Origin of the sequence: Nocardia vermiculata NBRC 100427, assembly GCF_001613265.1 — a bacterium.
Lineage (GTDB): Bacteria > Actinomycetota > Actinomycetes > Mycobacteriales > Mycobacteriaceae > Nocardia > Nocardia vermiculata.
In genome coordinates, this window is the sequence record NZ_BDCA01000033.1 from 1 (window position 1) to 56,962 (window position 56,962).

General features: G+C 66.7%; 55 protein-coding genes, 1 pseudogene and 1 riboswitch. Of the genes and pseudogenes, 28 read left to right on the forward strand and 28 right to left on the reverse strand.

Features of this window, described 5'->3' with window-relative positions; translation table 11 throughout:
- Positions 1–48: 48 nt before the first annotated feature.
- From casG to NV2_RS25935, 9 genes are all read right to left on the reverse strand, one after another.
- The gene (gene casG, locus NV2_RS25895) at positions 49–1,701 is read right to left on the reverse strand and encodes a steroid-24-oyl-CoA synthetase (RefSeq protein WP_067879867.1); all 1,653 of its coding nucleotides are present in this window, start codon (positions 1,699–1,701) and stop codon (positions 49–51) included.
- Positions 1,702–1,760: 59 nt separating this feature from the next.
- A complete protein-coding gene (locus NV2_RS25900) occupies positions 1,761–2,579 on the reverse strand; it encodes an SDR family NAD(P)-dependent oxidoreductase (RefSeq protein WP_245662784.1) in 819 nt (272 codons plus the stop codon).
- 4 nt (positions 2,580–2,583) lie between these two features.
- Positions 2,584–3,732, reverse strand: a complete 1,149-nt coding sequence (locus tag NV2_RS25905; protein ID WP_067879870.1) for a steroid 3-ketoacyl-CoA thiolase — start codon at positions 3,730–3,732, stop codon at positions 2,584–2,586.
- A gap of 96 nt (positions 3,733–3,828) precedes the next feature.
- Positions 3,829–4,590 (reverse strand): hypothetical protein, encoded by a 762-nt coding sequence (locus NV2_RS25910; RefSeq protein WP_067879873.1) that lies wholly within the window; start codon positions 4,588–4,590, stop codon positions 3,829–3,831.
- Between the two features lie 52 nt (positions 4,591–4,642).
- Positions 4,643–5,236, reverse strand: a complete 594-nt coding sequence (locus NV2_RS25915) for a TetR/AcrR family transcriptional regulator (protein ID WP_067880026.1) — start codon at positions 5,234–5,236, stop codon at positions 4,643–4,645.
- A gap of 53 nt (positions 5,237–5,289) precedes the next feature.
- Positions 5,290–6,192 (reverse strand): amidohydrolase family protein, encoded by a 903-nt coding sequence (locus NV2_RS25920; protein WP_245662785.1) that lies wholly within the window; start codon positions 6,190–6,192, stop codon positions 5,290–5,292.
- A 220-nt stretch (positions 6,193–6,412) separates the two neighbouring features.
- Entirely contained in the window at positions 6,413–7,276 is an 864-nt protein-coding gene (locus tag NV2_RS25925) for a P1 family peptidase (protein WP_157103098.1), read from the reverse strand.
- 210 nt (positions 7,277–7,486) lie between these two features.
- A complete protein-coding gene (locus NV2_RS25930) occupies positions 7,487–7,927 on the reverse strand; it encodes a nuclear transport factor 2 family protein (protein WP_067879876.1) in 441 nt (146 codons plus the stop codon).
- A gap of 28 nt (positions 7,928–7,955) precedes the next feature.
- Positions 7,956–9,089, reverse strand: coding sequence for an NADH:flavin oxidoreductase (locus tag NV2_RS25935; protein ID WP_067879879.1), 1,134 nt, complete (start codon positions 9,087–9,089; stop codon positions 7,956–7,958).
- A gap of 148 nt (positions 9,090–9,237) precedes the next feature.
- On the opposite strand from NV2_RS25935, the gene NV2_RS25940 reads away from it, so the two are divergent.
- The gene (locus NV2_RS25940) at positions 9,238–10,047 is read left to right on the forward strand and encodes an SDR family oxidoreductase (RefSeq protein WP_067880035.1); all 810 of its coding nucleotides are present in this window, start codon (positions 9,238–9,240) and stop codon (positions 10,045–10,047) included.
- 11 nt (positions 10,048–10,058) lie between these two features.
- On the opposite strand, the gene NV2_RS25945 is transcribed toward NV2_RS25940, so the two are convergent.
- Complete coding sequence (locus NV2_RS25945) at positions 10,059–10,670, reverse strand: cytochrome b (protein ID WP_084475470.1); 612 nt, start codon at positions 10,668–10,670, stop codon at positions 10,059–10,061.
- Complete coding sequence (locus NV2_RS25950; protein WP_067879882.1) at positions 10,667–11,713, reverse strand: catalase family peroxidase; 1,047 nt, start codon at positions 11,711–11,713, stop codon at positions 10,667–10,669. Before NV2_RS25950 ends, NV2_RS25945 begins: the two co-directional genes overlap by 4 nt.
- A 185-nt stretch (positions 11,714–11,898) precedes the next feature.
- Here NV2_RS25950 and NV2_RS25955 point away from each other — a divergent pair, with 185 nt between their 5' ends.
- The 3 genes from NV2_RS25955 to NV2_RS25965 all read left to right on the forward strand — a co-directional run bounded on the left by NV2_RS25955 (position 11,899) and on the right by NV2_RS25965 (position 15,016).
- The gene (locus NV2_RS25955; protein WP_067879885.1) at positions 11,899–12,603 is read left to right on the forward strand and encodes a response regulator transcription factor; all 705 of its coding nucleotides are present in this window, start codon (positions 11,899–11,901) and stop codon (positions 12,601–12,603) included.
- Positions 12,596–13,633: a sensor histidine kinase gene (locus NV2_RS25960; protein WP_067879888.1), complete on the forward strand. Its 1,038-nt coding sequence runs from the start codon at positions 12,596–12,598 to the stop codon at positions 13,631–13,633. Before NV2_RS25955 ends, NV2_RS25960 begins: the two co-directional genes overlap by 8 nt.
- A 153-nt stretch (positions 13,634–13,786) precedes the next feature.
- Positions 13,787–15,016: an acyl-CoA dehydrogenase family protein gene (locus tag NV2_RS25965; RefSeq protein WP_067879891.1), complete on the forward strand. Its 1,230-nt coding sequence runs from the start codon at positions 13,787–13,789 to the stop codon at positions 15,014–15,016.
- Between the two features lie 27 nt (positions 15,017–15,043).
- On the opposite strand, the gene NV2_RS25970 is transcribed toward NV2_RS25965, so the two are convergent.
- From NV2_RS25970 to ilvD, 5 genes are all read right to left on the reverse strand, one after another.
- Positions 15,044–16,057, reverse strand: a complete 1,014-nt coding sequence (locus NV2_RS25970) for an Acg family FMN-binding oxidoreductase (protein WP_245662786.1) — start codon at positions 16,055–16,057, stop codon at positions 15,044–15,046.
- Positions 16,058–16,177: 120 nt separating this feature from the next.
- Positions 16,178–17,326, reverse strand: a complete 1,149-nt coding sequence (locus tag NV2_RS32745; RefSeq protein WP_067879897.1) for a PucR family transcriptional regulator — start codon at positions 17,324–17,326, stop codon at positions 16,178–16,180.
- A 107-nt stretch (positions 17,327–17,433) separates the two neighbouring features.
- A complete protein-coding gene (locus tag NV2_RS25980) occupies positions 17,434–17,988 on the reverse strand; it encodes a GNAT family N-acetyltransferase (RefSeq protein ID WP_067880041.1) in 555 nt (184 codons plus the stop codon).
- A 189-nt stretch (positions 17,989–18,177) separates the two neighbouring features.
- Complete coding sequence (locus NV2_RS32750) at positions 18,178–18,306, reverse strand: hypothetical protein (RefSeq protein ID WP_281198560.1); 129 nt, start codon at positions 18,304–18,306, stop codon at positions 18,178–18,180.
- A 340-nt stretch (positions 18,307–18,646) separates the two neighbouring features.
- On the reverse strand, positions 18,647–20,338 hold the full coding sequence (gene ilvD, locus NV2_RS25985; protein WP_067880044.1) for a dihydroxy-acid dehydratase: 1,692 nt from the start codon (positions 20,336–20,338) through the stop codon (positions 18,647–18,649).
- Positions 20,339–20,547: 209 nt separating this feature from the next.
- Here ilvD and NV2_RS25990 point away from each other — a divergent pair, with 209 nt between their 5' ends.
- On the forward strand, positions 20,548–22,011 hold the full coding sequence (locus NV2_RS25990; protein ID WP_084475472.1) for an MFS transporter: 1,464 nt from the start codon (positions 20,548–20,550) through the stop codon (positions 22,009–22,011).
- 92 nt (positions 22,012–22,103) lie between these two features.
- On the forward strand, positions 22,104–22,667 hold the full coding sequence (gene mug / locus NV2_RS25995) for a G/U mismatch-specific DNA glycosylase (RefSeq protein WP_067879900.1): 564 nt from the start codon (positions 22,104–22,106) through the stop codon (positions 22,665–22,667).
- Between the two features lie 70 nt (positions 22,668–22,737).
- Here the strand turns inward: mug and NV2_RS26000 are convergent, their stop codons facing one another.
- Positions 22,738–23,235 (reverse strand): SPW repeat protein, encoded by a 498-nt coding sequence (locus tag NV2_RS26000; RefSeq protein WP_067879903.1) that lies wholly within the window; start codon positions 23,233–23,235, stop codon positions 22,738–22,740.
- 311 nt (positions 23,236–23,546) lie between these two features.
- Here NV2_RS26000 and NV2_RS26005 point away from each other — a divergent pair, with 311 nt between their 5' ends.
- Entirely contained in the window at positions 23,547–24,305 is a 759-nt protein-coding gene (locus NV2_RS26005) for an SDR family NAD(P)-dependent oxidoreductase (protein WP_067879905.1), read from the forward strand.
- A gap of 129 nt (positions 24,306–24,434) precedes the next feature.
- Positions 24,435–25,844, forward strand: coding sequence for an MFS transporter (locus NV2_RS26010; protein ID WP_245662787.1), 1,410 nt, complete (start codon positions 24,435–24,437; stop codon positions 25,842–25,844).
- On the opposite strand, the gene NV2_RS26015 is transcribed toward NV2_RS26010, so the two are convergent.
- Positions 25,736–26,491, reverse strand: coding sequence for an SDR family oxidoreductase (locus tag NV2_RS26015; protein ID WP_067879908.1), 756 nt, complete (start codon positions 26,489–26,491; stop codon positions 25,736–25,738). The two genes, NV2_RS26010 and NV2_RS26015, sit on opposite strands and share 109 nt — an antisense overlap.
- A gap of 210 nt (positions 26,492–26,701) precedes the next feature.
- On the opposite strand from NV2_RS26015, the gene NV2_RS26020 reads away from it, so the two are divergent.
- The 6 genes from NV2_RS26020 (at position 26,702) to NV2_RS26045 (ending at position 34,314) form a co-directional block, all read left to right on the forward strand.
- Positions 26,702–27,706: a dihydroxyacetone kinase subunit DhaK gene (locus NV2_RS26020; protein ID WP_067880049.1), complete on the forward strand. Its 1,005-nt coding sequence runs from the start codon at positions 26,702–26,704 to the stop codon at positions 27,704–27,706.
- Positions 27,703–28,380 carry a dihydroxyacetone kinase subunit DhaL gene (dhaL, locus tag NV2_RS26025; protein WP_067879911.1) on the forward strand — a complete coding sequence of 226 codons (678 nt, stop codon included), beginning with the start codon at positions 27,703–27,705 and terminating at the stop codon, positions 28,378–28,380. Before NV2_RS26020 ends, dhaL begins: the two co-directional genes overlap by 4 nt.
- 42 nt (positions 28,381–28,422) lie before the next feature.
- Positions 28,423–30,429, forward strand: a complete 2,007-nt coding sequence (locus tag NV2_RS26030; protein WP_210749831.1) for a S9 family peptidase — start codon at positions 28,423–28,425, stop codon at positions 30,427–30,429.
- Positions 30,430–30,431: 2 nt separating this feature from the next.
- Entirely contained in the window at positions 30,432–31,388 is a 957-nt protein-coding gene (locus NV2_RS26035) for an alpha/beta fold hydrolase (protein ID WP_067879917.1), read from the forward strand.
- 52 nt (positions 31,389–31,440) lie between these two features.
- Positions 31,441–32,718 (forward strand): FAD-dependent oxidoreductase, encoded by a 1,278-nt coding sequence (locus NV2_RS26040; RefSeq protein ID WP_067879920.1) that lies wholly within the window; start codon positions 31,441–31,443, stop codon positions 32,716–32,718.
- A 153-nt stretch (positions 32,719–32,871) separates the two neighbouring features.
- On the forward strand, positions 32,872–34,314 hold the full coding sequence (locus tag NV2_RS26045; protein WP_067879923.1) for an MFS transporter: 1,443 nt from the start codon (positions 32,872–32,874) through the stop codon (positions 34,312–34,314).
- A 12-nt stretch (positions 34,315–34,326) separates the two neighbouring features.
- Here the strand turns inward: NV2_RS26045 and NV2_RS26050 are convergent, their stop codons facing one another.
- On the reverse strand, positions 34,327–34,692 hold the full coding sequence (locus tag NV2_RS26050; RefSeq protein WP_067879926.1) for a winged helix-turn-helix transcriptional regulator: 366 nt from the start codon (positions 34,690–34,692) through the stop codon (positions 34,327–34,329).
- Between the two features lie 79 nt (positions 34,693–34,771).
- Between NV2_RS26050 and NV2_RS26055 the strand changes: the two genes are divergently transcribed.
- Positions 34,772–35,182 (forward strand): RidA family protein, encoded by a 411-nt coding sequence (locus tag NV2_RS26055; RefSeq protein ID WP_067879929.1) that lies wholly within the window; start codon positions 34,772–34,774, stop codon positions 35,180–35,182.
- A 26-nt stretch (positions 35,183–35,208) separates the two neighbouring features.
- On the opposite strand, the gene NV2_RS32460 is transcribed toward NV2_RS26055, so the two are convergent.
- Complete coding sequence (locus NV2_RS32460; RefSeq protein WP_067879932.1) at positions 35,209–35,424, reverse strand: hypothetical protein; 216 nt, start codon at positions 35,422–35,424, stop codon at positions 35,209–35,211.
- A gap of 1 nt (position 35,425) precedes the next feature.
- Here NV2_RS32460 and NV2_RS32465 point away from each other — a divergent pair, with 1 nt between their 5' ends.
- The gene (locus NV2_RS32465) at positions 35,426–35,650 is read left to right on the forward strand and encodes a hypothetical protein (RefSeq protein WP_067879935.1); all 225 of its coding nucleotides are present in this window, start codon (positions 35,426–35,428) and stop codon (positions 35,648–35,650) included.
- A gap of 14 nt (positions 35,651–35,664) precedes the next feature.
- Here NV2_RS32465 and NV2_RS26070 read toward each other — a convergent pair whose 3' ends face one another.
- Complete coding sequence (locus NV2_RS26070; protein WP_210749830.1) at positions 35,665–36,135, reverse strand: MarR family winged helix-turn-helix transcriptional regulator; 471 nt, start codon at positions 36,133–36,135, stop codon at positions 35,665–35,667.
- Between the two features lie 151 nt (positions 36,136–36,286).
- Between NV2_RS26070 and NV2_RS26075 the strand changes: the two genes are divergently transcribed.
- On the forward strand, positions 36,287–37,894 hold the full coding sequence (locus NV2_RS26075) for a carboxylesterase/lipase family protein (protein WP_067879938.1): 1,608 nt from the start codon (positions 36,287–36,289) through the stop codon (positions 37,892–37,894).
- Between the two features lie 150 nt (positions 37,895–38,044).
- Here NV2_RS26075 and NV2_RS26080 read toward each other — a convergent pair whose 3' ends face one another.
- The 3 genes from NV2_RS26080 to NV2_RS26090 are packed head-to-tail and all read right to left on the reverse strand — an operon-like array spanning position 38,045 to position 40,783.
- On the reverse strand, positions 38,045–38,908 hold the full coding sequence (locus tag NV2_RS26080) for a mycofactocin-coupled SDR family oxidoreductase (RefSeq protein ID WP_067879941.1): 864 nt from the start codon (positions 38,906–38,908) through the stop codon (positions 38,045–38,047).
- Positions 38,905–39,762, reverse strand: a complete 858-nt coding sequence (locus NV2_RS26085; protein ID WP_084475478.1) for an amidohydrolase family protein — start codon at positions 39,760–39,762, stop codon at positions 38,905–38,907. The genes NV2_RS26080 and NV2_RS26085 overlap by 4 nt, the downstream gene beginning before the upstream one ends.
- Before the next feature lie 10 nt (positions 39,763–39,772).
- Positions 39,773–40,783, reverse strand: coding sequence for an LLM class flavin-dependent oxidoreductase (locus NV2_RS26090; RefSeq protein WP_157103100.1), 1,011 nt, complete (start codon positions 40,781–40,783; stop codon positions 39,773–39,775).
- A gap of 92 nt (positions 40,784–40,875) precedes the next feature.
- On the opposite strand from NV2_RS26090, the gene NV2_RS32755 reads away from it, so the two are divergent.
- The 3 genes from NV2_RS32755 (at position 40,876) to NV2_RS26105 (ending at position 45,163) form a co-directional block, all read left to right on the forward strand.
- Positions 40,876–41,781 carry a LysR family transcriptional regulator gene (locus NV2_RS32755; protein WP_067879950.1) on the forward strand — a complete coding sequence of 302 codons (906 nt, stop codon included), beginning with the start codon at positions 40,876–40,878 and terminating at the stop codon, positions 41,779–41,781.
- Between the two features lie 383 nt (positions 41,782–42,164).
- Positions 42,165–43,412 carry a cytochrome P450 family protein gene (locus tag NV2_RS26100; protein ID WP_084475485.1) on the forward strand — a complete coding sequence of 416 codons (1,248 nt, stop codon included), beginning with the start codon at positions 42,165–42,167 and terminating at the stop codon, positions 43,410–43,412.
- Between the two features lie 107 nt (positions 43,413–43,519).
- The gene (locus NV2_RS26105; RefSeq protein WP_067879953.1) at positions 43,520–45,163 is read left to right on the forward strand and encodes a flavin-containing monooxygenase; all 1,644 of its coding nucleotides are present in this window, start codon (positions 43,520–43,522) and stop codon (positions 45,161–45,163) included.
- Between the two features lie 201 nt (positions 45,164–45,364).
- Here NV2_RS26105 and NV2_RS26110 read toward each other — a convergent pair whose 3' ends face one another.
- Positions 45,365–45,760 (reverse strand): nitroreductase family deazaflavin-dependent oxidoreductase, encoded by a 396-nt coding sequence (locus NV2_RS26110; protein WP_067879955.1) that lies wholly within the window; start codon positions 45,758–45,760, stop codon positions 45,365–45,367.
- 72 nt (positions 45,761–45,832) lie between these two features.
- Here NV2_RS26110 and NV2_RS26115 point away from each other — a divergent pair, with 72 nt between their 5' ends.
- Both NV2_RS26115 and NV2_RS26120 read left to right on the forward strand, forming a co-directional pair.
- Positions 45,833–46,681 carry an ABC transporter permease gene (locus NV2_RS26115; protein WP_373863616.1) on the forward strand — a complete coding sequence of 283 codons (849 nt, stop codon included), beginning with the start codon at positions 45,833–45,835 and terminating at the stop codon, positions 46,679–46,681.
- A 137-nt stretch (positions 46,682–46,818) separates the two neighbouring features.
- The gene (locus NV2_RS26120; protein ID WP_067879957.1) at positions 46,819–47,538 is read left to right on the forward strand and encodes a histidine phosphatase family protein; all 720 of its coding nucleotides are present in this window, start codon (positions 46,819–46,821) and stop codon (positions 47,536–47,538) included.
- Between the two features lie 102 nt (positions 47,539–47,640).
- Here the strand turns inward: NV2_RS26120 and NV2_RS26125 are convergent, their stop codons facing one another.
- Positions 47,641–48,903, reverse strand: a complete 1,263-nt coding sequence (locus NV2_RS26125; RefSeq protein WP_067879959.1) for a DUF1214 domain-containing protein — start codon at positions 48,901–48,903, stop codon at positions 47,641–47,643.
- A gap of 428 nt (positions 48,904–49,331) precedes the next feature.
- On the opposite strand from NV2_RS26125, the gene NV2_RS26130 reads away from it, so the two are divergent.
- The gene (locus NV2_RS26130; RefSeq protein WP_067879961.1) at positions 49,332–49,844 is read left to right on the forward strand and encodes a TetR/AcrR family transcriptional regulator; all 513 of its coding nucleotides are present in this window, start codon (positions 49,332–49,334) and stop codon (positions 49,842–49,844) included.
- Positions 49,845–50,010: 166 nt separating this feature from the next.
- On the opposite strand, the gene NV2_RS26135 is transcribed toward NV2_RS26130, so the two are convergent.
- Positions 50,011–50,418, reverse strand: a complete 408-nt coding sequence (locus NV2_RS26135) for a hypothetical protein (protein WP_067879964.1) — start codon at positions 50,416–50,418, stop codon at positions 50,011–50,013.
- Positions 50,419–50,573: 155 nt separating this feature from the next.
- Positions 50,574–50,666, forward strand: a riboswitch (TPP riboswitch).
- 82 nt (positions 50,667–50,748) lie between these two features.
- On the opposite strand from NV2_RS26135, the pseudogene NV2_RS31125 reads away from it, so the two are divergent.
- A pseudogene (locus tag NV2_RS31125) lies at positions 50,749–50,877 on the forward strand (SDR family oxidoreductase); the annotation flags it as partial.
- Between the two features lie 341 nt (positions 50,878–51,218).
- Here NV2_RS31125 and NV2_RS26140 read toward each other — a convergent pair.
- On the reverse strand, positions 51,219–51,671 hold the full coding sequence (locus NV2_RS26140; RefSeq protein WP_245662788.1) for an SgcJ/EcaC family oxidoreductase: 453 nt from the start codon (positions 51,669–51,671) through the stop codon (positions 51,219–51,221).
- Between the two features lie 309 nt (positions 51,672–51,980).
- On the opposite strand from NV2_RS26140, the gene NV2_RS26145 reads away from it, so the two are divergent.
- From NV2_RS26145 to NV2_RS26160, 4 genes are all read left to right on the forward strand, one after another.
- The gene (locus NV2_RS26145; protein ID WP_067879970.1) at positions 51,981–52,616 is read left to right on the forward strand and encodes a TetR/AcrR family transcriptional regulator; all 636 of its coding nucleotides are present in this window, start codon (positions 51,981–51,983) and stop codon (positions 52,614–52,616) included.
- Positions 52,617–52,851: 235 nt separating this feature from the next.
- Complete coding sequence (locus tag NV2_RS26150; protein WP_067879973.1) at positions 52,852–53,757, forward strand: TauD/TfdA dioxygenase family protein; 906 nt, start codon at positions 52,852–52,854, stop codon at positions 53,755–53,757.
- Positions 53,758–53,822: 65 nt separating this feature from the next.
- Positions 53,823–55,355: an MFS transporter gene (locus NV2_RS26155; protein ID WP_084475480.1), complete on the forward strand. Its 1,533-nt coding sequence runs from the start codon at positions 53,823–53,825 to the stop codon at positions 55,353–55,355.
- Positions 55,356–55,376: 21 nt separating this feature from the next.
- Positions 55,377–56,645, forward strand: coding sequence for a DUF1214 domain-containing protein (locus tag NV2_RS26160; RefSeq protein ID WP_084475482.1), 1,269 nt, complete (start codon positions 55,377–55,379; stop codon positions 56,643–56,645).
- Positions 56,646–56,962: the final 317 nt, after the last annotated feature.

Here is a 56,962-nt window from a genome sequence, read left to right on the forward strand (position 1 = left end):
GCCGCCCGGTGCGGCAGGCATGTGTCGATCGGCCGGGCTCGCCCGGGTTCAGCCGCCCGCGTAGGTCCGGATCACCTCGGCCCGCTTCACCTTCCCGGTGGCGTTACGGGGTAGCACCTCGGTAGTGATCACCCACTTCGACGGCACCTTGTACCGAGCGATGCGCTCGGCGACGAAGGAGCTGAGCTCGGGCTCGGTGACCGCGGCCGGGTCGGAGACGACGACGATCGCGCACACCTCCTCCCCCAGATCCGCATGTGCCACGCCGATGACCGCGGATTCACGCACCGCGGGATGTTCACCCAGCGCGTTCTCCACCTCGATCGGATAGACGTTCTCCCCGCCGCGCAGAATGAGATCCGAACGGCGGCTGCTCACGGTGAGGTGCCCACCCTCCATCGTGCCCAGATCGCCCGTGCGCATCCAGCCGTCCGCGCCGATCGCGGCGGCCGTGGCCTCCGGATTGTTCCAATAGCCGAGCATCACGAGCGGACCACGCAGGCAGATTTCGCCTTCGGTCCCGTCGGGCAGCGACCGTCCCTGTTCGTCGCGGATCTCGACGCTCATCGTCGCGATCGGAGTGCCGGCGGAATCGGGTCGCTGTTCCAGATCCGCCGCCGTCGCAAACGTTGCGGCAGTGGAGGATTCGGTGAGGCCGTAGGAGGTCCCCAGGGAGCGGGCGGCCACCGGAAGGGAGCGGCGCAGGCGTTGTTTGAACGACGCGCTCGACGGAGCGCTGTTGACCGAGACCGTCTGCAGTGAGGACAGGTCGTATCCCGACAGGTCCCCGTGCTCCAGCAGGCGGTGCAGCATGGTCGGCACGGCACCCCAGTTGGTGACCCGCTCGGTCTCGATGAGCCGCAGCACCCGGTCGATGTCGAAGCGGCCGGTGTTGATCACGGCGGTCTCGCCGAAGGCGAGGCGGGGAACGGCGAGATTGTGCAGCGCCGCGATGTGGAACAACGGTGTGGCCAGCAGGAACCGGCGAACACCCGGTGCGTGCCCCAGGGCCGCGGCGACCGCATCGTTCAACCGATAGAAGTCGACGGCGGCGATCATGTTCCGATGCGAGTGCAGGGCACCCTTCGGCCGGCCCGTGGTGCCGCTGGTGTAGAGAATGACCGCCGGATCGTCCTCGTCGGTGTCGTAGGCCGGCAGGGCCGACCCGGGCGCCGCCGTGGCCAGTCGCGCAATGTCGTCTTCGATCGAGAGCACCGGAACCGCGACCTCGCCGAGCAGGGCTCGGCGCGGCGCGTCGGCGACCACCAGGCGCGGCGTCGAATGCTCCATGCCATAGGCTATTTCGCGCGCGGACCACATCGAGTTCATCCCCACGGTGATCGCGCCCAGCGCGGTCGCCGCCCAGAACGTGAGGATCCATTCCGCGTTGTTGGCCGACAGGATCGCGACCCTGTCGCCCTTGCCGATTCCGAAGTCCTCGCGCAGCGCCCGGCTCAGGGAGGCCACCCGATCCAGATGTTCGGCGTACGTGAGCCTGGTGCCGCCGCCGACGAGGTATTCCGCATCCCCGTGCGCCGCCGACTCCGCGAGCAGCTGCTGCAGCGCGCGTTTACGGTGCTTGAACACCGGCATCGGCACACCGTTGACGAGCTCTTCGGTGATCTCGAAATCGGCGCCCGGCGCGGTGAGAGACGCAGTCACTTCCGCGCGCGATTTCCCCGGCACTGGTTGACCCGACATTGCTTACCTTCCTCGGCACCGCCCTCGTGGGCGGTGAACCTGTTACTTCCGCCGGACACTCAACGAATCGTCAGCTGACCGCCATCGATATTCCAGGACTGTCCGGTTATCCAGCCGGCCTGCTCACTGGCCAGGAATACGGCCGCCCAGGCTACTTCCTGCGCCCGGCCGATGCGCCGCAACGGCACGTTCGCCTCCACGTAGCGCTGCCACATCTGCGGTGTCAGATCCGACAGCCGGCTGGTCCCGGTCACTCCCGGGCACAACGCGTTGACCCGGATTCCGGCCGGGCCCAATTCCTTTGCCATCGATGAGGTCAGCGACTGGACGGCTGCCTTCGACGCCGCGTAGGCGGCGGTATTCGGACCGCTCAACTTGCCCGCCAGCGAGGACATGTTGACGATGCTGCCCGGCCCGCCGCGCTCGACCATGGTGCGGGCGAAGGCACGGCTCACCAGGAAGGTCCCGCGCAGGTTCACCTTCAGCACCGTGTCCCAGACGTCGACGTCCAGTTCGAGCACCGGTACCCGGTCGCCGGCTCGTGCCGCGGCGGCGTTGTTCACGACGATGTCGACGTGCCCGTATTCCGCGAGCACCGCCTCGACGAGTTCGTCCACCGCCGCCTCGTCGGACACATCGCAGACGTGCGCACTCGCCCGCCGGCCCAGGGCACGGATCTCCTCGGCCACCGAGTCGATATCGCGCCAACCGCAGGCACGTTCGTCGTCGGTGTAACGATCGGGAGTCCGTCCGGTGCCGGTCACCACGACATCACATCCCGCGCGGGCCAGCGCCACGGCCGTCTCGCGGCCGATGGAGCGCATCCGGCCGGCGCCGGTGACCACGGCGACCGCACCCTCGAATCCGGTGAGCTGCACAGGATCAGATCCTCTCGATGACGGCTCCGGAGACCATCGCGCCCCCGGCGCACACGGCCACCAGCGCGCGTTCGCCGTCCCGGCGTTCCAGTTCGTCGATCGCGGCACCGACCAGCCGCACTCCCGAGGAGCCGACCGGATGTCCCAGCGCGATCGCGCCGCCGTTGACATTGAGCCGGTCGGCGTCGATGCCGTGTACCCGCGCCGCGGACATGGGCACGGCTGCGAACGCCTCGTTGATTTCGAACAGGTCGATGTCGGAGACCGACATCCCGGTGCGCTGCAGCAGATGTTCGACGGCGAGTACCGGTCCGTCGAGCAAGTACGGAACCTCACTGCCGAGCAGACATTGACGCACGATCCGGGCCCGGGGACGCAGCCCCAGCGCCACCGCGCGGTCGTGGTCCATGAGGACGGCCGCAGCGGCACCGTCGGAGATCTGCGACGAGGTACCGGCGGTGTGCATACCGTCCTCCAGCACGGGGGCCAGGGCGGCCAGCTTCTCCAGGGAGGTTTCCCGGAGTCCTTGATCACGCGAGACCACGGAGCTCTCGGCACCCTCCTCGCCCGGTACTCGGATCGCAATGATCTGGCGGTCGAACCGGCCCTCACTCCAGGCGGTCGCCGCGCGCCGCTGGGACTGCAGTCCGAAGGCGTCGAGGTCGGCGCGGGAGAACTCGCGCCGGCGTGCGATCCGGTCCGCACCGACGAACTGGGTGGGCAGATCCAGCGACCAGTCCTCGGGCCGCGGGCGCCCGACGTTGCCGGGGATGTTCGACAGCAACGGAACCCTCGACATGGCCTCGACACCGCATGCCAGGCCCGCGTCGATCACCCCGGCCGCGATCTGGGCCGCGATCAGATTGACCGATTGCTGGCCGGACCCGCACTGGGCATCGATCGTGGTGACGCCGGTGCGCTCGGGCAGCCCCGCATGCAGCCACGCGGTCCGCGCGATATTCGCCGATTGTTCCCCGGCCTGGGTGACGCACCCGCCGATGACCTGTTCGATCGTCGCGGGATCCAGACCCACGCGGTCGAGGATGCCGGTCTGCACCGCACCGAGAAGTTCGGCGGCGTGCAGCCCCGACAGCCATCCACCCCGACGGCCGTACGGTGACCGCGCGACGTCGACTATGACCGGATTGCCCATGATGAAGTCCTCCTGGACCGATAGAAGAGAAGCTGCCCTCTCGATCGCTGCGGACTGTTGCCACAGCGATCATACCAATCAAGCGCTTGGTAAGATTCAGTCGAACCAATTCCACTGCCACGGCGTGATCGCGCGCAGCGGCCCCTCGAAGACCACGGATTCGACGCCACCGGTATCGACGGCGTCGGCGCGCGCCCGATCGCGGGCAGCGAGGTCGACCACGAATTCCAGCGGATCGACCTCGAGATAGATCAACTGCAACCGCCACTGCGGCAGATTCTCCCGGTCCACCCCGGCGATCTGCAGCCGCTCACTGCGAAACGTCCATCCGCCGACCGCGCCGGCAGCTTCGAGCAGTTGCGGCATCCGCACCCGGTCGTACCAGCGATCGACCGCTTCGGTGGCGACGGATTCGGGTTCGAGCAGTTCACATATTCGTACATGGACGCCACGCATCGGACGGAACGGTAAGGCCGCCAACGATATCTGCGTACGATCACTCATCCGGCCGCGCACGGGCCGGTAGAACCCGGTGACCGAGCGCTGCGTCCATTGCCGTTCGGGCCTGCGGCCCTGATCCAGGGTCGACCGGCCCAGTGCCTTCCACTCGCGCTCACTGTCGTCGACCGGTTTGTCGAACCAGTACATCGCCATGTAGTGGAAGTCCCGCATCACCGGGTCGTTTCTGGTGCTGACCTCCGCACAGTCCGGAGACAGCACCCACCTGTCGCCGTAGACGACTCCCTGCAGGGCAAGGTTTTCGGGTCGATGATCGAGCATGTGCCACTCGTTGTAGGCGACATGTTTGTCGGGGTTGGTGATCTGCGGGAACGAGAAGAAGGCACGCTTGGCAGTCATGGGTGTTGGTCCTTCCCGGTGACACGACGAGCACCGGCGATTCCGGAATCCGTTACTTGTAGTCGGCGAGGACGAGCCCGGTGACGTCCTCCACGTTGCGCAGCGCCTCCGCGAAGCCGATCCGCCCCGAGGTCCACGAGGTCAATGCGGTGAGCATGGTCCCGCCGATAGCCAGTGCGGCGACCCGAGCCCGCTCGGGCGGCACCCCGTCCATCAGTTCGAGCAGCGCCACCCGGTTGGCGGCGGCACGCTGGTCCAGCGTCTCGATGACGTATTCGTCCGTCGAGGAGTACAATTCGATTTCCAGACGGGCGAAGTTCGGTCTACGCCGGAATGCTCGCATCTCCCGCCGCTGCACATCGAGCACCCGCTCGTACACGCTGCGGCCGTCCGCACCGCGGGGTGCGGCACGTTCACTGCCCAGCTTCTCCAACAGCCGGTTGTTCCAGCCCTGCATGGCCGCCGCAAGCAGTTGCTGTTTGGCCGGAAAGTAGCGGTACAGCGTGCCCAGCGCTACCCCGGAACGTTTGGAGACGTCCCTCATCTTGATGCGATCGGGTTCCATTTCCCCGAGCATCTCGATCACGGCATCGGACAACCGGCGGCGCCGCTCGAGCTGGTTCGCCGTCATCGATTCGACGCTCATCGGCACTTCGGCGCCGGAGGGCACGGTACCGACGACCACGCCTGCCCCGGCGATCACTGCGCCCGCTCCCCCGGGAGCTTCAGCACCCGGCGCGCGTTCTCGTGCAGGAACTGCGGCCACACCTCGGCACGGAACGGCACCTGCGGTAATTCGTCCACAATGCGTTCCAGCGAGAGCCCTGCCGGAAAGTACCCGGCATAGATGATCTTGTGTGCCCCACGGGTATTGGCGTAGTCGACGATCGCGCGGGGATAGTGTTTCGGCGCGAATGCCGAGGTCGAGTAGTACAGGTTCGGCCATTTGATCATGAGTTTGACCGCCAGATCCTGCCACGGCTCGCACCCGTGCCTGGTGACGAAGACCAGATCGGGGAAGTCGAACATCACATCGTCGATGAGTTCGACGTGCTGAACGGCCGCCCGCACCCGGGGCCCCGGAATGCCCGCACAGGCGAAGATCGGGATGTCGAGCTCCACGCATTTGGCGTAGATCGGGTACATCTGTGCCGCGTTGAGCGCCACCTGCGGGAAGGTTCCCGCCGCGAAGGAACTCACCGAGCGGATGCCGAACTCCTCGAACTCGGCCTGCATCCGCCACAGTGTGCCCATGATGTCGTTGGGATCGACGGCCGAGCCCTGCGGCACGAATCGATCCGGATGCCGCTGTACCGCGCGACGCCCGGATTCCGTTGCGACGCTGACCATCCCCATGGCTATCCCGTTGCGGTCCATCGCACGCAGCGTGACCGCCACCGGATCGTCGGTCGGGAGATCCCGGGGCACGCCTTTGAACATGTACTCCGCGGGAAAGGAGAATTCCTCCCGGCTCTCCCGGTCCTTCGTCTGCCGGGTGATGAAGTCGTACTGGTCGTTGCCCGATTCACGAAAACCTATGTGTGTGTCGATGATCGGCTGCTGGGCCGGGTGCGCCGGCCCCGCCTGTGGTGACATCTGCATTCGCCCCACTTTTAGAATCAGGTTCTTATCTATACCAACGGAACGTACCTGAGCACCGTGGATTTTGTCTCAGCCCTCCGAGAGAAAAAAGAACCGTGTTCTAGCTCGCGGATCTGACCAGGCCGAACGGGCCGGCCCGAGGTCGACCCGGATTCCGGTCAGTGGAAACAGCGGCTTGCGCGACGGTGTTGCCTCCAGCGGCTCGGCACCGGAAGCGGATTCAGCCGTCGACCGAGCGGATGGCGTCGGTCACCGCGGCCAGTGCCATCAGCCGCACCACATCGACGTGGGTATCGAGCTCGCCGGTCGCGGCGGCGATGAAACCGTCGCCGTCGAACCGGGTGTGCGGCGGGGTGAGCGCCCGGGACAGGCCGTCGTGCGCGCCCTGCGCGACGATCCGGCAGGACGGTTTGTCCAAGCGGGCGTTGGTGACGACCGCACCGATCGTGGTGTGGGTGCGGTCTTCGTCGAATTCGAAAGGCTGCCGGAGCATCTCGACGGCGTCGAGGGATATGCCGGTACCGCCGTGATCGATGTCGCCGAATGCGTTGACAACGCACAGCGCGCCCACGACCAGCTCTCCGAGACGGCGTTGCGCGTATACCAGCCCACCCGGCCGCCGCCCCTGCGGTCCGCGCCACTGGGCAATGTAGGCCCCGGTGCCGGCTCCGATCCGGCCGGACAGCACCTGGTCGTCGGAGACCGCGCGGGCCGCGGCATAGCCGGCTTCGGCAGTGGGCCGCGCGGCCGGATCCCCGGCAGCGAGATCGAACAGGGCCAGCGTCGGGACGATCGGAACGCGACCGGCAGGTGTCGGCACCCCGCGGCCCTGTTCCTCCAGATATCGCATTACGCCGTCGGCGGCCGCCAAGCCGAATGCGGAACCGCCGGTCAATACGACGGCATCGACGGCGACCACGGATTTGTCCGGCGCCAGTGCGTCCAGTTCTCTCGACGCCGGAGCACCGCCACGCACCTCACAGGAGGCGACACTTCCCTGCGGCAGCTCCAGCACCGTGCAGCCGGTCCGCCCTACCGAGTCGGTCCAATGCCCCACGCGCACACCGGATATCCCGAAATTCACCGCATCCGCCCTCCCGCTCGCACCCCCGAGGGAGCGCGAGAAGCATCGTCTCCGAAACGCACTGCACTCCGATCATCTCACCACCGGCCGAGCACGCACGACAAGCGCCGGACAATCGGTCCGCATGTGGGTCCGACGACGATTCGCGACACGGGCCCGCCCGGCCCCGCACACTCCCCCGCGCGGTATCTCGGACCTGTCGGCGCCGGTTCAGCCCGGCGTCACGATCCGAATGTCACCGACGGTGTGGTGCACCTCGAACAGCAGCTCGGTGATCCGCCAGCCCGCACCGGTCCGGCGCAGCGTGTGCCGGTAGACGCCGAAGCACTCGTACGGTTCGAATGCCGCCGCGGCCCCGGCGCCGTAGTGATACACCCGGGCCTTGCAGGTCGACTCGGCGCGGTCGCCGTCGACGGAGACGATATGAGTGGCGAACAGATGCTGGCTGGGACCACAGCCGTCCAGCATCGATCGAATCATCTGCACGATGGCGGTACGCCCGGTCAGCGGCGCACTGCTCGCCGTTCCGTACCGGGCCACCGCATCCTCGGCGAACACCTCGTCCAACTGCGCCCAGTCCCGATCGTCGAGAGCGTAGGCGTAGCGATTGACCACATCGGTCACCGCCGCATTATCGGGTAGTGCCGTCATCTGTCACCTCCGGGTCGTGACCACGTGTTCAGTACAGTCGGCTCTCGTACTTCTTGCGCTCGTAGGTCGGCAGCGCCCCGCCGGTCCGAATGGTCTCGGCGATGGCCGGATCGGCCAGGTGCAGCCGGCCGATGGCGACCAGGTCGAATTCCTCTTCGTCGACTCTGCGCAGCAACCCGCTGAGATCGGCCGGTTCGGGCACACCCGAATCACGCAGAGATTTGGTGAGACCGACACTGCCCACCGCCATACTCGCGGCACCGGTCAGCTTCTTCGCCCAGCCGGCCAGCGACAGGTCACTGCCGTCGAAAGCGGGGGTGTCGAACCGGCGGATACTGGCATCGAGGACATCGACCCCGGCCTCGACGAGAGCCCCGAGAACCACACCCAATTCGTCCGGAGTCTCCGCTATCCGGGCACCGTAATCCTGCTGCTTGTGCTGGGAGAAACGGTAGAAGATGGGCAGATCCGGCCCGATCTCGGCCCGGATCGCCCGCACGACCTCGACCGGGAATCTGGTGCGCCGCACCAGATCACCACCCCAGTCGTCGTCACGCCGGTTGGTCGACTCCCAGAGGAAGGCATCGAGCAGATAGCCGTGCCCGCCGTGGATGGCGATCCCGTCGAAGCCGGCGTCCACCGCGTTACGCGCCGAACGCACATAGGCCGCGATCACCTCGGTGATGTCCTGCTCGGTCATCGCACGGACGGGTGCGCTCGCCCGTTCGATGTAGCGGTCCGGATACACCGTGTGACCGGGGGTACCCCACAGCCCGGACGGTCGCATCGACACTGCCGGATCCGCATCCACCATCGCGCCCCACAGCGGTCCGACATGCCACAGCTGCGGAATGATCCGACCACCGGCCCGGTGCACGGTGTCGGTGACATGACGCCAGCCCGCGAGGGCCTGCCCACCGTGCATCCGCGGCACCCGCGGATTGTCCACGGCGGCCGGATGATCGATCGCGACACCCTCGGTGATCACGAGCCCGGTACCACCCTCGGCGCGACGCCGGTAGTAGTCGGCCACATCGGTGCCCGGCACCCCCTCCGGGGAATACGACCGGGTCATCGGTGACATGACGATCCGGTTGGGCAGCCTCAGCGATCGGATCTCGAAGGCGGAGAACAGAGCGTTCGAGGTGAGTTCGCGGGTCATGGCCACATCGTCTCAATCCGGTGCCGCCGAACCAACCGAGGTTCCGGTCACCGGAAGTCCGCCCGGTGACCGGAAGTTCCGTTGCGAGGCCGCGGCGGCTCTGCTTCACTTCCGCTCGTTCGACAGGGTCCGCCGGCAAAGGAGCATCATGCAGACATATGTCGTCACCGGCAGCGCATCGGGAATCGGCGCGGCGACGAAGGCGCGGTTGGAAGCCGACGGCCATCGGGTCATCGGGATCGACCGGCACCACGCCGACATCACCGCGGACCTCGGTACCCGAACCGGTCGGCGCGCCGCCGTCGCGGCCGTGCGCGAGCGCGCCGGCGACGCGATCGACGGCGTCGCAGCCGTCGCCGGGCTCTCCCCCTCGTCCGACCGGCCGCCGAGCCTGATGGTCTCGGTGAACTACTTCGGCGCGATCGAACTACTCGAGGGGCTGCGCCCACTGCTGGCTGCCGCACACCATCCGGCGGCGGTGTTGATCAGTTCCAACTCCACCACGTGCGCGCCCCCCTGGCTCACCGAAGTGGCCGATGCCTGCCTGGCCGGCGACGAAGAGCACGCGTGCACCGTGGCCGACTCGCTCGACAATCCGATGGGCACCACCACCTATCCGGCGACCAAGGCTGCCCTGGCCTTCTATACCCGGACTCGCTCCGCCGACTACATCACCGACGGAATTCGGCTCAACGCGGTGGCACCGGGAGTCATCGACACCCCGATGAGCCGCGGCTCCGGTGACGACCCGGCCACCGCGGCGGCGACCCGCAAATACATCGAGTCGATTCCGGCCGCACGAGCCGGACAACCGGAGGAAGTCGCCTCCGTCCTGGCGTTCCTGCTCGGGACCGACTCGGCGTACATGATCGGCTCCGTCCTGTTCGTCGACGGCGGCTCCGACGCAGCGATTCGAGGTACGGACTGGCCCGCGGCACGAGAAGTACAGCGCAGCTGACCGATCCGAGGTCAGTCCGGTCCGCCCCGCCGGAGCTGGAACGTCATCCGGCTCAACAGCCGATCACGCAGCACCAGTGTGTGTGCCAGTACCGCGCACATATGCGCGGTGAATACCACGAGCAGGGCGTAGGCGAGGACCGTGTGCACCTCCCGCAGGAGGTGATACAGCGGGGCGTTCTCCGGGACGAGCGCGGGCAGCAGAATTCCGCCGACGAGCCGAATCGGAATTCCCGACGCCGACGCCAGTGCCCACCCGACGAGTGGCTGCGCGACGAACAGCACGTACATGAGCGCCTCCGAGACGCCGGCCACCAACCGCTCCGGCCGGCCGATGGAGGGCAGCTGCGGTGGTGGCGCGGCACGCAACCGGTTACCGATCCGTACCACCGCCAGGACCACGACGATCACGCCGACGGTCTGATGCAGGACGAGCACCCGGTCGTAGTTGCCGAGCGAACCGACCAGCAACGCCCCGAGAAACAGCATCGCGACGATCGACACCGCCATCGCCCAGTGCAGGATTCGCGCGGTCGAGCCGAAACGGGCCGGTTGTTCGGACTGGTGCGTCGGGGACCGGTCCGGGCGGTCCGAGTGCGCGCTGATCTCCTCCGCCGTACTCATGCCCGGCCCTCGAGCCGCACGGCGCCGGAACCGTCACCCTCACCGGAACGACGTCGATACGATTCCGCGTAGGCCGCCGAACGCGCGGACAGCAAGGGGTCGTCGGAGGGGGCGAGACCGTCCGGCAACACCAGCGGGTCGAAATTGATATTGCGGACGTTGCCCGCCGTTTCGGTGGCGACGTCGGTGAGCACCACCGACCCCACCGCCACGGTGCGGCGGTCGGCAGGCCACGGCACCGTCGCGTCGTCGGTCCGGTCCTTCCCCGGTACTCCCACCACGATCAGCATCGTCCAACGCCGCGGCCGCTGCTCGATATCGGCGGCCAGCCGATCGAACAGATAGTCGCCGCCGCGCCCCGGGGCCGGTTCCGTTCCGTTCGACTCGGGCACCAATTTCCACCTGACCGGAACGGTCACACCGTCGGCATTACTCGATGCGAAGGCGTTGAGACCGTTGAATGTCGTCGTCGCGAACGTCGGAGCGACCGGTTCGGATTTCGCCACCGCCATGGCGGCAACAGTTCGCGGATGGGTCGACAGATATGCCGCCTTGGCTCGCGGATCCGGTTTTCCGGTCGCCGGGTCGGCGGCGAACGCCAGCATTCTGTCGTAGAAGTCCTGCGGTGTCGGGTCGAGGAAGACCGGCAGGTTGATCAACGCCAGACGCCATTGTTCGCCCTCCGGAAGCAGGATTCGCAGCCCCAGCCCCCGGACGATGTCCGCGGCATCGGCGACGTGCGGATTCCCACCGGAGAGCGAGAATCGCCCGATCAGTTCGTATCGTCCGGCCCGGAAAACCGATGCGGAACACAGGTCGGCGCCGTTACCGTTGCTTTCGAAATAGCCCGCTACCGCGACCCCCTTCGCGTGATTGCGACGAAATCCCGAAAATACACCGTTCACATTCTGAAAACGATCGACAATTGCACGTGCGGTGAGCCGCGCGGGCCCGATGACATTCTCGGTCAAGAGAAACCCTACCGAACTCACAGCACCCGCTCCACCGACCACGAGCGCGCCGAGGAATGCACGTCTGTCCATTATCACCTTTCTCGAATATTCGGCCCCTTCGACAAACCTAGGCCGCGATCGGCGCCTGCGGGGCCGGGAAAGAATGACGAAAGCGTGACGTCGCGCCGCGGACCACGAGTACGGCCGTCGGATCGTCCACGCCGCCATATAGTCGGACGTGTGGACGCGACGAACGATGACAACGATGGCGACCGATGGCCGTTCTGATCGCCGACGACGATCCGGTGGTGCGTGAGGTCGTGCGGCGCTATCTCGAACGCGATGCGCTCACCGTGCTCGAAGCCGCCGACGGACCGGCGGCGATGGCCGAGCTGACCCGGGCCGGCACTCCGGTGGATCTGGCCGTCCTGGATGTCATGATGCCCGCGCCCGACGGTATCGAGATCTGCCGCGCGATTCGCCGCGGCCGCCACCCGGACACACCCGTCATCCTGCTCACCGCCCTGGGAGACGAACACGACCGGATCCTCGGGCTGGAGGCGGGGGCCGACGACTATGTCGTCAAACCGTTCAGTCCACGCGAATTGGCGCTGCGCATCGCCTCGGTACTGCGCCGTTCCCGGCGCGAAGCGCACTCCGCGCCCACTGTCTTGCAGGACGGCCTGCTGACGGTGCGGGAGGAGTCGCGCATGGTGTGGGCCGACGAGGTAGCGGTCGAGCTCACCGCTCGCGAATACGACCTGCTCGTATTTCTGCTGCGGCATCGGCACCGGGTGTTCGGTCGCGAGGAATTACTGGCGCAGGTGTGGGGGTGGGACTTCGGCGATCTGTCCACCGTGACCGTGCACATCAAACGGTTGCGGGCGAAACTCGGTGCGCATCACCGGATCGAAACAGTCTGGGGCCACGGCTATGTCTGGGACCGGGACAGCGGAGGTTCCGGAGCGGCCGATGCCTGAAGACACGCTGCAACTGGTGGTGTACGCCGTGGCCGGCTCGTTGCCGGTGGCGGTACTCGGGGCGTGGATCCTGCGGGCTACCAGCAACCGCTCGCTCACCGCCAGTATGGCTGTGCTGGTGCTCATTCCGACGCTGTCGACGCTCGCGGGAATCGCCGGGGCGATGGGACTGATATTCGGACCGCAATTCCAGCGCATCGCGATCGTGCTCGTGGTGGTCGCCGCGATCACCCTGCCGACCGCGTTGTTCCTGGGCCGCCGCCAAGCGCGTAAGACGGTGTGGGAGAAACAGATCCGGGAGCAGGAACGCACCGCCGAGCGCTCCCGGCGGGAGCTGGTGGCATGGGTGAGTCACGACCTGCGGACACCGCTGGCCGGTATCCGCGCCATGGCCGAGGCACTGTCGGACCGGGTCGTCGAAGGGGCCGACACGACCCGCTACGCAAACCAGATCCTGCGCGAGACCGACCGGGTCTCCGCCCTGGTCGACGACCTGTTCGAGATGTCGAAGATCAACGCCGGAGCCCTGCGCCTGGACCTCGAGCCGCTGGATATACGGGAGCTGATCGACGAGGTGCTCGCCGCCCGCCGGGCACAGGCCGATCGTGCCGGGATCGAACTGTCGGTCTACCAACCCGGCACGCCGGTGATCGCCACGGCGAACGACCGCGCGCTGACCCGGGCACTCGACAACCTGGTCAGCAACGCCATCGCCTACAGCCCGCCCGACAGCCGGGTCGTCGTGGCGGTCGGCCGGGACGAGGACGCGGTGTGGATCCGAGTCGACGACTGTGGTCCCGGAATCGCCGACTCCGATATGCCACGCGTATTCGAGGTCGCCTACCGCGGTAACGCCGCCCGCACTCCGGTGCCCGCGGGAGGAATGCCCAGTGGCAGCGGGATGGGTTTGGCCATTGCCGCGGGACTCGTGCAGGCGCATCGCGGAGTGATCACCGCGGCCAACCGGGATCAGGGGTGCCGATTCGAAATGCGCGTCCCGACGCATACTCCTTCGACGGGCAGAATGTGATGGAGTCCGGACTTAATTGAAGTTGACGTCAACCTCAACTACGGTACCGGCATGGGCACCGCCAGGTCACGGCACGAAACCTGGCCGGCACGCTGCACGAGCACCGGGACCCGACCGCCCATACCGGGATCCATACGACGATCAGGAGATCGCATGTCGATGTTCGACCTCTCCGAGCGAGCCGAGGAGTACCGCACCCGGTTGCTCGAGTTCATGGATTCCCACGTCTACCCGGCCGAGGCCGTCTACGACGAGCAGATGCGCGCCGCCGGTGACCCGCATTACCAGCCGCCGATCCTGGAACAGCTCAAGGAGCAGGCCCGTGAACGCGGACTGTGGAATCTGTTCCACCCCTACCCGGAGTGGGGCCCGGGACTGACCAATCTCGAATACGCGCCGCTGGCCGAGATCATGGGGCGCAGCCATATCGCGCCGGAGGTGTTCAACTGCAACGCTCCCGATACCGGGAACATGGAGGTGTTCACCCTCTTCGGCACCGACGAACACAAGCAGAAGTATCTGAAGCCGCTGCTGGAGGGCACCATCCGGTCCGCGTTCGCCATGACCGAACCCGCGGTTGCCAGCTCCGATGCCACCAATATCGAGCTGTCGATGGTGCGCGACGGCGACGACTATGTGCTCAACGGCCGCAAATGGTTCGCCTCCAATGCGCTGCACCCGCACTGCGCCGTTCTGATCGTCATGGGTAAGACCGATCCCGAGGCGGCACCACACCGGCAGCAATCGATGATGGTCGTGCCGATCGACGCTCCCGGCGTCACCGTGCTGCGCGGACTGCCGGTCTTCGGCTACCAGGACCGCGAGGGCCACGCCGAGATCGACTTCGACAACGTGCGCGTGCCGGCGAAGGACGTCCTAGCAGGTGAGGGCGAAGGCTTCGCGATCAGCCAGGCGCGACTGGGCCCCGGCCGCATCCATCACTGCATGCGCGCCATCGGTATGGCCGAGCGCGCCCTGGAGCTGATGTGCCGGCGCGCGAACGCCCGGACCACTTTCGGCAAGCCGGTCAGCGCGAACGCCAACATTCAGGACTGGATCGCCGAAGCCCGGATCGATATCGAGATGATCCGCCTGCTCACCTTGAAGACCGCGTACCTCATGGACACCGTCGGCAACAAACACGCGCGCACCGAGATCGCCGCGATCAAGGTCGCCGCACCGCAGATCGCGTTGCAGATCGTCGACCGGGCGATCCAGGTCTACGGCGGCGCCGGCGTCACCGACGACTTCCCCCTCGCGATGGCCTGGGCACATCTGCGCACGCTGCGGCTGGCCGACGGTCCCGACGAGGTCCACAAGCGCACCATCGCGCGGCAGGAGCTCAGGAAGTACCGCGACGACGCGACCGCGAAGAAGCCCTAGAGCGCGACCCGTCGCAACGCAGCGTGGTCACCGCCCCGCGTGGGTATCTATCACGTCTGCGGCAGGCCGGCGCGGCGTATGCGGCAGTGGGGCGGCACCTGGCGGCAGCCAGCCCAACCGCACCATGGTCTGCGGATAGGCACAGTCCGCGAGCACATGGCGGCGCAGCCGGGCACGCAGATCCGGCATCGCCAGCGGCTCGGACTGCAGGCTCGACGACAACCCCAGCGCGGTCGCCGACAACAGCAGTGCACTCGCGGCCTCCCCTGCCTGTAGCCGCGCCTGCCGGTCGTCACCGATGGTGCACAGCACCAGCCACTCGGCGGCCTCCGGCTGGGTGGCGAGGTCGGCCAGTTCCGGTGATTCGAAACGGCGCACCGCGACCTCGGCGTCTGATCGCTGCACCGGAGTGTTGGCGGCCGGGACGCCGTCGGGCGTACCGTGCCGTCCGCTCCAGACCGCGAGTTCGTGCAGGTAGGCCGGGTCGGCAGCATGGCGCAGCGAGGCCGTCCGTGCTGCGGTGGCGAGTTCGGAGCGCAGGTCCGGCGGTACCTGCCGGGCCGCCGCACCGAAGGCACGAGCCGCACTCGACACCTCGCGCACGTGAGCCTGTGGCACCGGGCGGGCACCGTAACGCCGTCGATCGGATTGCCGGTGCGAGATGGCGGCGGCGAGTTCGATATCGCGTGCGGTCGGCTGCCGGGGGCTCAGCGCTAGCGCCGCGAGATGATCCGGGACCGCGTCGTCGGGCAGATAGGTGACCTCGGCCGACCAGCCGAGCATCGCCAGCGCCACCCGCATGTGGTGCAATGCGGCACCGCAGCTCATCAACAACGCCCGCTGCGCGGGATCGGTGACCGCGAGATGCCGGGTCGCGTCGGCGTACAGATGGATACCGTCCTCGCGCAACGACCAGCGCCACGGCTGGGTGTTGTGGACGGAAGGCGCGCGCACCGCCATATCCAGGGCGTCGGTGAAGATGTCGATGTAGGGCGTGGTGGCCACGGTCATGGTGCCGGTTCTGCCTTTCGAGCGTCGCACGGACAGGAGGCTCGGGCGTCGAGCGCCGATCGAGCCCACATCAGATCAACCTCCGGCAAGGGCGCGAAGTTTCGTAATAGTTCACAAAGCCTGGCCCTCAGCGCTTGTCACTATCGCCGTTCACGATCCGTCGGCATCGAGTTCGCGATAGCGCAGCGCCCACCACACCTGCTGCGCGACATGCGGATCCTTCAACGAGGCACCGGTGAGTTCCTCGAAACGCGACAACCGGTAGCGCACGGTGTTGTGATGCAGATACAGGCGATGCCCGGTCTCGCTCGCATTCAGGCCCGCCGCCAGATAGGCGTCCACGGTCGCGAGGATCGCACCGGCCTCCGCGGTATGGATGGGGGTGATGTACCGCGCCACCACGGCAGCGCCGATATCGCTGTCACCGACAACCGCCGGCAGTACCCCCAGGTCGATGAGAGTATGGCGGCCCGGCTTGCCGAACAGGCGAGCAGTGTCGGCCACCCGCCCTGCGATGTGCAGTGAATGCGGCATGCGCTCGAGCGGGCATTCGGGACCGATGCCGAGGTAGACCCCGGGCGGTGGCGGCGCCGCGTCCCGCGGGTCGCAGGCACCCACCACGTCGCCGTCCAGCAGGGCGACCACGCCGTGTGGTGGACGGAATCCGGGACGCTGGCGTAGTTCCCATTCGGTGTGTTCCGGCTCGGCGGTGATCGCCCGGAATGCCGCATACGATCCGTCCAGGCGCAGACCGATGTACTGTGCGCGGCGCCGCAGCTCCCCGGCCGGGAGGCTGCCCTCGGCGAGCGCTCGCACCATCTCGTCGCGACGGTTGTCCAGTCGCCGGTTGATCTGGGACTCCGCTTCCCGGTGGCCGGAGCTGTAGGCGACCGTCGCCGCGTCCGAGGCGCGCAGCAACGACCCGAGCACCGAGATCAATGCCGCGCCGGGGCGCGTCGCCCAGTCCTGGGACGTGCCGATCCGTTCGATCGTCTCCCCCACGACGATCTGCCAGCCACGCAACATCGCATCGAGGGACACACCCCATTCGGCGCGCAACGCACCGTATTCACGGAACCGCGTCAGTTCCGGCTCGTCGAGCGGCCGGTCGCCCACCGTGGCACCGATCAGGCTTTCGAGGGCACCGGCGATCGAGGGCACCAGGGATTCGGTGGCGATCCCCCGGTACGCCGGGATCTCGCTCTGCAGGCGGGCGCGGATGTGCTCGGCGAACGCGACCGGGTCCCCGATCGCGGAACTCCGCAACCGTGGATGCGTCGACCCGGTGCCGTCGCTCACACCGACCGACGATACCGCCGCATCGCACCCGCCGGGTCACGCATCGGCGGGTGTCACCACTCGGATGGGTGCAGCGGGCGCCGGGGCCTCAGCGCGGGCGGTCCGGTTCAGCGTGGCGGCCGGTTGTCCCCGGCCAGACGTCCCCGCCGGATCAGGGCGCGTTTGGTGCCGGGTGGGACCGGTGGCAGCGGCGCCTCCGAATCCGCCGGTGGTTCGGCGGGATTGGTCAGCATGAACAGCGTGACCGAGGTCGCGGGGGTGAAACCACTGCGGGTCATCAGGGTCGCGGAGGCGGTATTACTCTGCTCCACATCGGTGACGATGCGCCGCGCTCCGCGTGCGAACAACGCCTGTGCGCACACCTCGACCAACCGTTGCGCGATCCCGTGCCCCTGCAAATCCGGTGCCACCGCGATCCACTCCAGATACCCCCAGTCGTCGCGCAGCTCGAATTCCATCGAACCGAGGACGAATCCCACCACCCGATCCGAGTCGAGTGCCACCCAGCATGCCTCGTCGGCCGAGTCGAGATGTTCGGCCACCGAGGTCAGCGACCAGGAGGTGTAGGGCTTGGCGGTGGTGTCGAATACCGCGTGCCCCAGATCCAGTACCTGGCGCAGATGGCCCAACCCCATCGGCACGATCACCACATCGACATCCATCAGCACAGTTTGCCAGAGGTATGCTCGTCCGGATACGCGTCATTCACCATCCGGTCGCGACAGCTGCGGCGAGATCTCGATCATGCACTGCCGCAGCCGATTCCATGCGGCAATACAGCCGTGGTATCGCATCGGCTTCCGCCGCACCCGGACCGCACTCGGTGATCCGGACCCCCAGGCCAAGCGTACCTACCGCAGCGGAACCTCGTGATTCATGACCTCGACCCACCAGGACTCCAATGGGCTGTGCTCGGGCCAGTTCACCAGCATGGCGTCCTGTTCGAACTGCTCGGAATTCATGATCTCGGCTTCGTTCATTCTTCGGCACCTCGTCCCTCATCGTGAACGCATCGGCCTCGACAATCGAACTACCTCATCAGCATTCGGCCGATGGACCCCCGCGCGACGACCGCACAACCACTGGCACGGTGCCGGTGTCACAGGGACGTAGGCGGATGAAAGCAACAGTGGTTCGGCACTCGTCGTCGCGGAATCTCCAGCCGAAGCCGAGGGCGACGGGCGTCGAGCCCGCAGCGGGGCGTCCTCGCGGTGCGAGGACGAACCGCACCTCCTTTTTAGCACGAAAATGTGTGGCGCGCCGTCGCGTTGGGTAAGGCGGCCACTTCCGAGGCGGGAACCGAACGGTCGGCCGGCACGTTCAGCCGGTCACGGCACCATCGGCAGCAGAGCTGACGAGTTTGCGGTACTTGGCCAGCACACCGGAGGTGTAGGTCGGCGGGGGCGGCGCCCAGCCCTGGGTGCGCGCACCGAGGTCCGCCTCGTCGATCTCGACGTCGAGGCTGCGGTTCGCAACGTCCAGCACGATCGGATCACCGTCCCGGACGAAGGCGATCGGCCCGCCGTCGACCGCCTCGGGGGCGATATGACCGACACACAGGCCGGTGGTGCCGCCGGAGAACCGGCCGTCGGTGAGCAGCAAGACATCCTTACCCAAGCCGGCCCCCTTGATTGCGCCGGTGATCGCGAGCATTTCTCGCATGCCGGGCCCGCCCTTGGGCCCCTCGTACCGGATCACGACCACATCGCCGGCCGCGATGGTGCCGTCGGTGAGCGCATCCATCGCCGCGCGCTCCCCATCGAAGACCCGCGCCGTCCCCCGGAAGACGTCGGAATCGAATCCTGCAGTCTTGACCACCGCCCCCTCGGGGGCCAGCGAGCCGTGCAGGATCGTGAGGCCGCCGGTGCGGTGGATCGGACGATCGAGGGTCCGGATCACCTCACCATCGAGGACCGTGTCGAGATCGGCCAGGTTCTCGGCCATGGTTCTGCCGGTCACCGTCAGCACGTCGCCGTGCAGCAGTTCCGCATCGAGCAGCGCCTTCATCACCACCGGGATACCGCCGATCCGGTCGACATCGTTCATGACATAACGACCGAAGGGCTTGAGATCACCCAGATGCGGGACCTTGTCCCCGACCCGATTGAAATCGGCGAGGGTGAGATCCACTCCGGCCTCCCGGGCGATGGCCAGCAGATGCAGCACCGCGTTGGTGGAGCCACCGAGCGCCATCACGACCGTGATGGCGTTCTCGAATGCCTCCAGCGTCAGAATGTCGCGTGCGGTGATACCGCGCCGGAGCAACCCGACCACCGCCTCGCCGGATCTGCGCGCATACTCGTCGCGGCGACGATCGGGAGCCGGCGGGGCGGCCGAGCCCGGCAGGCTCATCCCCAGCGCCTCGGCGGCCGAGGCCATCGTGTTGGCGGTGTACATCCCACCGCAGGCCCCCTCCCCCGGACAGATCGCACGCTCGATGCGGTCGACATCGTCCCGGCTGATCAGCCCCTTCATACAGGCGCCGACCGCTTCGAAGGCGTCGATGATCGTCACATCCTTGCCGTCGACATTTCCCGGCAGGGTCGAGCCGGCGTAGAGGAACACGCTCGACAGATCGAGGCGGGCCGCCGCCATCAACATGCCCGGCAGGCTCTTGTCGCACCCGGCGAGCAGGACCGAACCGTCCAGCCGTTCGGCCATCATCACGGTTTCGACGGAGTCGGCGATGACCTCGCGGCTGACCAGCGAAAAGTGCATACCCTCATGGCCCATCGAGATGCCGTCGGAGACCGAGATGGTGCCGAACTCGAGGGGATACCCGCCACCCGCGTGCACGCCTTCCTTGACGGCCTTCGCCAGCCGGTCGAGCGAGAGGTTGCACGGCGTGATCTCGTTCCAGCTGGAGGCGACACCGATCTGCGGCTTGGCCCAGTCGTCGTCGCCCATGCCGACCGCACGGAGCATGCCACGCGCGGCGGTCCGCTCCACCCCATCGGTGACATCGCGCGAGCGAGGTTTGATATCTATCGACTCGTCCCGGTCCTGTGTCATAGCGCCAGCGTACGGCCGATACCAGCTGGTGAACGCCGAATACGCGTCCGGCGCGGCACCCATCGCTCGAGCTTCCTGCGCGGCTACCGCTGCCGCAGCAATAATCCCGCACAGCAGGAGCGACCCCCGGCTGTGCGGCGCATCACTGTAGTTTCTGCCGACGTGACGGAGCTCACCTCCGTTTCACGACAGTTTTCTGGAGGAACTCGATGACGACACTCCCCGACCCTGTGGACACGGCCGATGCGGCCGCCACACCCCGGCGCTTCCGCAGAAGGCGGGCCGCGTGGACGATCCTCACCATCCTGGTACTGGTCGAGATCATCAGCGCATTCGAAACGTCGATGGTCTACGCCGCGATTCCCACGATCATCCGGGACCTGCACAGCGATGCCGGCACGGTCGGCTGGTCGGTCACAGCATTTCTGCTGGTCGCGGCCGCCGCCGCGGCGGTGTGCGGACGCATCGGCGATATGTACGGTCGCGAACGGGTCCTGGTCGTGATTCTCGCGGCGACCATCATCGGTTCGCTCATCAGCGCACTCGGCGACAGTATCGGCGCCCTCATTCTCGGTCGCGCCGTTCAGGGTGTGGCCGGCGCCATTCTTCCGTTGTGTGTGGGCCTGGCTCGCGAGCACCTGCCGAGGGAGAAGATTCCGGTCGCAGTCGCGGTCATCTCCGGTGCGGCGATCGCCGCGGGTGCCGCAGCGACCTACATCGCCGGTCTGATGATCGACCACGCCAGCTGGCACATGATCTTCATCGTCGCAGCGATCTACGCCGCATGCATGCTCGCGCTGGTGCTGTTCGTGCTGCCGTGGCGCCCACCCACCGGCAGCACCCAGCGGATCGACTATGTCGGCACCCTCGCCTTCGCACCGGCCATTGCGGCAATCCTGTTGGGTATCAACAAGATCAGCGATTGGGGCTTCCTGGACGCCAAGACCCTCGGCTTGATCGTGGCCGGAGCGGTCGTGCTGGTGCTGTGGGTGCGCTGGGAGCTGCGGGTCGACGATCCGATCATCAACGTGCGGATCCTGACCGATCGCCATCTCGCGTTGACGATGCTCGCCACGGTGACGCTGGCAGCGGGCCCGTTCGGCATCAGCACCATGATCAACTCGCTGATCCTGCAGTACCCCTCGGATATGCCGTTCGGCGTCGGCCTCTCCCCGACCGATGCCGGTTTGCTGACCTTGATCGGCGCCATGTTCGGTTTCGTCTTCACTCCGGTGAGCGGCTGGTTCGCCCGTACCGTGGGTGCTCGGATATCGCTGCTCATCGGCGTGCTGGTCTTCGGTGTCTACTCCGTGCTCATCCTCTTCGTCCATCACTCGACGATCGGCATGTTCTTCGCGGTGGTCTGCGCCTCGATCGCCGCATCGTTCGCCTATACGGCACTGCCGAACCTCATCGTCGAATCGGTGGATGTCGAAAACACCAGTGAGGTCTCCGGAATCAACGCGGTCATCCGCACCGGCGGACAGGGCATCGGCACCTCGATCGCCGGGGCGGTGCTGACCGCGACCGCAGTCGCGGGCGTCAGCAGTTTCGGCGGACTGCAGGCGGTCGCCGCGATCATGCTCGTTGGTACGGTCCTGACTCTCGTTCTGACGCTGATGATCCGGCGCGGCAGTGTCTATCGGAACACCACGGTGTCGACGCAGGCGTGAGATGTGGCCGGGCCTCCCACCGGAGGTCCGGCCACCGGGGCGGCCCCCATCCGTGCGGACGGATTGGCGCAGGTCTCGGGCAGACTGGCCGGATGGCACGTTCCACCGGGCAACGCCCCGCACCGGAAGATCTGGCCGCCGCGGCGGACCGGACGGTTCCCGACCTGCTGGCACCGGATCTGCGGGTGTTGTTCTGCGGAATCAATCCGGGACTGTGGTCGGGTGCCACCGGCAACCACTTCGCCGGACCCGGAAACCGATTCTGGCCCGCCCTGTACCGGTCCGGGTTCACCTCGCGAGTGTTGCGCCCCGACGAGCGGGAGGAACTACTCGCACTCGGGCTGGGTATCACCAACGTCGCCACCCGCACCACCGCGAAGGCGGACCAGCTCACCCCGCAGGAATTGCGTGACGGCGGCGTGGTGCTCCGCGAGAAGGTGCGGCGACTGCGGCCCCGAGCGCTCGCCGTCCTCGGATTGGGCGCCTACCGCACCGCTTTCGGGCACAAACGAACCACGGTCGGACGGCAATCCGACACCATCGGCGCGACAGAGATCTGGGTGCTGCCCAATCCCAGCGGTCTCAACGCGCACTACACGCTGGATGCGCTGGCCGCCGAGTTCGCGAAGCTGCGGGAGGCAACCGCGGCCGAATGACCCCGGCCGGTGTCACCCCCGCAGAGTGCCCCGTACCGGATTCCGGCACGGGGCACGAGTTCGGATTCGGTCAGCCGGCGACCATGTCACGCTCGACACGAGTGGGAGCGGTGGTGCGCCGCTTCCGCATTCCGGCAGCCAGCATGCCGGTAGCGACGAGACCGAGTGCGGTGATGATGCCGCCGGTCCATTCGTTGTTCCAGATCACCGCTGCGGTGGAGGGGCCCACGACCCATGGCGTGAGCAGCATCCAGATCCCCATCGGCACCAGTGTCCAGCTCAGCCGATGGCATCGTTCGGGCGCCACGACGAGCGCCAGACCGACACCGGCGACCGCGATACCGACGATCAGATTGATCACTGCCAATCTCGACAAACCGCCGGCTGCCCCGGCGACGGGGAACGTGGCGACCACCCACGGTGAGATCACCAGATACAGGCCGGCCAGCATCAGCAGACCGTCGACCGCGACCGCTTGCGGCGCGGCCAGGATCCGGTCGTGCCGCTCCCGGATCTCCACAGCGTCCGGATGATCGGTGAAATCCAGGTGTCGCGACACATTCGCCATGACAAACACCTTCTTTCTGTTGTTATCAACCTCCTCGCCCTGCCCGGCAGGGCAACGACCTACACCCCCATCTTCGGACGATCGGCGGGCGCGGAAAGTCACAGTCGAGAGGCGTTTTCGTCATGTTTCGCGCACGGCCGGATGTCGGATGATCCGGCTACCGGCGGCCGCGCACCGCGTCGACGTACTCCCGCCCTGCGGGACGCTCGGGTACGACGCCCGGAGTTTCCCCGGACGCGGTGCGACACTGGATCCACTTCTCGGCCGTCACCGAAAAGTGTTGCCCACTAGGTATTTCAGGAAGGTACGACATGAACGATCGAGTAGCCGTGGTGATCGGCGGAGCATCGGGGCTCGGCAAGGCCATCGCGCACGCCCTGGCCTCCGACGGATATCTGGTAACGGTGGCCGATCGCGACGGCGCCGGCGCGCAGGGCGTCGCGGCCGAGATCGGGGGCTCCGCCCACACCGTGGACGTCACCGACGAATCCGCGGTGCAGGCGCTGTTCGAGTCGGTCCGAGAGCGAGCGGGTGCGGTCCACGCGGTGGTCAACACGGCCGGACTGAGCAGCTGGTCGCCGATCGTCGACCACGACGTCCAGGAGTTCCGCCGCGTGGTCGACATCAACCTGGTCGGTGCCTTCATCGTGTTGAAACACGCCGGACGGGTAGTGGCCGACGGTGGTGCGCTGGTGTCGCTCTCGTCGCTGAACGGGCGGCAGCCGGGCGAGGGACTGTCCGCCTACTGTGCGGCCAAGGCCGGTCTGTCGATGCTGACCCAGGTGGCCGCGCTGGAACTGGCCCCGCGCGGGATCCGGGTCAACGCGATCGCACCGGGCCTGGTCATCACTCCGCTCACCGAGGCGATCCAGGCCATCCCGGGCGTCACGGAGGACTATGTCGACAACACCCCACTCGGACGCGCCGGGCTACCCGAGGAGATCGCCGCCGCCCTGTATCTGTGCTCGGATCAGGCGGCCTGGATTACCGGCGAGGTACTCGACATCAACGGCGGCGCCCACCTGAAGCGGTACCCGAACCTGCGCACCCATATCGAGGCACTGTCCTGAGCGGCCGGCCACCGCGGCCGCCGATACGATCTCGAGGCTGTGACCTGCGTGGCAGCACGCACGGTTTTGATTAGCTAGGCTAATCAATGTGGATCATTCGCCCCCGAACGTTCAGCACCAGCGTCCGTGGTGACCGAACGATCCGGAACCGGCGGCATGTTCTCCTCGCTGTCCGTCCGCAACTACCGCTACTACTTCGCCGGCCAGGTGGTGTCCAACACCGGCACCTGGATGCAGCGGATCGCACAGGACTGGCTGGTACTCACTCTCACCGGCAGTGCCTTCGCCGTCGGTATCACCACCGCCATGCAGTTCCTGCCAATGCTGTTGTTCGGCCTCTACGGTGGCGTCATCGCCGACCGCTTCCCGAAGCGTGAACTGCTGGTCATCACGCAGGCGGCCATGGGAGTGCTCGCGGCCGTGCTCGGTGTCCTCGCGCTCACCGGCGCTGTCGCGGCCTGGCATGTGTACCTGCTGGCACTGCTGCTGGGCATGGTGACCGTGGTGGACAACCCGACCCGCCAGTCCTTCGTCCCGGAAATGGTCGGCCGGCAACAACTCCGCAACGCAGTCAGCCTGAATTCCGCGAATTTCCAGGCCGCACGGCTCATCGGACCGGCAGTCGCCGGCGTGCTCATCGCCGCGGTCGGGTCCGGCTGGGCCTTCCTCATCAACGCCTGCTCCTTCGTCGCCGTCATCGGCGGGCTGCTCGCCATGCGGAAGTCGGAGTTGCAGCCGGTGCCGCGCCTGCCGCGACAGAAGGGCCAGCTGCGCGAGGGGCTGCGCTACGTCAGATCCCATCCGCAGCTGCTCTGGCCCATCGTCATGGTCGGTTTCATCGGCACCTTCGGGTACAACTTTCCCACCGTATTGTCCGGTTTCGCCTATCACGTCTTCTATGTCGACGCCGGAAAATACGGCCTGCTCAACACCGCGCTGGCCGCGGGCTCGCTGGCCGGCGCCCTGCTGGCGAGCCGTCGCGGCCGGGTGCGACTGCGGATGCTGGTCGGTACCGCCATAGCGTTCGGGCTGCTGGAGGCGGTCACCGCCTTCGCACCGAACTACTGGCTGTTCGCGGCGCTGCTCACCGTCGTCGGCCTGCTCGGACTCACCTTCAACACCACCGGCAATTCGATGGTGCAACTGGAGACGGACCCGTCCATGCGCGGGCGGGTGATGTCGCTGTACATGATGGTGTTCACCGGAGGGACGCCGATCGGCGGACCGGTCGTGGGGTGGGTCACCGAAGAATTCGGCCCCCGGATCGGGCTGTTCGCCTGTGGTGCGGTGTCCGCGGCATCCGCGGCACTGGTCGGGCTGATCCTCGCTCGCACGGCCGGACTGCGCCTGCGCATCTCACGCGCCGGAGTGTCGTTCGTGCCCCGCGAGGTCCGTCCGGCGCCGGCGCAGCCGCACCCGGCGCCCGAGAATCAATTGTCCGAGACCCGCGCGGCCAGCCACTGCGTCAAGGTTTCGGCCGATCGCTCCGCCTGCGCACCGGGAAGCAGACTGTCGGGGCCCGGGACCGCGCCGAAATAGCGTGCCTGCGGGTCGGCGACGACCGGGCGCGGATCCGACTGCGCGGTGAGCGCCGTGCGGATCCACTCGTCCATCCCGAACACCTCCGGCCCGCCGATCTCGATACCACCGCCGGCGGCCGCGGCGGCTGCGGTCCGGGCGACCACCGCAGCCACCTCCCGAGCCGCCATCGGCTGCACTCCCGCGTTCGGCAGCCGCACCGCGCCGTCGACGGTTGCCGAGTCGGCGATACCGGAGGCGAACTCGAAGAATTGGGTCGCGTGCACGATCGAGTACGGCAGGGTCGATCCCTCGATCAGCTGCTCCTGTGCGAGCTTGGCCCGCAGGTACCCCGATTCCGGCAACCGGCCGGTCCCTACCACCGACAAGGCGACGTAATGACCGACGCCGGCCTTCTCTGACGCGGTGAGCAGGTTCGTGGTGGAGGTCCGGAAGAAGTCCATGACATCGTCGTCGGCGAACGAAGGCGAATTCGAGACGTCCACGACGACGGCCGCACCGCGCACCGCGGCGTCGAGCCCGTCGCCGGTCAGGGAGTTCACCCCCGTCCTGGGCGACGCGGCCACGGTTTCGTGGCCCTGCTCTCCCAGCCGCCCGACAACCGTCGAACCGATCAGCCCGGTTCCCCCGATGACGACTACCTTCATAACCGCACCTTCCTTCCGAGATGAATTGTCCCGAGATGAATTGTGGAGGCCACGTCCCCGGCGAAGCTTATGCTCGGGCGCGGTACGCGCGGACCGAACCGGGAGCACGAACCAGGTTCTTCGCCGAAACGAGATCTCACGTCCGGACGGCGTCGGCCGATCGGGCCGGGATACTCGACACCAGCCAGTCGATCGACGAGGAGGATGTTCGTGTCCGCACTGTTCTTACTCGAAGCGGGTCAGGAACCGGCAGTGTCACTGCGGGGTTTCGTGCGCCGGCACCCGTGGATCCGGCTCAGTACGGATCCGCTGTTCCTGCAGCACGATCGCGGCGCCGCGGCGCGGCGGGTCGCCCTCGTCTCCGGTGGCGGATCCGGTCACGAACCGATGCATGCCGGATTCGTCGGTCCGGGGATGCTGGATGCCGCCGTGCCGGGGAAGATCTTCGCTTCGCCGCACAATCGACAGGTCTACGAGGCGAGTAAGGCCGTCGCTCGCGACGGCGGGGTACTGCACATCGTGAAGAACTACACCGGAGACAAGATCAACTTCGGCATCGCGGCCGAACGGCTCGCCGCCGACGGGATCGAGGTCGCCCGGGTGCTCGTCGACGACGATGTCGCCACCGAATCCGACGCGACCGCGACCGGCCGGCGTGGCACGGCCGCAACCATCGTCGTGGAGAAGCTTCTCGGCGCTGCCGCCGACCGCGGTGACGACCTGAACTCACTCACCGCGCTGGGCCGCGACGTGGCCGCGCGCAGCCGCAGCATCGCGGTGGCCTCCGCGGCGCTGACCTCACCGCACACCGGGACGCGAACCTTCGAACTCGAACCCGGTCAGCTCGAATACGGGGTGGGTATCCACGGTGAACGCGCCGCCGCATCGATCGCGCGGCCGCCGCTCACCGAACTCGTCGAGCGCATGGTCACCGATATCCTCGGCTCGCTCCCCGCCGGCAACCGAGACCCGTTGTTACTGTTGGTCAACGGGCTCGGTGCGACCACCGATCTCGAGCTCTGCACGGTGCTCGAACTCGCCGCGCGCCGGCTCACCGACCTGGGTCACGAGATCGCGGCGGTGGAGTTCGGCACGTTCGTCGCGGCACTGGACATGAGCGGTTTCTCGATCACCCTGACCCGCCTCACCGACGGCCTGCTCGAGCTCTGGCAGGCCCCGACCGGCGCACCCGCATGGAAGGACCAGCGACGATGACCAGCGCGGCAACGACAACTCTCGACGCCACCGTCCCTCGGCTGCACGAGGCGTTCGTGTCGGCGGAGCCGGTGTTGACCGCACTGGACGAGATCGCCGGTGACGGGGACTTCGGGGTCAACCTCCGGGACGGCTTCACCGAGGTCACCCAGCGGCTGTCCGGGCCGGACTCCCCGTCCCCGTGGGACGCGGTGCGCGCGGTGTTCCTCGACGAGGTCGGCGGGACGAGTGGCCCTCTGTTCGGATTGCTGTTCCAGGCACTCGGTGTCCGAGCGGCACAGTCGGATACCTATGCCGACGCACTACGGCTCGGCCTCGCCGACGGACTCGCCGCCATCGAGCGCGTCGGTGAGGCGCAGGTCGGTGACCGGACCATGGTCGATGCGCTGGCACCCGCCGTCGAGACGGCCGCCACGGACCGCGACGATCATGCCGCGCTGGTGAACTCCGCAGTGGAGGGGGCGTTGTCCACGTCCTCCCTGCGGGCACGCCGCGGCCGCGCCAGCTACCTCGCCGAGCGTGCAGTCGGGCACCCCGACCCGGGCGCGATCGGTATGGCGCTGCTGTTGTGTGTCCTGGCGGAGCCGATCACCGCACCGGAGACGACCGCACGGGAACGTACCCGCCTGCTCGAGGCGGCAGCTCGTGCGGCACCGGCCCGCGACGACACGTGACGCCCGCGGCGAGTACTGCCGGGAACAACTAGCCTGGGCGAGGTGACGATCACCGAGTTACCCTTCGGGTCCTGGCCGACTTCCACCACGTCCGCACATGTCGTCAGCGCCGCGGTGCGTCTCGGTGAGGTGCGGGTGGACGGGGTCGACGTGTACTGGTCGGAAGGCCGTCCGGCCGAAGGAGGCCGGACCCAGATCGTGCGCCGCACTCCCGACGGAACCCGTACCGACCTGTTGCCGGAGGGGATGAACGCGCGTACTGCGGTGCACGAATACGGTGGCGCCGCATGGTGGGTGCGCGACGGGGTGCTGTATTTCGTCGACTGGGCCGATCAGCGGCTGTACCGGATCGAGCCCGGGGGTGCACCGGTCGCGCTCACCGGCGCACCCGCCGTGGCGCGCGGGGATCGTTACGCCGACGGCGCATTCGGTCCGGACGGCACCCTCGTGGCGATCCGGGAGCGCCATCCGGCCGGCGGACGGGGTGCGATCGATGTGCGCAACGAGATCGTGCGCTTGTCCGCCGACCGGCAGTCGGAACCCGAAGTTCTCGTCGACAGCTCGGATTTCGCGGTCGCACCGCGCCCGAGTCCGGACGGCGCCCGGCTGGCCGTGATCACGTGGGACCATCCGTCGATGCCGTGGGACGACACGGTGCTGCGGGTTCGTGATCTCGCCGACGGCACGGAGACCGTCGTCGCGGGCGGGCCGGGCGAATCGGTGCAGGAACCGCGCTGGTGCGACGACGGCTCCCTGTTGTTCCTGTCCGACCGCAACGGCTGGTGGAACCTCTATCGCTGGACACCGGGCGGCGACATCGAGACCGTCATCGAGGTGGATGCCGAAATCGGTGTTCCCGCCTGGCAGCTGGGCTCCGCGCGCTATGCCGTACTCGGCGATCGGGGCATCGTGTTCGCGCGGTGGCGTGATGGTTACGACGGACTGGCCCTGCGCCTGCCGGACGGATCGGTCCGTGATCTGGACGTCCCGTTCTCGGCGATCGCCGCGGTCGAGCGTGCCGACGAGAACTCGGTGGTCGTGGTAGCGGGCACGCCCACCACCGAATTCGGTGTCTATCGCCTCGGATTCGGCAACGGTCCCGGCATCGACATCGACATCGACACCCTGCGCGCGGCACGCGATTCGGAGATCGACGAGGCCGACATCTCGGTGCCCGAGCCGATCTCGTTCCCGTCGACCGACGACACCGGAGCAACGCGCACCGCGCATGCGCTGTTCTATCCACCCGCGAACTCCCGATACCGCGCTCCCGACGGGGAACTACCACCACTGCTGGTCGTGATCCACGGTGGTCCCACCTCACAGGCGATCCCAGTACTCGCCTCGAGCACTCAGTACTGGACCAGCCGCGGAATCGCGGTCGTGGACGTAAATTACGGCGGTTCCACCGGCTACGGCCGCAGCTACCGGACGTTGCTGCGTGGATCCTGGGGCGTGGTGGACGTGGCCGACTGTATCGCCGCGGCGCGGTGGCTCGCGGACACCGGCCGGGTCGACCCGCAGCGGCTCGCCATCCGCGGCGGTTCGGCCGGCGGCTACACCACACTCACCGCGCTGACCCGAACGGACACCCCGTTCGCGGCGGGCGCCGATCATTTCGGCGTCGCCGACCTCGAGGCGCTCGCCGCCGAGACGCACAAATTCGAGAGCCGGTATCTGGACGGCCTGGTCGGGGAATATCCGGCCGAACGGGAGCGCTACCGCGAACGGTCGCCGATCCACCACGTCGACCGATTCCGCAGCCCACTGATCGTGCTGCAGGGCAGCGAGGACGCGGTGGTACCACCCAACCAGTCCCAGATGATCGTCGACGCACTGCGTGAGCGCCGGATCCCGGTCGCGTATCTCCTCTTCGAGGGGGAACAGCACGGCTTCCGACGTTCGGAGAACATTCGGAAGGCTCTGGATTCCGAATTGAGTTTCTACGGGCAGGTATTCGGATTCGAACTACCCGCCCGCGAAGGAATCGAACCGGTGGCGGTCGAGAACCTCGACACCGCCTCCATCGGTGCGGCACTGGGAGGGTGATCATGGCAACGGAACGAATGGTCGAGACCAACGGTGTGTCGCTGCGGGTCACCGAAGCCGGCGACGCGAACGCGCCGGTAGTCGTAGCGGCCCACGGCTTTCCGGAACTGGCCTACTCGTGGCGGCATCAGATCCCGGCCCTGGCTGCCGCGGGCTATCACGTCCTGGCCCCCGACCAGCGCGGGTACGGCGGGTCGTCGCGGCCCGAGGCCGTCGAGGACTACAACATCGTGGAACTGACCGGCGATATCGCCGGCCTGCTCGACGCGGTCGGCGCCGAGCGGGCCGTGCTCGTCGGGCACGATTGGGGCTCCCCCGTCGTCACGAACTTCGCGCTGCTGCACCCGCACCGCGTCGCCGGGGTGGTCACGCTGAGCGTGCGGCCCGTGCCGCGCCCGCAGGCTCCCCCCACTCGCATCTGGCGCAAGAAATTCGGGGACAACTTCTTCTACATTCTCTACTTCCAGGAACCCGGCCTCGCCGATGCGGAATTGAACGGCGACCCGGCCCGCACCATGCGCAGGATGATCGGCGGTCTCGGCGGTGGTGCCTTCGCGGCGCCGCAGATGGGTGCCCCCGGGTCTGCCGGCTTCATCGATCGGTTGCCCGAACCCGAGGCGCTGCCGGGCTGGATCACCCGGTCCGAACTCGACCATTACATCGACGAGTTCTCGCGCACCGGCTTCACCGGCGGGCTCAACTGGTACCGGAACTTCGATCGCAACTGGGAACTCACCGAACAGACTCCGGCCGCAACCATTGCGGTGCCGACGCTGTTCCTCGGCGGCAGCGACGACCCGGTTCTCGCGACCAGCTCACCCGAGCGGATCCCCGAGGTGGTGTCGGGCGCCTACCGCGAAGTGGTGATCGACGGCGCCGGTCACTGGCTGCAACAGGAAAAACCCGACGAGGTGAACCGGGAGCTGCTCGGCTTCCTGGACGGACTGCCTCCGTGGTGAGCCGCGTGCCCGGCCTCGCGGTCCTGCCCGACGGCGGCCCCGCATCGCCCGGATGTCCGCGGCGGGCCGCCGCCGCGACCTCGTGATCCGGCCCCCGTCGGCAGCGGAGCCGGTGTCGTTCCTGCGGACATCGTGGTCGACCGATCCGTTCGCGTTGTGTTCCTACTCGTTCCAGGCGCCGAGTCGGCTGGGTGTGGATATGCGCACGATGCTGGCCGAACCGGTGGACGGACGAGTGTTCTTCGCCGGCGAAGCGACGTCGGTGGATGCGCCGGCCACCACACGTGGGGCGCTGGAATCCGGGCGGCGCGCGGCGCGCGAGATCCACCGCACCGCCCGGCCGGGCGCCCGGGTCGTGGTGGTGGGCGCCGGTTTCGCGGGTCTGGGCTGTGCACACGCCCTGGAGCGGTTCGGGTTCGACGTGCAGGTGGTCGAGGCGCGCAGCCGCGTCGGCGGACGGGTCTGGACGCGTCGAATCGCCGGAGTGCCGGTTGAATTGGGCGCCTCGTGGATTCACGGTGCCGAACGTAATCCGATGGCGGCACTGTTGCGACGCAGCGGTGGGCGGGGATACGAGGTCGACTACGACAACATCGTCGGAGGAGACGAGGCCGCGATGGCCGAACTCGACGAGTATCTCGAGGCCCTCGACGACGTCGAGGACCCGGATGTCACGGCCGTGTCGGCCCTGCTTCCCGACCCGATGCCGGCCGCCGTGCAGTACGCCACGAACCTCGCCTATGCGCAGGAATACGGCTGCGAGCCCGCCGAACTCGCGGTCGCGGCCGATCAGGGCTGGTTCGGCGGCGGGGCCGGGGCGGATCTGTTGCTGCTCGACGGATACGACCGCTTGATCGCGCACCTGCAGGGCCGGCGGGCAGTACAGGCCAACACCGTCGTCGCCACGGTCTCGCACACCGCCACCGGCGTGCGTCTCGGAACGGCGGACGGCGGGCACCTCGACGCCGACGCGGTGGTACTCACGGTGCCGATCGGCGTGCTCAAAGCGTCGGCGATCGAGTTCTCCCCGCCGCTGCCCGACGGCAAACAGGAAGCGATCGCCGCACTCGGCGCCGGGCTGCTGGACAAGCTGTGGCTGGAGTTCGATTCCGTGTTCTGGGATCCCGAGCCCGAATTCATCGAGTGGCGCGACCCGGATGCACCGGGCCTGTGGTCGCTGTGGCTCAACGGATATGCCGTCTTCGGGCACCCCCTGCTGCTGGGTTTCAACGGTGGAGCTCAGGCGCGGGCGCTGGCCGGGGCCACCGATCGCGAGGTCGTGGCCGGCGCTCTGCACGCCCTCGGCCACCCCGATTTCCCCCTCCGCTAGCCGGCTCGGAACCTCGCCGCGACGACGAGGCCCTGATTCGTTCCCGGGATCCCGGGCGTTTCCACTGGCCGGAAGCGCCGTATCCCGATGCCCGGCAAGCTTCTACGCTGCATTGAATGGTTGCTCGGCCGACCTGAATGCGTAGGTAGCGATATGTCAGTTTCTATATCCGACAGCGATTCCCCTTCCGCAGGGACCGGCAGCGAACCCGGCGGCTCGACCGGATACTGGACCGGAATTCTGCTCATCCTGGTACTTCTCACCGAGCAGGCGTCGCTGGCGTTCGCGCTGTTCACACCCGCACTGCCGAAGATCGCCGCGAAATATCAGACGACCGAAGTCGTGTGGGTGATGACGGCACTGGTCCTGGCCGCCGCGATCGCCTCCCCGATCCTGGGCAAACTCGCCGACATCCACGGCAAGAAGCGGATCCTGGTGGTCACCGCGATGATCGCCGGGCTCGGCGCCTTCATCTCGGCGGTCGCGCCCACCTTTCCCATTCTGCTGATCGGCCGATTCCTGTCGGGCGCGGGTTTCGCGTTCACCGCACTCGGCTATTCGCTGATCCGCGACGTCTTTCCGGCGCGGCTGCAGCCCATGTCGATTTCCATCGCGAACACCGGCGTCGGCATCATCGCGGTGGCCGCGCCGTTGATCTCCGGTTTTCTCCTCGACCACGTGGGAGTGTCGTCGATCTTCTGGTTCTCGTTCGCACTGTGTGCGGTCGGTGGCCTGCTCACCCTGTTCTTCGTTCCCGAAACCACTGTCCGAGCACACGTCTCGGTCGACTGGCTGGGCGCCTTCCTGCTCACGGTCGCCCTGTTCACCGTCATGCTCGCCCTGTCACTGGGGGCCGAATGGGGCTGGGCCAGTGGCAGGACACTCGGCACGCTTGCTGTGACGGTCGTTTTCGCCGTCGCCTGGGTGCTCTGGGAACGGCGCGCACGCGAACCGCTGATCAGCATCCCGATGCTTGCCGGCCGGAAGGTGGGAATCACGCTGTTGGCCGGCGGTATCGCCTACGGCGCCACAACTCTCATAGCGACCCTGATGCCGATGCTGCTGCAGACTCCGAAGGACGCGGGCGGCTACGGATTCGGGCTGTCGGTAACCGGCATGGCGCTGTGGATGTTGCCCGGCGGTGTTCTCATCGTCCTCGGTGGAGTGTTCGTCGGCGCCACCGCGCGGTGGATCGGCTTCCGGACGCAGCTGATCATCGGCGCAGGCCTGATCGCGATCGGCGCCGTCCTGCTGGCGACCACCCCCGACCAACCGTGGCAAGTGGTCTCCGCCTACGGCATCATCGGGTTCGGGTCGATGATCTACGCTGCCGTGCCCAACCTCGTGCTACTCGGACTGGACGAGGAACAGCGCGCCATCGGGGCCAACTTCACCGGCCTGTCACAGTCCATGTTCGGCGGCATGCTCTCCTCACTGGGCTTCGCGTTCCTGGCTCAGCACATGCTCGCGGTGTCCCCTGCGGGCCCGGTCTACAGCTCCGACGGCTTCATGGTGGCATTCCTGGTCGCCGGCGGTGCCGCCGCGATCGGCGCACTCCTCGCCCTCGGCATCACCGTCGGCCGCGTACGGCGATAGGCGATCATCGGTTCAGGGGTTTTCCGCGTCGTAGACATCGCGCGCCCGTTCGATGGCAGGCAGGTACTCGGCCGCCCATGCCAGCACGGCATCCACCGGTTGCCGCAGTGTTTTGCCGAGCGGGCTGATCCGGTACTCGACCGCGACGGGGCGAGTGCCGGTGACAACTCGTTCGATCACGCCGTTGCGCTCGAGCCGGCGCAGGGTCGCGGTCAGCGATTTCTGGGTGACTGCGGGAATGGCGCGGCGCAGTTCGTTGAACCGGCACGGGCGTTCGCACAGTTCGTTGAGAATGCTGAGCGACCATTTGTCGAGCACCTGATCGAGCAGTTCGCGGTGCGCGGTATCTATTCGCAATTCGTCGTGCGCGGTATCCATGCCGAAACCTGGTTTCGTTGAAGTGTCCTCTTGCTACTAAGTATCGTAGCGATACCTGAAAAGAGGAGAGATGAGGACCATGACCGTCGAGCACTTCACCCCCGCAGGCATGCTGCAGCCGACCCCCTACCACCACGTCGCGATCGGCAGCGGATCGAAGCATGTGCACATCAGCGGGCAAGTGGCACGGCGCGCCGACGGCACCCCCGTCGCACCCGGCGATCTTGCCGGACAAGTCGCCGAGGCACTGCGCAATACCGCGATCGGCCTGTCCGCGGCGGGCGCGTCCTTTGCCGACGTCGTACGCCTGACGTTCTACGTCACCCGATGGAGCCCGGAGCAGATCGGCCGGTTCATGGCCGGGGTCGAATCCGTCGCAGGAGAGATCGGTCTCCCGATACCGATGCCCCCGGCCTCGCTCATCGGCGTCGAGTACCTGTTCGAAGCCGATGTGCGGGTCGAGGTCGAGGCGACCGCGATACTCGACTGACCGATCCGGATGCCGAGCAGGGCCGGTTACGCTGCGCTGCCGACGGCCTCCTTCGGGGAGCGCACCATCGCCGCAGCGGCGATCAATACCACCGACAGCACCGCCGCGACGAGGAATGCGGTGTGCACGCCGTGCGCTGCCGCCCCGATCGGTGCGGTGCCCTCGCCGAGTGCCGACTCGGTGCCGCGCGTCATCATCGTCACGAACAGCGCGGTCCCCGCCGCACCCGCGACCTGCTGCACAGTGCTGACCGTCGCGCTGCCGTGGGAGTACAACTCCGCCGGCAGCGACCCCAGCGCCGAGGTCATCAACGGGCTCAGAGCACAGCTGATCCCCGCACTGACGATCACGTGCGCGGCGATCACGAGAGCGATCGAGGAGTGGGTCGAGGCATGCGCGCCCGGTGGCGGCGACCCGGATCTGGCCTCGATCTACCGCACGGTCTGCGCCCGCCTGCGATCGCTGTGATAGCGGGTGAGACCTCAGCTCAACTGAGTGAGCAAGCGCCGCAGCGCCGGCACGGCGGATTCCACCGCCCTGCGGTCGGCTTCCGGTAGTCGCGCCAGTGTTTCGTGCAACATGGCCGCGCTGGCGCGATCGTAGCGATCCAGCAGCTCGCGCGCCCGCACGGAAGCGATGAGCATCGCCCCGCGGCCGTCCTCCGGAGTCGGCAACCGTTCGACGAGCTTCGCGGTCGTCATGGCCCGCAGCAGATTGCTGATGGTGGACTGCGCCATATTCAATTCGGCCGCCGCCCGGCTCGGCGGCAGCCCCCCGGTCGCCACCAGCAGCCGGAGCAACTCGATCTGCGCCTCCGGCAGGTCCGGCAAATCTTCGGCGGCGCGGGTACGCCGCAGGACAGCGCGCCGCAACGGACCGAGCACGGCACTCAGCTGAGCCTCTACCGGAATGGGCGGGGTCGGATCCGATCGGGCGGTCGAAGGCTGCTCCACATCGCTATTGTGCCGTGCGCTTCGACGGCTCCGGAGCTGCGACGACGGAAAAGGCGCACAACGACACCGTTTTCGCGGAAACACCGCTGCGGAAGACCTGGGCAGCCTAAAGTGCTTTTGTCGCAAAACTACATGAAGGCAGGGAGTTCACATGCCGATCCGCACCCCCTGGCGCACCGGAATGCGGTGGCTGCCGTCGATCCTCATCAGCGCCGTTGCGCTTGCGGTGGCAACCATCACACCGCCCGTCCAGGCCGCACCTCCGGCGGGTGCGGAGCCCGTGGTGACCGTGACCGGCGGACAGATCCGCGGTGCGCGCGCAGACGGGGTCGTCCGGTATCTAGGAGTGCCGTTCGCGCACGCCGGGCGCTTCGCACCCCCACAACCGGCACCGGCATGGCCAGGGGTGCGCCCTGCGGTCGACCACGGCCCGCAGTGTGCGCAATCGTCCCCGGTCCCGGGGGTGGCACTGCAGCCGTCGAGCGAAGAGTGTCTCAGCATCGACCTCTACGTGCCCGAACACCCGGCCGGCACCACACTTCCGGTGATGGTATGGCTCTACGGCGGCGCGTTCGTGCTCGGATCCAATGCCCAATACGATGCTCCGACCCGGCTCGTCCGCGATGGCCGAGTGATCGTCGCCGTTCCGAATTATCGCGTCGGACCCTTCGGATTTCTGGCCCTACCCGAGCTGGCCGCCGAGAATGACGGCGCGACAGGGACCTACGGCGTCATGGATCAGCAGGCAGCACTGCGCTGGATCCGCGACAACGCCGCCGGCTTCGGTGGAGATCCCGCTAATGTCACCCTGTTCGGCGAATCGGCCGGCGGCATGAGCGTATGCACTCAGCTCGCCTCTCCCACAGCTCGCGGTCTGTTCGCCAAGGCGATCGTCGAAAGCGGTTCGTGCGCACGAAGTCCGCTCGCGCCGCCCACCCGAGGGCTCGCCTATCAGCGATCAGCCGACTACGCCTCCAGCCTGGGGTGCGCCGACCCCACCACCCGGGCGGCCTGTTTACGGGCACTGCCCCTCGATCGGCTCCTCGACTCCCCCACAACCCAGCTCAACACCATGGCCGTCACCTGGAGCCCGGTGCGTGACGGGGTAGTGGTGACCGATACCCCCGAGAACGCCTTGGCGGCCGGTGCCGCGCGTGACATCCCCCTGGTGGTGGGCAGCAACGCGGAGGAGGGTGCGACATTCATCGCCCTGCTCGACTATGCGCACGGCACCACCCCCTCGGCGATCGACTACACCGGGTGGGTGCGAGAACTGTTCGGCGAGAACACCGATCGCATTCTCCAGCGCTATCCGGGATCCACCTTTCCCACCCCTGCCGCTGCCAAGGAACGCGTGCTCACCGACGGATTCTTCGCCTGCCCGGCACAATTCACAGCCGAGGCCGCCCGGCGCGGCGGCACAGCCGTATGGCGGTACCAGTTCAATGACGCCCTCCTACCCACCAATCCGCTACTGCCGGGCGCGTTCCACGGCGCCGAAGTCCCGTATGTATTCTCCGCGCTCATGGGCCTGCCCATCCCGTTGCCGCCTGCCGCCGACCGGCTTTCGCGTGACATTCAGGACAGCTGGGCGCAATTCGCCTATACAGGCAATCCCGAGACACCGGCACTCACCCCCTGGCCCAACGACGATGCCGACACTACTCTGGAACTCGCGCGCAGCCATATCGGACTCGCGGACACCTTCGCCGCACAGCATCACTGCGACCTGTGGGCCGGCATCGATCACATCGGTTAGCGGCCGCACAACGAGTCTTGCTCCTGCCGGCGCGACCGAGGCCCACCACCGGTCGCCACACCGCGACCACCGTCTGCCGAGCACCGCCTCCACACCCGCAGGTGACATCGGCTCTGCGGCGTGAGCGACGCCGGTTCCGGACGGTCCGGCTCAGGGCATGCGGGCAGACACGCCCGCACCGATCTCCACCGTGTGACCGGTGACGTGCCGGGCCTCCGGTGAGGCGAGATAGATCGCCGCGGCCGTAATGTCCTCCGGCTCCGTCCATGGGACGCCCAGCGGGTTCAGCTTGGCGTACCGGCCGCGGACCTGCTCCCGTGTGGGTCCGTCCAAATCCGGCGCAAACAGTGAATACATGGCGGGGTTGTGCACCATATCCGTCGAAACGGTGCCGGGGCAGATGATATTCGCGGTCACACCGGTGCCCGCCAATTCCAGAGCGAGGGTCTTGGTCAGCCCGATCACGCCCCATTTTGCCGCGACGTAGTGGCCCAGGTTGGGGGTGCCGGAGCGCCCGCCCATCGAGGAGATCGTGATGATCCGCCCCCACTGCTGTGCGGTCATGATCGGGGCGACGGCCCGTATCGTGTTGAACACTCCGGTCAAGTCGATATCGAGCATCGTCTGCCACTGCGCGTCCGACAGCTCGGTCACCGGTGCGAAACTGACCACGCCCGCATTGGCGATGCATACGTCGATCCGGCCGAAGGTCTCGACCGCAGTGTCGACGACTTCACGCATACGGGCCGAATCGCGAACGTCCGCTTGGACTGTCAGGCAACGCGCACCGGCCCGCTCCACCAGCGACCGGGTTTCCTCGAGATCGTCGCCGGTGGCGAGTCCGTAGGGCACGGTGTCGACCTCGGCGCACAGGTCGACGGCGACGATCGAGGCTCCGCGGCGGGCGAATTCGACTGCATGGCTGCGACCTTGCCCGCGGGCCGCACCGGTGATCAGCACTGTCGTCCCGGCACGGTCGCCGGCGGTCTCGGTGGTGTGCTCGAAATGTGTCATCGGATCCGGTATGTCCTCACGGCGGTGTCGGTATAGAAGGACTGTTGCTCGGCGGCGGACGCTTCGCCGAGCAGGACGGCGAGCGTGTCGATCCATTGCCGGTAGCTGCCGGCCACCGTTTCGATCGGCATGTTCGAGCCGAACATCACTCGGTCCCAGCCGAACTCGGCAATCGCCGTCTCGACCCAGGGGCGCAGCACATCGACCGACAGGTCGGTGGTCGTCATCCCCAGACCCGTGACCTTGCACGTGCTGCCGGGCCGTTCGGCGCAGTGGCGGATCGCCTCCTGCCAGGCGCGGAAGCCGTCGTTGTCGGTCGTGCTCGGCCATCCGGTGTGTTCGAGCACGACGGGAAGCTGCGGATGCTCGGCGAGTACATCGAGCCACCGGTGCATGTCCTCGGGGCCGGTCACCAGGTCGAACACATAGCCGTGGCGTTGCAACCACGACAGCACGGTCGCCGCCGCACCGGATTCGGGTTCCAGACCCGACAGCACCCGTATTCCGCGGAAGCGGGCACGACTTGCCTGCTGCTCCAGGTCGGCGAGGAGCGCGTCGCGGTCGAGGCCGGGGTCGACACTGCCGATCATCACCAGCTCCAGTCCGTCGCGGTCGGCGAGTTCGTCGACCCACCGTGCCTCGTCGAGGTAGGCGCGCGCAGCGGTGGTCGCCGACACGTGCACGAACTTCTCGACCGGTAGCCCACCCGCCGCGGCCCGATAGTCCGCGGGGAGGAAATCCGCGTACAGGTCGTGGACCCCGGCCTGCTCCGCGAAGGGCCGCAATGCGGTGTACCAATCATTTTCGCTGACCTGCCACAGATGCATATGCGCATCGACGACTCCAGTGACCATCGTGTACTCCTCACCAGCTGTGCAATGTGGGCATGACCCGCTCTGCGAACCGGGCGACCGCGTCGTACCCCTCACCTCGCAGGTCGATGCCCGGGTGTGGGCCGAACAGCACCAGGTCGGTCAGCCCGAGCCCACGTACGTGCGGTTCGAGAGTTTCGAGAACCAGGTCCGCGGTGCCGATCAATTCGTTGGCTCGGTATGTCTCGGCCGACGGCGCCAAGCCGTATTCGAGATCCGGGTCGCCGAATTCCGAGCGAATCGTGCGGTAGTAGTCCCACCGGTGGTGGTAGTGGTGTTTGTTCCGCTGCCACACGGCGTCGGGTTCTTCGTCGGTGACGGTGATGCTCCACGGATTCGATACCCGCGTCGACCCCCGTGCGATCCCGGCCGAGTCGAGCGCCGCGTGATACGCCGCATGCACGGCCGGATCGACGCTGGCCGCAGCGAGATTCGCTCCGTGCCGACCGGCGCGCTCGGCCGCCGCAACGGTGGTCGCGGCGACCCAGATCGGCGGGTGCGGTTGCTGGACAGGTGTGGGTTGAACCCGGACGTCGTCCAGGGTGTAGTGCCGGCCGTGATGGGAGAACGACTGACCGGACCAGCCCTGCGGAAGGATATCGAGGGCCTCTTCCATCCGGGACGGACGCGTCTTCGGATCGAGCCCGAATGCTCGGTATTCGGCGAGGCTGTGACCGATCCCGAGACCCACGTCCAGACGCCCGCCGGAGAGTTGGTCGAGCACCGCCGTCTCCTGAGCGAGAGCCAGCGGATGATGCAACGGCGCGACATAGATGTACGAGCCGACTCGGGCCGTCGTCGTCCGTGTCGCCAGCGAACCCAGAAATACCGGCATGGAGGGGCCGTAACCGTCGGAAGTGAAGAAGTGCTCCTGGACCAGCAACGAATCGAAGCCGAGCTTCTCGGCCTGCTCGAACAGCCACAGGCAGTCGCTCCACATCTGCTGCCAGGATTCCTCGCGATACGGCGACTTGCGCATCTCCAACGTCAAACCCACCCGCATGAACACACCTCCGGAAGCATCGGTCCCACCATCCTGCGATGGCACGAACTCGGATCGCCAATACCGATATTTCCGTGATCTAGTATGTGGACATGCTGGATCTGGTCAGCCTGCGCGACCTCCAATACATCGTCGCGGTCGACCGGGAACGCAGCATCACTCGCGCGGCCGCCGCGATCCCGATGGCCCAGCCCGCATTGAGTCAGGCGATCGCGCGGATCGAGCGCCGCCTCGGTGTCACGCTGTTCCGGCGTACGAGCCGCACCGTCGTACCGACCGCCGCCGGCAGCCTGCTCGCCGACCGAGCGCGGACCATCCTGACCGACATCCACCACGCCGTGCGCGATACGCGCGCGGCCGGCGGCCACCAGCACGTGCGTATCCACGTCACCGAACCGTCACTGACGGTGCCCCGCCGGGTCTTCGCGGCCGTGCGCAGCGCCCTCCCGGACACGGCGGTACGCCAGATGACGGTGCCGCGGTCGCAGGTGGCCGACATGCTCGCGAGCGGAGAACTCACACTCGCCGTCGGACCGCGCGAAGACGGCGCCCGCATCGAGGCGGGCCGGCTGTGCCGAGAACGCGTCGTCGCCGTCATGTCCGACACACATCCACTGGCCGCGGCGCGAGCCGTCACACCGGCGCAAGTCGTGGCGTATCCGATCGTGACGATCGACGACGACATGAGCGACTGGAATGCGACCGTCACCCGCTATCTCACCCGCGCCGGCCACATTCCGCAGTGGACCGGATCCTCGGCGTTCGGCGCCGTTGCCGCAGCGGACCTGACCAACGAAACACAGGCCGTCTTCCTGGCCATCGAATCGATCGCGCGCAGCCAGCCTGCGGGGCGCACCTACCGCCCGTTCACACCCAACTGGCAGATCACCTGGTTTCTCAACTGGCACCGCGACACCGCGAACGCCACATTCGCCGAAACCGTCGTCGGCGCAGTACGGCGGAGCTTTCGGCCGTCCGACACCAGCGACGGCGAATAGCTCCCGCTCGGAGCACCCACCGCTCCATCGACCGCGATCGGTGCCCTTCGGACGAGCGAGCCCGGGTGCACCACCGAATTGCCGGCGCACGACAACCGACCGGCGCGTGTTCGACCACACGTTCGAAGCCTGTTCCCATAAGGGGCGAATCACACCTGGCAGACAACGGGACACCGGTGCCGGCTCGTGATCGCGCCGATACACACAGACGCGACGGCGGCAATACACAGGCAACAAGCTGCAGTGCTGGATTCTTCTAAAAATGTTGGACTGCAACACGTTCCGGTATGGTCGTCCAGCGTGCCCACACAACACATGCCAGGTGGTCCCACAGCAGGCAGCAGAAAGGGACACAACGCGACACCATGCGCGAGGGTCGTGCGTTGAGCAATACAGATCCGAGATTCCAGGGTGGCACTCCCGGCCCGCGCAGGTCCCCGGAGTCCACCACCGCCCCCGTCCGGCTCGACGACCCCGCGTTCGCGGCCGACCCCCACCACATGTACCGAACCATGCGCCGGCACGGCCCGCTGGTGCCGGTCGAACTGTCCGCCGGAGTGCCCGCGACGCTCGTGGTCGGCTATCAGGTGGCCGTGCAGATCCTCAACGACGAGCACCACTTCCCCGCCGACCCGCGTAGATGGGAGAACAACGCCGGCCCGGGGTGTCCGATGGTGCCGATGCTGGGCTATCGCCAGAATGCGTTGCGCACCGCGGGGGTGGAACACGAGCGCTACCGGCGCACCATCATCGCGGCATTGGATACCGTCAACCTGCACACGGTGCACGACACGGTCGCGCGGGCGGCCGAAACACTGATCAACGGCTTCTGCGAACGCGGGACCGCGGATCTGCAGATGGACTACGCCTACCCGCTGACCTTCCGGGTCATCAGTGAGCTGATGGGATTTCCCGAAGATGCCGCGGCCGCGGCATATCAGGGAATGGCGGCGATGCTGGAAGGCGAAGGCGCCGAAGAGGGGCAGCAGCGTTTCGTCGAGGCACTCGTCGGCGTCGTCCAGCAGAAGCAGGCCGAGCCCGGCGACGACCTGACCTCACAGCTGCTGCAGCATCCAGACGGGCTCGACCTGATGGAGATGGTGAATCAGGCGGCACTGCTGTTCTCGATGGGCACGGAGCCGACCTGCAATCTCATCCTCAACGCGTTGCTGCTGTTGATGACCGACGGACAATACGGCGGCGAGATCCTCAGTGGCGCCATGGCCACCCGGGACGCCATCGATGCCGTGCTGTTCGAGGACCCACCGCTGGCGAACTGGTGCGTGAGCTATCCCAAGCAGCCGCAACTGGTCGGCGATAGGTGGCTGCCGGCCGATCAACCGGTGGTCGTCAGCTTGGCCGCGTGCAACAACGATCCGTCCGTCGCCGGCGGCGACCGTAAGGGCAACCGGTCACATCTGGCGTGGGGCGCCGGACCGCACGCCTGTCCGGCACAGCCGCTCGCACTGACGATCGCCTCGCAGGCCATCGATCTACTGCTCGACGCACTACCCGATATCCGTTCGCAAGTGCCTGTGCAGCAACTGGATTGGCGACCGGGACAGTTCCACCGCGCGGTGGCGGCACTTCCGGTCCGGTTTCCGGCCTGCCCGCCGATGCGTCTCACCTGACCGCCCGCATACCGGTCGGTAAGGAATCGGAACCACCAACGCGCGCAAGGATATTCCGCTAACCTCCAGACATCGCACGCCGTCTCGTCGAAAGGCAGATCTCACGGATGACAACGACCTCGCAGCACTCCGCATCCTCGTCCCGGCAGCACGCTCGCGAGATCGACGCAGTTGTCGTCGGCGCCGGATTCGCCGGTCTGCACATGCTGTACAAGCTGCGCGGCCTCGGGCTGTCGGTGCAGGTGTACGAAGCGGGCGACGGGATCGGCGGCACCTGGTATTGGAACCGCTATCCGGGTGCGCGCGTCGACGTGAAGAGCATGTACTACAACTACTCCTTCGACCCCGAGCTCGAGCAGGAGTGGGAGTGGACGGAGAAGCTGCCGCCGCAGCCGGAGTTGCTCCGGTACATCAACCACGTCGCGGACCGCTTCGATCTGCGTAAGGACGTGCAGTTGCGCACCCGGGTCACCGCCGCGGTGTACGACGAGTCCACCGCGCGGTGGCAGATCACGACCGATCGGGGCGAGCTCGTGTCGGCGCGATTCGTGATCATGGCGACAGGTTGCCTGTCGGCGCCGAAGCTGGTGGAGATCCCGGGCGTCGAGACGTTCCGGGGTCGCAGTTTCCACACCGGTAACTGGCCCGAGCAGGAGGTGGATTTCACCGGTCGGCGGGTTGCGGTGATCGGCACCGGTTCCTCTGGTGTGCAAGTCATTCCGCTCATCGCCGAATCGGCCGGACAGCTCACCGTATTCCAGCGAACCCCGAACTATGTTCTCCCCGCCGGCAATCACACGATCGATCCCGACTTCCAACGCGACATCAAGTCCCGCTATCGCGAAGTGCGCAAGGCCAATCGGGAATCGTCGTTCGGTATCGCGCGCCCCGAAGCCACCAAGGGTGCACTCGAGGTGAGTGAGGAGGAGCGCAACGCCTTCTACCGCGCGGTGTGGGACGACAAGAACAGCGAACTGGTCAGCATGCTGACCGGCTTCACCGACACCCTCCTCGACGAGAGGTCGAACGAGACTGCAGCCCAGTTCATTCGGGACCGAATCGCCGAGATCGTCGAGGATCCGGCGGTGGCTCGGATACTGCAGCCCGCCGGACTGTTCGGCGTCAAACGTCCGGTCCTGGGGACGCGCTATTACGAAACCTTCAATCGCTCCAATGTCCGGCTCGTGGACGTCGCCGCGACCCCGCTCACCTCGATCACCGAGTCCGGACTCGCGACGACGGAGGAAAATTTCGAGTTCGACGACATCATCTACGCCACCGGATACGACGCGATGACCGGCGCGCTGGACGCGATCGACATCCGCGGCCGGGAGGGTGCGTCACTGCGCGAGAAATGGGCCGCCGGTCCCGTCACCTACCTCGGCCTCACCGTGGCGGGCTTTCCGAACCTGTTCACGATCACCGGCCCGGGCAGCCCCTCGGTCCTGTCGAACATGCTGGTTTCCATCGAGCAGCACGTCGACTGGGTGGGCGATGCCATCGACGCGCTGCGTTCCAAGGGTGTCACGACCATCGAGGCCGAACCCGCCGCGGAGCAGGAATGGACCCGCCACGTCGACGAGGCCGGCAACATGACGCTGTACCCGAAGGTGGACTCCTGGTACGTCGGATCGAACGTGCCGGGCAAACCGAGGGTGATGTACGCCTACATCGGCGGTGTCGGCGCCTACCGCGAGAAGTGCGAGCAGGTCGCCGCGGACGACTATGCGGGGTTCACTCTGAGCCGTTGATCGGGCCCCTGCCGCTGCCGGCGGGCCGATGCGGCCGGTAGCAGCAGGGTATCGGTTGTCGCCGCGACGCCGCTGCCGAAGCGGCAGTCGTACTTGTCGTCATCCCGTGGCGAGCAGAAGGCTGCAGCGCTGAGCGGCCGAGCTCGTCACGGCTGCGCTCAGGGCGCGTGAGATTCGAACAACCTGCTGCCGCAACGGCAGTCAGACGGCATCGAACACGATGATTCCGCCGATCCTGTTGCCGAGGCGTACGAAGCGGGGCACCTCCGAACCGGCTGCTCCGGGCGGCATGATACGCGGGTTACACACCGTGACGGTACCGCCGCGAAGACGCAGCCGCGCCTCGCCGGCAGCGACCACGTTCCGGGCCCACTGGGTCTCACCGTGCAGCAGCAGGACCGCCAGCACCCCGCCGCGACGTGAGATCTTGACCGGCGTCTCGTATCTGTTTCCCGATCTGCGGCCGACATGCTCGACCACGGCGTACCCCGGTAGCGACGGCCCGACACGCCGCATCCAGGGATTCACGTACCGCACGCCCAGCCGATCGATCCACTTCGGGAAGAAGTGCGGCAGTGAACCATCGATGCTCGTCATATCGATCAGAGTAGGGGCGTGCGGCCCCTCGATCCGAGGAGAATCGATCGAGCCTGCCCGCAGCAGAAGGAAGTGGAGACGGTGAATGTCGCAGCGCCCGGCGTAGCTCTGGCACTGTTGTGCCTGGTGATGGTCACCGCCTCAGCGGCGGTGTACCGGATCGCGAGTCTCGGTTCGACGCTGATCGTGCCCGGTGCGGCCGTTCGGGCGGTCGTACAACTGAGCCTGGTGGCATTGGTGTTGGCCGCCGCCCTCCGCCACCTGTGGTCCTCGTTCCTGGTCCTGGGTGTGATGTTCGCAGCCGCCGTGTTCACCGCTGCCCGCCGGGCACGCGCGGGACGCTCGGGGGTATGGCTGACCGCAGCCCTGGCGGCCGGGTGGGCCGCCGTGCTTCCGCTGATGCTCGGCAGCGGAGTGGTTCCGCTCGCGGGGCCCGCGGTCGTGCCTGTCGGCGGCATCGTCCTCGGCGGCGCGATGACCTCGACCTCCTTGGCGGCGCGCCGCGCACTGGATACCGTTCACGACCGTTTCGGTGAAATCGAAGCCGCGATGAGCCTGGGTTTCACCGATCGCCAGGCACGCCTGGAAATCATCCGCACCACAGCCGCGGACGCGCTCCTGCCGGGTGTCGACCAAACCCGCACGGTCGGATTGGTCACGCTGCCGGGCGCATTCGTCGGCGTCTTGATCGCCAGCGGCTCCGCGGGCCGTGCGGCAGCAGTGCAAATCCTCGTTCTGCTCGGCCTGCTTCTCGCACAAGCATGTGCGGTGGCGGTCACTGTCGAGCTGGTAGCCCACGGGCGAGTCCACCGGCGATCCCGGATACCCGCGATCGGCAATGGTCACCACACGGTGGCGAGGAGGTTGTCGAGCGTGCAGAAGCACCTGGGAAAACGGGGAGCGGCGCCGGGCAAGCCCTGAGGATCGGAAAGATGTAGGCGACGTGTTCCATTCATCGGGAGAAACGATCGCGCCGGCACGACGCCGCTCATAGCGTCCCGCCCCGGGCCGCCCTTCCACCAATGCGGGCCCTTACCAAGATAATTGAAGGAGTGCCGATGCCACCGATTGCATCTCGCCTGTCCGCCATGATCGTATCGGTCGTCGCGGCGGTTGCGATCATCACCGCCGGAGGCGGTAGCGCGGCAGCTGCGCCGCAGACCGGTGAAATGACCCTCACGTTCGTTCGCCACGGCGAATCGGCCGGCAATGCTTCCGGCCTCATCGACACCTCCATCCCGGGCCCCGCACTGACCGAACAGGGGTGGAAACAGGCCGGTGCAGTCGCTGTACGCCTGCGCGACTGCCGGTTCGACGGTGTCTACGCATCGCGGATGATCCGCACCGAGATGACGGCGAAGCCGACGTCGGAACTCTGCCATCAGCAGACGATCGTCGAGGACGGCTTCCACGAAATCGAGGCCGGCGACTACGAAGGCCGGCCCGAGAGCGAAGCCAACGCGGGCTACTTCCAGGCACCGACCCAGTGGATACAGGGCAACCTCGATGCCCGCATACCCGGTTCGATCAACGGCCACGAGTTCAAGAAGCGGATGGACGACTCCATCCAGGACATTCAGGACCGCGGCGACAAGCGTGCGGTGGTCTTCTCTCACGGTGGCGCCATCATGGTCTGGACGCTCATGTCCGTGTCGAATCCGGATCCGAGCAAGCTGCAGACCGACCCGCTCCGCAATACCGGGCAGGTGGTCGTGAAGGGCAGTCCGGCGAAGGGCTGGAAGCTCGTTTCCTGGGACGGTAGTCCCGCCGGCACCTGAGCGAACCGTCCGAAGGCCCCGGCCCCGTGCGCGTCTACTGCGGACGGGGCCGGGGCTCTGGGACCGCTACGCACCCGGAGAGCTACGAGGTGTGTCGAATGCTCACCGTGTCGCCGTCATGCGGCGGTCGAATGCCGCCTGTCGTTGCGATCGCTGCGTGTCCCGTTCCGAGGGCGATACGGTCGCGGCACCGGAGTCCCTCGTCGAGGCGAGGTCGGCGACATCGACCACGGCAACGTCGCGGAGGGCTCGGTCGAGCGGCTTGCTGCGTTCGGCCGGGAAGCTCTGCCATCGCAGGGCGATCATTCCGGAGCCGTGGCCGTCCGGGTCCAGCCAGTTGTCGATGCCCGGATCCTTCTCGGAGATGACGAAGGTGTAGGTGCCGTCGGGGTTCGGCGTCGCCTGTGAGGTGTTGAGACTGCTGGTGCGACGGCGGTATTCATATGCGGCTCCCCAGGGGTCACTCAGCTGCACACCCAGCGATCGTGCACCGAGTGGGTCGACGGTGAAGGTCAGTGCCTGATCGTCGCGCAGGCGAAACCAGCCGCCGGTGGACACACCGCGGCCTCCCGGGCGTTCCCGGACGGCACGGATGGTGTTCGGCTCCTGTGAGTAGTAGTAGGTGTTGAAGTACTTCACCCAGAACGGCGCGATCTGCGACAGGATTTCCGCGGAACGCGCGGCGAGAGTGTCGGTGTCGCGCTGTGGTGCGGCCGGTGGGCCGGAAATGCGCCTGATCTCAAGTGGCGCGGGACCTTGGCTGCTCCAGTCGTCGATCAGGTCGCGGGCCAGCGCCCGGGATGTTTTTCCGGGCGGGATCCGGATATGGTTCGGGCGGCCGTCGGCCGGCCTGGAGTCGACGGTGATCACGAAATCTCCGTCGTCGGTCGTCTGCAGGTTCTCGCTGCTAATCGACCCGACGATTCCGCCGCCCTCGGCGGTGAAGCTGGTGGTGCCGGGAATGGCGTCTCTGAATTCGAGGTGCAGTTCGAGCGGACCTCCTTTACCGAGGCGGCCTCGTATCTCGTAGGCGCTGTCACCGGAGATTGCGCTCTGCCGATAGACGTTGTCGGGATTCTCGATGCCGTACCCACTGGCCGGCATGGGTTTGTCAGCGAATCGGTGCGAGGGGGCGACCGTCCACATGAATGCGGGCCGGTCGGGATCTCCGGTCACCGCGTACTGGGCGGCGGCCGCCCCGATTGCTTTCGCGGAACTGTCGACGGTGGCGGCACCGGCAGGATGTGCGGCCTGCGGGTCGGCGCGATACAGCTGCGCCACCTGGTCGATCTGCGACCGCATCACGTCGGTCGCCAGGATCTTCCGCACCTGTTCCTCGAGTTCGAGCTGCGCCCCGGTAGCCAATACCGTGCCCTTCGATACGGCAGTCGTTGCCGAGGTCGGACCCCCGATCGACGATGGCTCGCTCGAACATGCCGTCACTATCGACAGAGCGACGGTAACTGAAACACCGCTGACGACCGCCGATTTCACCATCCGCCGGAGTTGCCGGTGAGGTCGGGAAGCTCGCCTCGGCGAGGTCTCGTGGGTTCGGTCCATTGTCTTGCCTTTCACCATCGAACAGACACCCGGCAGATTTCGCTGAACGGGTGCCCTCGTGTGCAGGACCTGCGCAGTGGAACAGTCGACGACCGGTATCGGTGAACACATCGTGTCGTCGGTGTTCCTGAGGCTTGATTGGACAGTAGACGCCCGTCTACTGTCAAGGGGTGTGCGCATCCAGATCCGCCGACAAGGCTTGGGGCAGAGACGAAGTAAGGCGAGCCGTACTCGTGGCTGCGCGAGCAAGACTCGCGGAGAAGGGGCTGTCGTTCAGCATGCGCGAGCTCGCCGCCGACGCCGGAGTCAACCTCGGGCTCATCCACAAACATCTCGGCAACAAGGAGGACGTCGTACGTGCCGTCCTGGCCCGCAACAATGCCCGATCCGCTGCCGCCATACAGGGGATCGATTCACTGCCGGAGGCCGTGCACAGGCTGTTCCTGGTGGGGGTGGCCGACCCTCAGTACGTTCGAATCGTCGCGTGGTTGATCCTGCATGATCGAGTCGATCTTCTTCCGAACTCGGACGCCGACGAGATCGCGGCAATCACCAGATTGTCCTCACCATCCGTCGACGGCCGGGTGCGGCTGATGACTGCACTGTCCGCGATTGCCGGATGGTCCCTGTTCGGCGACGGAATCCTACGTTCGGCCGAAATACCTGACGATGCCCACAAAATGTATGAAAACCATATTGCGGAACTACTTTCCGCGATAGTGCAGGACGAGCACAGGGCGAACTGAGGTTCTCAGCCGCGGCGACCGTGCCATCGATTCCGAAAGCTCCTGCCCGAGGCCGACGGCCTGCACCGTGCGGACCGCCGGTGTCGGCAGTTCGGTGCCGAACGTCGGCACCTGCATGCAGCACCCGGCGGGCCGGACAACCTGTGAGAACTCGTCTGGAGGGCGTTTACCCGCAGTGTTCGATCTTCGAGAACCACCCCTGCCACCCCGGGTCGGTAAAGCCTCCCCACTGAATACAGACCCCCTTGGCCGCGAGCCGCACCGGACCTGCGTAGTAGGCGTACATCCCCTTGTCCACGATCGCCGCCGTATGCGTTTCGGACGACAGGGACGCCGCCATCATGACCTTGGTTCCCGGATTGTTCCTCGTGGTGACCACGCAGTTGGTACTGCCGTTGTACAGCAGATGGATGCGCGCACCCGGGAGATCATGATGGTCGATCTCACGGTAGTTGCTGCCACATGCTTCCGCCGGGGTCGCAACAGCATTCGCCGGAACGGCCACCGCCATCGATCCGGCAAGGATCGCCGCCACAGCCAGGCCGAGCTTGGCCCCGTATTCGAGAAGACGCATTGGATTCAACTTTCTCATGTGTTACGACAGACCACGGAAACACCGCCATCCATGTCGCGGCGATCTTTACAGACTTCCCGCCCGAGCCGAATCAGCAATATTCCCATCGGTGGTAGCCGTACGCTCCCACGCAATCGCATCCGATATGGTCGTCCTGGACCGACACGGGGTGCCGGAAACGGCTGAGAGACAGACCCGTCGAACCTGATCTCGATAACGCGAGCGAAGGGATGCCGAGCAGGAGCGGAATGCTGATCCGATGCTGCCCCGCAGCTCTTCCCACACCAGGGAGTTGGCCAGATGCTACTGAAGAACGAGACCGTTCTCGTCACCACCCCGCTCCAAAAGGTCACCACTCCAGATGATTTCGCCGCCGCAGTACTGTTCTTCGCAAGCGACTGGTCGCGGGCGGTGACGGACCAGAACCTCGTAGTCGACGGCGGACTGGTGATGAACTGACTGCCGTCTCCCGGACACGGCATCTCGGTACCCGACCGATAGGCATCCGCCAGCGCTCGGCCGCATAGCAATTACCCCAGTCGCCGGTACAGAACCAACCGTTCATACGTCGGTGCCCTGTATGCATTCTGATAGTTGTACAGAACTCTGCACCGTGCCGACCTGATCGACAGCGCCGTCGCCCAGGCCGGGAGAAGGCCTCGACACCGGGAGCGGCGGTGTGTGTCCTATACGGCGACGCCACTCGCTGCACGGCCGCGACGACGGAACCACCGATCGCTCGACCTCGCAGCGAGACTGCTGATGTGCCGGTTCAGGCAACCTTCATCAGTCCTGATCCCTTACGTCGACGCGATGGCATCCGCGGTGAAATCGTCGAGGCCGTTGAGCCGGGTGTTGTGTACCGCTCGAATCAGCCAGCACCCCTCGCGTTTTACCAGAACTGCGGTGATAATACCGCGCCTGTCCTCGCCGACGGTGGAACCGGGTAGGACGTGATCGGGCCAGGACCATTCAGTGTGCACCAGCATCACATCGGGGCCCAGGGGCTGGATATCGAGTATCGACTGGCTGTAGTTGTGTTTCTGCGTCAGAACCGACTCCGGCACATCCTCGTGACCGACGACGTTGGCCGCTCGCGATCGCCACCAGATTCCTCGATGTGTGATGAAATCACAGTCCTCGGTGAACAGTTCACCCCATTCGCTCATGTCATGCCGGACCCAGAGTTCGGTATAGCGGTCGAGCAGTCTTCGGATCTCATGTTGGTCGGCGTCCATGTCGAGAATTCTCAAATCTAAACAGTAGTTGAGGTCAAGTTCTCGCCGCCGCCGTTTGGGACTGCCTGAGTTCGGTCGACTCGCCGGGATTCGCCGGCACAGGGCTCAGCGAGATTGCGAACGCCCCGTAGGTCGCGGTTCGAGGTCGCTCTTTCGATCCAACCGATCAGCCATCTAAGCGAGGAGGATTAGTCCCGAGCGGGTACCTCGCATTGTCAAAGGGTGGGAACCGAGTACGCCGGAAAGAGGCCGCGGCGAGCTGGAAGAACTGGTCAGGTGGGTCCACGGGGACCGACCGCCGCAACAGCGATCTAGGATTCAGCCATGGCGCGGAACGGCGCGGTCACGCGCGAACGGTTGATCGATGCCGCAGAGAAGGTGTTCGCGGCGCAGGGTATCGAGCAGGCCAACCTGCGCGACGTCAACCGCGCCGCGGGCCAATCCAATAATTCGGCACTGCACTATCACTTCGGTTCCAGAGAAGCTCTCCTCAAGGAGGTTCTCAAGCGCCACCGTGCGGAGACAGACGCCCAGAGGCGGGAACTCGTCGCGGGACTGTCCGGCACAGTGCCCTCGATCGCGGACCTGCTGGTGGTATCGATCTGGCCTCTGGCCTTTCAACTCGAAAGCAGCAGCGGGCGAAGCTTTCTGCGCATCGCGCTCCACATACGGCACCGAAGCGAGGTGCGCACGCACCACATCTTCAACCCGGACAGTAGTGACGATCTTCGGTGGGCGTACGCGCAGCTGCAGTCACGGCTTCGGCACCTTCCGGAGTCACTGCGCGACGAACGATTGGGCGTGTGGATCGACATGGCGGTTGCCGCGCTTGCCGGTCGTGCCGAGTGCATCGACCATGGGGTCGAATTGGCGCTCGACAACAACGCATTCATGAACAACCTGATCGACATGGGCGTCGCGGCGCTCACCGCGCCGAGCAGCCTCGTCGCGTCGGACTGAACTTCGAACCGCCTCCCGGTGACCGGGATCGCCAGCAGCGACTCGGGTGATTGCCGGCTCTCGACGACGAAGGCCCCCCGACCACGGTGTATGCACCTCGGGTGGGGCAGGCTGCTTGCCAGTCAGCATCTGCGGCCGAGCGTGAGACAGCCATGCTCTTGACAACACATCCCTTCTCGCCTCATAACTAATCCACCCAGCTTATATATGGGTGCCGAGTGAGAGGGAGCTACGTATGGCCATCGAAGTACTGCCGGTCACCAACACGATCGGTGCGGAGGTTCGTGGCGTCGACCTCCGCACATGTAGCGATGAAGAGTTCGAGACCGTGCGCCGCGCTCTGCACATGCATCAGGTGATATTCCTGCGCGGAGCAGCGTTGAGCCCGGATGACCATCTCGCGGTGGCGCGGCGATTCGGAACGCCGAGCATCTTCCCGATCTCGCGACTGCGGGGCGCCACCGAGCCGAGCCTTCAGGTCATCTCCGACGGCCCCGACTCGCCACCGACCGCGGAAATGTGGCACACCGACCTCACCTGGATCGCGACGCCGCCGCGCTACGCGCTGCTGTGCGGCGAGGTCATCCCGGCAGCAGGCGGGGACACACTGTGGGCGTCGATGACCGCGGCATACGAGGCGCTCTCGCCCACCATGCAGGAGATACTCGCGGGGCTCGAGGTCGAGCACACCACAGACAGCTTCGTCGACTCGATTCTCGGTCGGGGCGGTCACAGTAGTGAAGCGCAGGATCTGGCCGACCAGCTGAAGATGGCCTACCCCCGAGTCGTTGTCCACCCGCTGGTACGCACACACCCGGAAAATGGGCGGCGAATCCTGTTCATCGGCGGTCCTTCGAGAGATCGAATCAAGGGGCTACGCCGGGTCGAAAGCGATGCGCTGCTCGGCTTCCTGGCACATCACGTGGCCGACGAGCGGTTCCAATGCCGGTGGCGTTGGTCGGCCGGGGATCTTGCCATCTGGGATGAGCGATCGACGATGCACCGCGCTGCTGCCGACCACTTCCCGCAGCACCGGACGGTCCGGCGAATCGAGATCGACGGGGATCGGCCGTATTTCGACCCGGATGCTCACCCGACCGCAGCAGTTCCCGAGCCAGACCGTTCGCGACTGTCCGCGTAGCGGCCGCCGACGTCACACCGAAGTTCGACATCCATGTCCCGACCGCCGGCACCGAAGGAAGCTCGATGGCGCTCAATTTGACCCGGACCGATGGCCCTGTCTCCAAGTCCCGCATCGTTATCGTGCTGGCGTCGATCATCTTGCTGTCCGAGATCGCGACGTTCGAGATGATCATGGTGCTCCCGGACCTGCCGCACCTCGCCCGGCACTTCCGCACGCTCGACATCGCGTGGGCCTTCTCGATCGTCACACTGGTCGGCGCCTCCGTCCAGCCGCTGGTCGGTAAGGCCGCCGATCAGTGGGGAAAGAAACGCACCATTGTCGTCCTGGCCGTGTTGTGCGCGATAGGCAGCGTGATCTGTGCGCTCGCCCCGAACTTCACCCTGCTGCTGGTCGGCCGCGCGCTACAGGGGGCGATGGTCGGCATTGTCGGAATATCCTACGGCCTGGTTCGTGACGTCGTCCCGCGCGACGCCGTGCCGATCGCGCTCGGCGCGGTGGTGACCGGTATCGGTATGGCCGCGGTGGCGGGGCCGTTCATCGCCGGTGCCCTCATCGATACCTTCGGGCCGCAGTCGGTCTTCTGGTTCATGGCGATCTACATGGCGCTGCTCATCCCGGTCTATGTCGCGATTGTGCCCGAGAGCGACGTCCGGTCGAACAGGCCGGTCGACTACTTCGGCGTCGTGCTCCTCGGCCCGGGCATCGGCGTTGTGCTGCTCGCCGTCTCCAAGGGCAACACGTGGGGATGGACCGCGGGGAGCACCCTCGCCCTGGCCGGGCTCGGTGTTGCGATGCTCGCGGTGTTCCTGGTGTGGGAGAAGATCACCACTCATCCGGTCATCGACCTGAACATCCTCTTCGGCCGCCGGTTCGGGCCGACCGTACTCGCTGTCGCATGCGTGTCCTACATGATGAATGCCGACGCGATCATCCGGCCGACTCTGCTCGAGACCCCTCACCTGCCCGGGATCTCTTACGGTGCAGGGCTATCCGCCACCCAGTTTGCGATCTGGACGTTCCCGCTCGGCCTCGTCGGCATGTTCACCGGGCCGCTCGGTGGGTACCTGGCCAAGAAGGTCGGTGCACGTCTGGTGCTCATCACCTCGGCAGTACTCTTCCTTGCGGTGATGTTCGCCGGCAGCTTCCTGCCGACCGTGCAGTGGCAGATCGGGCTGCTCAGCTTCGCCGCCGGCTTTGCGATCGGGTTCCTGCATTCGTCCAACGGCAACCTCATCCAGGACGCGCTGCCTGCCACGCAGGGCGGAATCGGTAACACCATCGCCGGCATGCTCACCCTGCTCGCCGGCGCCACAGCGTCGACGCTCACCGGAATCGTCATGTCCCACAACGTCCTCGCCGTCAGCCCGCAGACGCACGCGGCGCTGTACAAGGACACAGCCCTCACCCACGGCTACTGGGTTGCCATGGGGGTCGGCGCTCTCGGTCTGGCTATCGCGCTGATCATGCGGCACGGCCGGCGGCCCGCCCAGGGGGGCCTCGTCGAAACCGACGAGGCCACCGCTCACGGACGCAGCGCAGTCGACGCCGAGCAGTCAACCTCCCGAAACGTCGCCGCCCCCGGCTCTGCGAAATAGCAACGAAAGGATCCACCGACCATGCCGATACCATCCACAGCAGTCGAAACCTCCTCCGTTATCGCATCATTGGATCAATCCTGGGCTTCTCTGGTCGGCCACCTCGCCGCTGCCGCGGAAGTATTGCGGTCCGATCCCGTCGCCGAGAACCCGGCGCTACGCGCCTCCGGATACCGATACCTGCTCAATCTGATCAATGCCGCACTCGAGCAGGAAGTGTTCAGTGCCGACGCCGAATACCCCGAGGTCGGCCATCTTCAGGACAGCACCAAGCGGTACGGCACCGAATCACCGGACTGCCTGTTCGGACACTTCGCGGTCGACCCGAAAGGCACCTACCGCCTCACCGGCGTCGGTGGCCGGGCACGCTACCTCGGTGTCACGGTCTACTCGACGATGCGGGTGTACGAACCACTGCTCGACAATCCCGACGCGGACTTCACGACGATCTTCGCCACGGCCACCGGATCGACCCTCGGTGCCATCTCGAACCCCGGCGGGCTGGCACTGGACGAGGACGGCAACTTCGAGGTGATCATCAGTGCCACACCGCAGGAGGGCAACTGGCTGCCGCTGGACCCGCAGGGCGCCCGGATCATGACCCGCCAATACTTCTACGATTGGACCGCCGAGTCCCCGTACCACTTCTCGGTCGAACGGCTCGACCAGGCCGGACCGGGTCCGAAGGCAGATCCGGAATCGGTGCAGCACGAACTCACCGGAGTCGGACGCTTCGTCGACGGCTTCGCTCACTTCTGGGCTCAGATGTACGCGGCAAAGAACCGTGAACAGCACAACCGACTCGTCACCCAGCCGGCGCTGCAGGCCGGCTACGCCGGCGACGGCGGCCACATCGCTTACGGTGGCGGCGTCCTGGAACTCGGCCCGGACGAGGCGGCGATCATCACGGTGAAGCCACCCGTCGCACACTTCTGGAACATCCACCTCGGCGACTACTGGGGACAATCGCTCGACTACACCTTCCGCCAGACCTCATTGAACGGTCACATGGCCCACATCGAAGACGACGGCACGTTCACCGCCGTGGTCGCTCATCGTGACCCCGGGGTGGCCAACTGGCTCGACACCGCCGACAACACGATCCTGCGCGTGTGCTACCGCTGGTGGTTGTGCCCGAGCCCCGAGGTTCCCACCCCCGCGATGCAAATCGTCTCGTTCGACGACCTCGACGACGTGCTCCCGGCGAGCGTCGCTCGGATCAGCACCGAGAGCCGACGGCTAGCTCTCGACAACAGGCGCCGGGCGGTGTTCAAGCGGTATCAACGTTGACATCCCAGCCCCGGGCACAACAGTAAACCCACGGTCCTGCTTGCCCGAGTCCGCCCATTCAGAAACAACACATCAGAAACTGCGCCACCACCTGCTCGCCGCTGCGCCGCACCGGGCCTCGGACAGACGGCGGGCGTCTCCATCGCGGCGTTTCCCCGTCTGATGGTTCATCACGAGGAATAGGAGCGGACCACGCGGAGGGCGCTCGGGCAGCGGACGTTCGAGGCTGCACACCGCGAAGGCGAGGCGCTCGATCTCGAGGCCGCCATCGCCTACGGCCTCGGTACGGAGCCTGCCGCCACCCCGCCCACCAAGGT

What these genes read in the sequence shown, in the direction of transcription:
- NV2_RS26040 (WP_067879920.1), top strand. Translation starts at nt 31,441, where the DNA reads ATGTCCGCGGCGGGCCGCCGCCGCGACCTCGTGATCCGGCCCCCGTCG.
- NV2_RS25920 (WP_245662785.1), bottom strand. Translation starts at nt 6,192, where the DNA reads ATGCAGATGTCACCACAGGCGGGGCCGGCGCACCCGGCCCAGCAGCCG.
- dhaL (WP_067879911.1), top strand. Translation starts at nt 27,703, where the DNA reads ATGACCAGCGCGGCAACGACAACTCTCGACGCCACCGTCCCTCGGCTG.
- NV2_RS26110 (WP_067879955.1), bottom strand. Translation starts at nt 45,760, where the DNA reads ATGACGAGCATCGATGGTTCACTGCCGCACTTCTTCCCGAAGTGGATC.
- NV2_RS26090 (WP_157103100.1), bottom strand. Translation starts at nt 40,783, where the DNA reads ATGCGGGTGGGTTTGACGTTGGAGATGCGCAAGTCGCCGTATCGCGAG.
- NV2_RS26145 (WP_067879970.1), top strand. Translation starts at nt 51,981, where the DNA reads ATGGCGCGGAACGGCGCGGTCACGCGCGAACGGTTGATCGATGCCGCA.
- NV2_RS26035 (WP_067879917.1), top strand. Translation starts at nt 30,432, where the DNA reads ATGGCAACGGAACGAATGGTCGAGACCAACGGTGTGTCGCTGCGGGTC.
- NV2_RS25955 (WP_067879885.1), top strand. Translation starts at nt 11,899, where the DNA reads ATGGCCGTTCTGATCGCCGACGACGATCCGGTGGTGCGTGAGGTCGTG.
- NV2_RS25935 (WP_067879879.1), bottom strand. Translation starts at nt 9,089, where the DNA reads ATGACCCGCGAACTCACCTCGAACGCTCTGTTCTCCGCCTTCGAGATC.
- NV2_RS26045 (WP_067879923.1), top strand. Translation starts at nt 32,872, where the DNA reads ATGTCAGTTTCTATATCCGACAGCGATTCCCCTTCCGCAGGGACCGGC.
- NV2_RS26160 (WP_084475482.1), top strand. Translation starts at nt 55,377, where the DNA reads ATGCCGATACCATCCACAGCAGTCGAAACCTCCTCCGTTATCGCATCA.
- NV2_RS25910 (WP_067879873.1), bottom strand. Translation starts at nt 4,590, where the DNA reads ATGACTGCCAAGCGTGCCTTCTTCTCGTTCCCGCAGATCACCAACCCC.
- NV2_RS32755 (WP_067879950.1), top strand. Translation starts at nt 40,876, where the DNA reads ATGCTGGATCTGGTCAGCCTGCGCGACCTCCAATACATCGTCGCGGTC.
- NV2_RS26055 (WP_067879929.1), top strand. Translation starts at nt 34,772, where the DNA reads ATGACCGTCGAGCACTTCACCCCCGCAGGCATGCTGCAGCCGACCCCC.
- NV2_RS25960 (WP_067879888.1), top strand. Translation starts at nt 12,596, where the DNA reads ATGCCTGAAGACACGCTGCAACTGGTGGTGTACGCCGTGGCCGGCTCG.
- NV2_RS25980 (WP_067880041.1), bottom strand. Translation starts at nt 17,988, where the DNA reads ATGGATGTCGATGTGGTGATCGTGCCGATGGGGTTGGGCCATCTGCGC.
- NV2_RS25990 (WP_084475472.1), top strand. Translation starts at nt 20,548, where the DNA reads ATGACGACACTCCCCGACCCTGTGGACACGGCCGATGCGGCCGCCACA.
- NV2_RS26000 (WP_067879903.1), bottom strand. Translation starts at nt 23,235, where the DNA reads ATGGCGAATGTGTCGCGACACCTGGATTTCACCGATCATCCGGACGCT.
- NV2_RS25965 (WP_067879891.1), top strand. Translation starts at nt 13,787, where the DNA reads ATGTCGATGTTCGACCTCTCCGAGCGAGCCGAGGAGTACCGCACCCGG.
- NV2_RS26005 (WP_067879905.1), top strand. Translation starts at nt 23,547, where the DNA reads ATGAACGATCGAGTAGCCGTGGTGATCGGCGGAGCATCGGGGCTCGGC.
- NV2_RS26050 (WP_067879926.1), bottom strand. Translation starts at nt 34,692, where the DNA reads ATGGATACCGCGCACGACGAATTGCGAATAGATACCGCGCACCGCGAA.
- ilvD (WP_067880044.1), bottom strand. Translation starts at nt 20,338, where the DNA reads ATGACACAGGACCGGGACGAGTCGATAGATATCAAACCTCGCTCGCGC.
- NV2_RS25915 (WP_067880026.1), bottom strand. Translation starts at nt 5,236, where the DNA reads ATGAGCGTCGAATCGATGACGGCGAACCAGCTCGAGCGGCGCCGCCGG.
- NV2_RS26015 (WP_067879908.1), bottom strand. Translation starts at nt 26,491, where the DNA reads ATGAAGGTAGTCGTCATCGGGGGAACCGGGCTGATCGGTTCGACGGTT.
- NV2_RS26105 (WP_067879953.1), top strand. Translation starts at nt 43,520, where the DNA reads ATGACAACGACCTCGCAGCACTCCGCATCCTCGTCCCGGCAGCACGCT.
- NV2_RS26080 (WP_067879941.1), bottom strand. Translation starts at nt 38,908, where the DNA reads ATGACACATTTCGAGCACACCACCGAGACCGCCGGCGACCGTGCCGGG.
- NV2_RS26155 (WP_084475480.1), top strand. Translation starts at nt 53,823, where the DNA reads ATGGCGCTCAATTTGACCCGGACCGATGGCCCTGTCTCCAAGTCCCGC.
- NV2_RS25945 (WP_084475470.1), bottom strand. Translation starts at nt 10,670, where the DNA reads ATGAGTACGGCGGAGGAGATCAGCGCGCACTCGGACCGCCCGGACCGG.
- mug (WP_067879900.1), top strand. Translation starts at nt 22,104, where the DNA reads ATGGCACGTTCCACCGGGCAACGCCCCGCACCGGAAGATCTGGCCGCC.
- NV2_RS26085 (WP_084475478.1), bottom strand. Translation starts at nt 39,762, where the DNA reads ATGGTCACTGGAGTCGTCGATGCGCATATGCATCTGTGGCAGGTCAGC.
- NV2_RS25930 (WP_067879876.1), bottom strand. Translation starts at nt 7,927, where the DNA reads ATGACGGCACTACCCGATAATGCGGCGGTGACCGATGTGGTCAATCGC.
- NV2_RS32750 (WP_281198560.1), bottom strand. Translation starts at nt 18,306, where the DNA reads ATGAACGAAGCCGAGATCATGAATTCCGAGCAGTTCGAACAGGACGCC.
- NV2_RS26075 (WP_067879938.1), top strand. Translation starts at nt 36,287, where the DNA reads ATGCCGATCCGCACCCCCTGGCGCACCGGAATGCGGTGGCTGCCGTCG.
- NV2_RS26150 (WP_067879973.1), top strand. Translation starts at nt 52,852, where the DNA reads ATGGCCATCGAAGTACTGCCGGTCACCAACACGATCGGTGCGGAGGTT.
- NV2_RS25905 (WP_067879870.1), bottom strand. Translation starts at nt 3,732, where the DNA reads ATGGGCAATCCGGTCATAGTCGACGTCGCGCGGTCACCGTACGGCCGT.
- NV2_RS26120 (WP_067879957.1), top strand. Translation starts at nt 46,819, where the DNA reads ATGCCACCGATTGCATCTCGCCTGTCCGCCATGATCGTATCGGTCGTC.
- NV2_RS26135 (WP_067879964.1), bottom strand. Translation starts at nt 50,418, where the DNA reads ATGCGTCTTCTCGAATACGGGGCCAAGCTCGGCCTGGCTGTGGCGGCG.
- NV2_RS25950 (WP_067879882.1), bottom strand. Translation starts at nt 11,713, where the DNA reads ATGGACAGACGTGCATTCCTCGGCGCGCTCGTGGTCGGTGGAGCGGGT.
- casG (WP_067879867.1), bottom strand. Translation starts at nt 1,701, where the DNA reads ATGTCGGGTCAACCAGTGCCGGGGAAATCGCGCGCGGAAGTGACTGCG.
- NV2_RS25940 (WP_067880035.1), top strand. Translation starts at nt 9,238, where the DNA reads ATGCAGACATATGTCGTCACCGGCAGCGCATCGGGAATCGGCGCGGCG.